Below are 56723 nucleotides of genomic sequence, written 5' to 3'. Positions count from 1 at the left end.
TTGTTCTGGTGCCCTGTATGGGCGTGCTGCGGGTCGTAGTGCAGGGCAGCACCCCGCAGGGCGATCTCGCGGGCGGCTTCCAGGTACGACAGGGCACCACTGGAGCCCGGGTCGTAGGTGAGAACCGTCTGGCCGTAACTCGGTGCCTCCGAGATGCGGACGGACCTCGGAATGCTGGTCCGCAGCACCTCCTCGGCGAAGTGTGTGCGCACCTCGTCGGCGACCTGGGAGGCGAGCCTCGTCCGGCCGTCGTACATGGTGAGCAGGATCGTCGAGACGTGGAGCTCGGGGTTCAGATGGCCCCGGACCAGCTCGACGTTCCGCAGGAGCTGGCCGAGGCCTTCCAGCGCGTAGTACTCGCACTGGATCGGAATCAGCACCTCGGCGCCCGCCACCATGGCGTTGACCGTGAGCAGGCCGAGGGAGGGCGGGCAGTCGATGAGGATGTAGTCGAGCGGCTGCTCGTAGGCCTGGATCGCCCGCTGCAGACGGCTCTCACGCGCCACCAGCGACACGAGCTCGATCTCCGCACCGGCGAGATCGATGGTGGCGGGGGCGCAGAAGAGGCCCTCGACATCCAGGACCGGCTGCACCACCTCGGACAGCGGCCGGCTGTCCACCAGAACGTCGTAGATCGAGGGGACCTCGGCGTGGTGGTCGATGCCGAGCGCCGTAGAGGCGTTGCCCTGCGGGTCCAGGTCGATGACCAGCACCCGGGCGCCGTGCAGGGCCAGCGAGGCGGCAAGGTTGACCGTCGTGGTCGTCTTGCCCACGCCGCCCTTCTGATTGGCGACCACCATCACGCGCGTCTGGGCCGGTCGGGGAAGTCCCTCACCGGCACGACCCAGGGCTTCTACTGCCAGTTGGGCAGCACGACCAATGGGGGTGTCGTCCATCGGGGGCAATGTTTCACGTGAAACATCCTCCCCCACCGATTCGGTTCGGGGACCGGGGACCGGATCGGTCATCGGTCCCGCGATGTTGGCGTCGGACCGCAAGGATTCACTCTCCTCGGCTTCAGGCTCGCGATGAGCAGAGCCTGCCATGCTTTCGGGGTCGTGAACCAGCGAGGTCGGTGGTTCTGTGGGTGAATCCACCTCTGTGGACAACTCCGTAACCCTCGCGAGTGGCTTCACGCGGGGCTTACGGTCCCGGGGCGTGGCAGCCGCGCGACCGCGGCTGATGATCCCGTGCAGCAGGGAGCGACGTTTCACGTGAAACACCATGCCCCTGCTGCCCGGCCGGAGCCGTTCGACACTCCGAAATGGTACGTATGCGACGCTCAGCGGCGTCGACGGGTCTTGCTCGTCCGGGCAGCCTTGGCCCGCTTCGCCGCGAACCGCACACCGCCCGGGCTCTCGCCGACCTCCACCCGGACGACCGTGGACAGCGGATCGACGATCCCCTCGCCCACGTGCAGCACCGAGGTCTCCACCACACCGAGCTTGGAGAGTGCGGCGCGAGCGCCGTTGAGCTCCTCCTCCGCGGTGTCGCCCTTGAGGGCCAGCATCTCGCCGTACGGGCGGAGCAAGGGGACGCCCCAGCCGGCCAGGCGGTCCAGCGGGGCCACCGCGCGAGCGGTCACCACGTGGACGGGTGTGATCTTGTCGAGCATCTCCTCCGCGCGGCCACGGACCACGGTCACGTGGTCGAGGCCCAGCAGCTCGACGACTTCCTGGAGGAAGTTCGTCCGGCGCAGCAGCGGCTCCAGGAGAGTGATCTTGAGGTCGGGCCGGACCAGAGCCAACGGGATGCCGGGAAGACCGGCGCCCGAGCCCACGTCGCAGACCGTGACGCCCTCGGGGACGACCTCCGAGAGAACGGCACAGTTCAGCATGTGCCGCTCCCACAGCCGCGGGACCTCGCGCGGGCCGATCAGGCCGCGCTTCACACCCGCGTCCGCGAGAAGCTCCGCGTACCGCACGGCCTCCGGGAAGTACTCACCGAAGACTGTCCGCGCCTGCTCCGGGGCCTCCGGGAGCTCCGCTGCCTCCGTCACGGGAACCGTCCTTCCGTACCGCACGCAATTACTGCGAGCGCACTGTGGTGGCTGACTATCAGGCTGACCAAGATCGGCCCCGCCTGCGAACAGACGGGGCCGACACTACGAGAGGGATCAGGCCGGAAGTACGACGACGAAGCGCTGCGGCTCCTCGCCCTCGGACTCACTGCGCAGACCGGCGGCGGCGATCGCGTCGTGCACGACCTTGCGCTCGAACGGGGTCATCGGGTCCAGCTTGACCGGCTGGCCGCTGGACTTCACCTCGTCCGCGGCCTTGGCGCCCAGCTCTGCGAGCTCGGTGCGCTTCTGGGCGCGGAAACCGGCGACGTCGAGCATGAGCCGGCTGCGGTCGCCGGTCTCACGGTGCACGGCCAGGCGGGTCAGCTCCTGGAGAGCCTCCAGGACCTCGCCGTCGCGGCCCACGAGCTTCTGCAGGTCACGGCTGCTGGAGTCGCTGACGATCGAGACCGCGGCGCGGTCCGCCTCGACGTCCATGTCGATGTCGCCGTCGAGGTCGGCGATGTCGAGCAGACCCTCGAGGTAGTCGGCCGCGATCTCACCCTCCTGCTCCAGGCGGGTCAGGGTGTCGCCACCCTCGGCGGCGGAGGTAATGGCTTCCGTCACGGATGGTCTCCTCTTACTTCTTGGACGACGGGTGCTTGGGCCGCTGCTGGCCCTTGCGCTGACCGGACTTGCCCTGGCGGGAGCCTCCGGAGTTGGCACGGGGACGCGCGGGCTTGTCGCCCTGCGCCTGGTCCTGCGCCTCGTCCTTCGCTTCGGCCTCAGCGTCGGCCTTCGCCGAACCCTGTGGCTTCTTCTCCAGCGAGGTGGTCGGCTGCTCAGCGGCCGGCTCGGAGCCTTCCTCGGCGTCCTTCGCCACGGCCTGCTGCGCCGCGGCGGCCTGGCGCTGGGCCTTGGTCTGACGCTTGGGCTGCTGCCGCTTGGCGGCGCCGCCGCCCTCGGCCTCGGCCTCGATCGTGTCGCTCTTGATCACGGTGCCGTCGGCCTGGGCCGCGAAGCCGGCCTTGGTCAGACCCGCGAAGAAGCGGCGCTCGTTCTCGTTGCGATCGCTGGTGCTCTTGGCGACGATCAACTTCACGATGGTCTTCCGGCGACGGCCGCGGACCTCACCGTGGGCGGTGATGCTCTTCAGCAGACGCTGGAGGTAGGAGTCCTGCGCCTTGCTGCCCGGGGTCGGGTTCTGGTTGATCACGTACATCTGCTGGCCCATGGTCCACACGTTGGTGGTCAGCCAGTAGACGAGGACACCGACGGGGAAGTTGATACCCATGACGGCGAAGATCACCGGGAAGATGTACATGAGCATCTTCTGCTGCTGCATGTACGGGGTCTTCACCGAGAGGTCGACGTTCTTCATCATCAGCTGGCGCTGCGTGAAGAACTGCGAGGCCGACATCAGGACGATCATGATCGCGGTGACGATGCGGACCGAGGTGATCGATGCGTCAAGAGCGGCGACCGCGGCGGCGCTGTCGGTGAACTTCGAGGCCAGCGGGGCACCGAAGATGTGTGCCTGACGGGCGCTGGCAAGCAGCGGGCCGTCGATGACACCGATCTCCTTGCCCGAGGCGATCGAGGAGAGCACGTGGTACAGGGCGAAGAAGAACGGCGACTGCGCCAGGATGGGAAGGCACGAGGAGAGCGGGTTGGTGCCCGTCTCCTTGTACAGCTTCATCATCTCTTCGGACTGACGCTGCTTGTCGCTCTTGTAGCGCTCCTGGATCGCCTTCATCTTCGGCTGGAGCGCCTGCATGTTCCGGGTCGACTTGATCTGCTTGACGAACAGCGGGATCAGGCAGATACGGATCAGCACCACGAGGCACACGATCGACAGACCCCAGGCCCAGCCCGTGTCAGGGCCGAAGATCGCCCCGAACAGCTTGTGGAACTGGACGATCACCCATGAGACAGGTGTGGTGATGAAGCTGAACAGACTGGCAATCGTGTCCACTAATCAGGCTCCTTGAGCATTGGGCGAAGTCTCGGCGGCCGGGCTCGTCTCGGCGGTGGACCCGCCCTTGTCGCCGCGCAGCGCGTTCCTCAGCATTTCGTGCCAGCGAGGGCGCTTCCGCGGGGGGACATGGTCCACACCGCCGGGCGACCACGGGTTGCACCGCAGGATGCGCCAGGCGGTCAGGGCCGTGCCCTTGATCGCGCCATGCCGGTCGATGGCCGTGAATCCGTAGTGGGAACACGACGGGTAGTACCGGCAGACAGGCCCCAGAAGAGGGCTGATCGTCCACTGGTACAGCTTGATGAGAGCCAGCAGCGGGTACTTCATCGCGCGCCCCCTCCCAGCAACCGCTCAAAAGCGGCGTCCAGGTCTCGGGCCAGCTGTGCGTGGTCGGCGTCACCGGCTCCGGGCAACGCCCGTACGACCACCAGGCTACCGGGGGGCAGCTCGATGAGACGGTCGCGGAGAAGATGGCGCAGGCGACGCTTCACCTGGTTGCGTACGACCGCGCCGCCTACGGCCTTGCTCACGACGAAACCCGCACGCGTCGGGGGAGCGCTCTCCCCAGGCGCGTGCGGGTCCGTTGCACCGCTGCGTAGGTGGACGACGAGGAGCGGGCGACCGGCCCGGCGACCTCGGCGTACCGCGGTTGCGAAGTCCTCGCGCCGCCTCAGCCGATTCTCGGTAGGCAGCACGTCATGACCTGTTTAAGTGGATCAGGCGGACAGGCTCGCGCGACCCTTGCCACGGCGGTTCGCCAGGATGGCGCGGCCGGCACGGGTGCGCATGCGCAGGCGGAAGCCGTGGGTCTTCGCACGACGACGGTTGTTCGGCTGGAAGGTGCGCTTGCTCACTCGGGGGCTCCAGAAATGATTCGGGTGGTGGCGGGACATCGCCTGGCTGTCACCGTGCGCCCACGAGTAGCTCGTAACGCCCGATAGCACCGCTTCGCGATCACAGATCGTGATCTTTGCCCATCGGAGGCAGGCGGCAGCAGCCATCGACAACTCGACCTGGTCACGGTACGCGCGGCTACGCCATCCGGTCAAACCGACCTGTCGCCATGGTCCATTATGCACAGGCTGTGGACAACAACTTGAACCACGTCAGCCGCCCCGACTACCGTGGTGAGACTCCACAGTCTTTTCCGTTCTGTCCTCACCTGTCCTCAACGGACCCGTCCTCACGGACTTCGACCCACCGTCCCCGAGAACCACACCATCGTGGGGACCTGCGAGAAAGCGTGCCCCGTGGCTGACGTACCTGCCGATCTTGCCGCAGTGTGGCCACGCGTCCTCGAGCAGCTCCTGGGCGAAGGGCAGCAAGGGATCGAGGCCAAGGACAAGCAGTGGATCGAGCGCTGCCAGCCACTGGCCCTGGTCGCGGACACCGCCCTCCTCGCCGTGCCGAACGAGTGGGGCAAGCGCGTCCTCGAAGGCCGACTGGCCCCGCTGATCAGCGAGACCTTGAGCCGTGAGTGCGGTCGCACGATCCGGATCGCGATCACCGTCGACGACTCCGTCGGCGAGCCGACCCCGCCCGCGCCTCCCGCGCAGCAGCCCCGCTACGACGAGCGCCCGCAGCACGAGCCGTACGAGAAGTACGAAGGCTACGGTCACCGTCCGATGCCCGACGACGGGCTGCCCACCGCGCGCCCGGCCTACCCGGACTACCAGCAGCCGCAGCGACCCGACCCCGGTTCCTGGCCGCGCACCCAGGAGGACCTGTCCTGGCAGCAGCCGCGGCTCGGCGGTTACCAGGAGCGGGCGCCGTACACCGGCCCGGAGCAGTCCCGGCAGTCCCGCTACGACGAGCCCCCCCGGGGATACGAGCAGCCGCAGCGGCCCGAGCGCGCCGAGCTGCCCGACCCGCAGGGCCCCGGTGCCCGCCCCGGCCCCCGGCCGGGCGGCGGTCCGGTCCACGGAGGTCCCGGTTCCTCGTCCTCCGGGCAGGGCTCCGGCGCGCCGGGCGAGCAGCACGCGCGGCTGAACCCCAAGTACCTCTTCGACACCTTCGTCATCGGATCCTCGAACCGATTCGCGCACGCCGCCGCCGTCGCGGTGGCGGAGGCGCCGGCGAAGGCGTACAACCCGCTCTTCATCTACGGGGAGTCGGGGCTCGGCAAGACCCACCTGCTGCACGCCATCGGCCACTACGCGCGGAGCCTCTACCCGGGCACGCGCGTGCGGTACGTGAGCTCCGAGGAGTTCACCAACGAGTTCATCAACTCGATCCGCGACGGCAAGGGCGACGCCTTCCGCAAGCGCTACCGCGATGTGGACATCCTGCTCGTCGACGACATCCAGTTCCTCGCGAGCAAGGAGTCGACGCAGGAGGAGTTCTTCCACACCTTCAATACGCTGCACAACGCGAACAAGCAGATCGTGCTCTCCTCGGACCGGCCGCCCAAGCAGCTCGTGACGCTGGAGGACCGGCTCCGCAACCGCTTCGAGTGGGGTCTCACCACCGACGTGCAGCCGCCCGAGCTGGAGACGCGGATCGCGATCCTCCGCAAGAAGGCCGTGCAGGAACAGCTCAACGCCCCGCCAGAGGTGCTGGAGTTCATCGCCTCCCGGATCTCGCGGAACATCCGCGAGCTGGAAGGCGCGCTGATCCGGGTGACGGCCTTCGCGAGCCTCAACCGGCAGCCGGTGGACCTGGGGCTCACCGAGATCGTCCTCAAGGATCTGATCCCCGGCGGCGAGGACAGCTCGCCGGAGATCACCGCCCCCGCGATCATGGCGGCCACGGCCGACTACTTCGGGCTGACGGTGGAGGACCTCTGCGGATCGTCGCGCAGCCGGGTCCTGGTGACCGCGCGGCAGATCGCCATGTACCTGTGCCGTGAGCTGACGGACCTGTCGCTGCCGAAGATCGGCGCGCAGTTCGGCGGCCGCGACCATACGACGGTGATGCACGCGGACCGGAAGATCCGTGCCCTGATGGCGGAGCGGCGCTCCATCTACAACCAGGTCACCGAGCTCACGAACCGCATCAAGAACGGCTGACGGACCGCCGCGACGGCAGCGGTCGAAGGGCGCCCCAGGACACCTCCTGGGGCGCCCTTCGGCGTTCCTGGAACCCCCTCCTGGGGCGCCCTCCAGCGTTCTCGAACCCGCTCCAGGGGCGCCCGTGTTCGCTGTACACAGCTGTGTACGAGCGCGGGGTGTTCGATTACTCCGTTCTGGTGGCGGGTTCTCCACAGATTGGGGGATGATCTCCCGTCCACAGGGTGGGGACTGTCGAGTTATCCGGACTGTGTCCACAGGCCGAGCTGTTGACAGGTCATCACCCCAGGTCAAGCCCTTGGGGATTTGTTGGCAACCATTGTCCACAGGGTGTGGATGAAATTTTTGTCCACAGGGGGCCCGGAAAGTTGTCCACCGGCCGCCCACAGGCGACTGTCGGTTGCCCACAGCTTCTCCACACCCCTGTCCACTGTTCGGCAACGAATCGCCCGTCCTCACCGCCTCGAGTGAAAGCCGTCACACCAAGGGAGACGATTGGGCTGTGGGGAACGTGGGTAAAGCTGGGGACAGTGCTGGGGAGAACTCCCCATGGCCTGTGTACCGGATGTGCAGAACTTTTCGGTGTCCACAGAGAACCCTGGTTTTCCACGGGTTCCACCCACAGGGTCGGTGGACAAAAAAACGGGTCTGACCTGCGAAAACGACGTTATCCACCGTTTCCACAGGCCCTACTACTACTCCTACTTAGAGTTAGCTAGGAATCCGCTTCGAAGTGGGGCCTGTGCACAACTCGCCGCCGGAGCTCCGACGCGCCCTCGTCGCGACTTGACCCCGAGCAGCAACGAGTGTCGGCGGCGTACGTCAGACTGGTTCCCTCAGTCGACGAAGAGCCAGCAACAAGCAGGAGGCGGTTCCGGTGAAGATCCGGGTGGAGCGCGACGTACTCGCCGAGGCGGTGGCCTGGGTGGCCCGCAGCCTTCCGGCCCGTCCGCCGGCGCCCGTACTCGCGGGCCTTCTCCTGAAGGCCGAGGACGGCGCCCTGAGCTTCTCCAGCTTCGACTACGAGGTCTCCGCCCGGGTCTCGGTCGAGGCCGAGGTCGAGGAGGACGGCACGGTCCTCGTCTCCGGTCGGCTGCTCGCCGACATCTGCCGCGCCCTCCCCAACCGTCCCGTGGAGATCTCCACAGACGGTGTACGGGCGACCGTGGTCTGCGGCTCCTCCCGCTTCACCCTCCACACCCTGCCTGTGGAGGAGTACCCGGCGCTGCCGGAGATGCCCACCGCGACCGGCACCGTCCCCGGTGAGGTCTTCGCCTCCGCCGCCGCGCAGGTGGCCATCGCCGCCGGCCGTGACGACACGCTGCCCGTCCTCACCGGTGTGCGCATCGAGATCGAGGGCGACACGGTCACCCTGGCCTCCACCGACCGCTACCGCTTCGCGGTCCGCGAGTTCCTGTGGAAGCCGGAGTCCCCGGACGCCTCCGCGGTCGCCCTGGTGCCCGCGAAGACCCTCCTGGACACCGCGAAGGCGCTCACGAGCGGCGACACGGTCACGCTGGCGCTCTCGGGCTCCGGCAAGGGCGAGGGCCTCATCGGTTTCGAGGGCGCGGGCCGCCGCACCACCACCCGGCTGCTCGAAGGCGACCTGCCGAAGTACCGCACGCTCTTCCCCACCGAGTTCAACTCGGTCGCGGTGATCGAGACCGCGCCCTTCGTCGAGGCCGTCAAGCGCGTGGCCCTGGTCGCCGAGCGCAACACCCCGGTGCGGCTGAGCTTCGAGCAGGGCGTGCTGATCCTGGAGGCCGGCTCCAGCGACGACGCACAGGCTGTGGAGCGTGTGGACGCCCAGCTGGAGGGCGACGACATCTCGATCGCCTTCAACCCGACCTTCCTCCTGGACGGCCTGAGCGCGATCGACTCCCCGGTCGCCCAGCTCTCCTTCACGACCTCCACCAAGCCGGCGCTGCTCAGCGGCAAGCCCGCCGTGGACGCCGAGGCGGACGAGGCCTACAAGTACCTGATCATGCCGGTACGACTCAGCGGCTGACCTGCTTGAACGGGGTCGCCGCCGCAGCGGCTGACCTGCTCGTACGGGGTCGTCGCCTGAGCGGCTGACCCCACAGGTGTGCACCCGGGGCCGGGCGTAGGCTCGGACCCGGGTAAACCGCACACGACGCTTAAGGAATCTCTGATGGAGCTCGGTCTCGTCGGTCTCGGCAAGATGGGCGGCAACATGCGCGAGCGCATCCGCCGCGCAGGCCACACCGTCATCGGATACGACCGCAACCCGGACCTCGCCGATGTCCACAGCCTCGAGGAGCTTGTGGGCAAGCTCAAGGGTCCGCGGGTCGTGTGGGTCATGGTTCCGGCCGGTGCCGCGACCCAGTCCACGGTCGACGAGCTGGCCGCACTCCTCTCCCCCGGCGACATCGTCGTGGACGGTGGGAACTCCCGCTGGACCGATGACGAGAAGCACGCCGAGGAGCTCGCCGCCAAGGGCATCGGGTTCGTCGACTGCGGCGTCTCCGGCGGCGTCTGGGGCCTGGAGAACGGCTACGCGCTGATGTACGGCGGCTCCGCCGAGGACGTGGCGAAGGTCCAGCCGATCTTCGACGCGCTCAAGCCCGAGGGCGAGTTCGGCTCGGTCCACGCGGGCAAGGTCGGCGCCGGCCACTTCGCGAAGATGGTCCACAACGGCATCGAGTACGCGATGATGCAGGCCTACGCCGAGGGCTGGGAGCTCCTGGAGAAGGTCGACTCCGTCACCGACGTGCGCGAGGTCTTCCGCTCCTGGCAGGAGGGCACGGTCATCCGTTCCTGGCTGCTGGACCTCGCGGTCAACGCGCTGGACGAGGACGAGCACCTGGACGAGCTGCGCGGCTACGCACAGGACTCCGGCGAGGGCCGGTGGACCGTCGAGGCCGCCATCGACAACGCCGTACCGCTGCCGGCGATCACCGCGTCGCTGTTCGCGCGGTTCGCGTCCCGTCAGGACGACTCGCCGCAGATGAAGATGATCGCCGCGCTGCGCAACCAGTTCGGTGGCCACGCGGTCGAGTCCAAGAAGTAATCCACAGGCTGTGCACCGGGCGGTGCACAGCCGTCGGGGGAAGGTCGGCGCCCACCATGCACGTCACGCATCTCTCGCTGGCCGACTTCCGCTCGTACGCCCGGGTCGAGGTTCCGCTCGACCCGGGCGTCACCGCGTTCGTGGGCGCGAACGGCCAGGGCAAGACCAATCTCGTCGAGGCCGTCGGCTATCTCGCCACCCTCGGCAGCCATCGCGTCGCCTCGGACGCCCCGCTGGTACGGATGGGGGCGGAGCGCGCCGTCATCCGGGCGGCCGTCACCCAGGGCGAGCGCTCCCAGCTGATCGAGCTCGAGCTCAACCCCGGCCGGGCCAACCGTGCCCGTATCAACAGGTCCTCGCAGGTCAGACCGCGTGACGTGCTGGGAATCGTCCGGACGGTGCTGTTCGCGCCGGAGGACCTCGCCCTGGTCAAGGGCGACCCCGGTGAGCGGCGGCGCTTCCTCGACGAGCTGATCACCGCGCGCACACCGCGCATGGCGGGCGTGCGCTCCGACTACGAGCGCGTCCTCAAGCAGCGCAACACGCTCCTGAAGTCGGCGGCGATGGCCCGGCGGCACGGCGGCCGGGGCATGGACCTGTCCACGCTCGACGTCTGGGACCAGCACCTCGCGCGCGCCGGGGCGGAGCTGCTCGCGCAGCGCCTCGACCTCATCAGCACCTTGCAGCCGCTCGCCGACAAGGCGTACGAGCAGCTGGCGCCGGGCGGCGGACCGATTCTGCTGGAGTACCGCCCCTCCGCGCCGGGCGCCGGGCACACCCGCGAGGAGCTGTACGAGCAGATCATCGCCGCGCTCGCCGAGGTCCGTAAGCAGGAGATCGAGCGGGGCGTCACGCTCGTCGGACCGCACCGGGACGAGCTGCTGCTCAAGCTCGGCGACCTGCCGGCCAAGGGGTACGCGAGCCACGGGGAGTCCTGGTCGTACGCGCTGGCGCTCCGGCTCGCCTCGTACGACCTGCTGCGCTCCGAGGGCAACGAGCCGGTCCTCGTCCTCGACGACGTCTTCGCCGAGCTGGACGCGCGCCGCCGCGAGCGGCTCGCGGAGCTGGTGGCGGGCGGCGAGCAGGTTCTGGTGACGGCGGCGGTGGACGACGACGTGCCGGGGGTCCTCGCGGGGACGCGGTACGAGGTGGCCGGCGGAACGGTGGAGCGGGTATGAGCGAGCAGCCGCCCTTGGGGGCAGGGGCACCGGAGCGGCCGGAGGCGCCCAAGGTTCCCGAGGCTTCGGGCATCGACCTGGCGCGGGTCGCGCTGCGCGCGGCCAAGGAGCAGGCGAAGGCGCGGGGCGCCGCCGCCCAGCAGAAGAAGCAGGCCCGGCGCGGGGGCGGGCTGCGCTCCGGCGCGCGCGCCGACGGGCGCGACCCGATGGCGCTCGGCGCGGCGATCAACCGGCTGATCACCGAGCGCGGGTGGGAGACCCCGGCGGCGGTCGGCGGGGTCATGGGGCGCTGGCCGCAGATCGTCGGCGAGGACCTGGCGAAGCACTGCGTACCGCTGAAGTTCGACGACGAGCCGGACGCGCGGGTCCTCACCGTCCAGTGCGACTCCACGGCGTGGGCGACGCAGCTGCGGTTGCTGGCGCCGCGGTTGGTGGCTCGGTTGAACGAGGACCTGGGGCACGGGACGGTGCGGGTCATCAAGGTGCTGGGGCCCGGTGGCCCCCGGAAGGGGTACGGGCCGCTCAGGGCGCCCGGCAGCGTCGGGCCCGGGGACACGTACGGGTAAGCGGTACGCGGCGGGTCCTCGGGGCGCGGGTCCAAGCAGAGGGCGCTGCGCTGGTGGGCGTTGCGCCCACCCCCCAGGGCCCCCAGCCCCGGCGGAACGCATGCCCACGACGTGGCCGGCGCAGACAGATCGCCTCCGTCGAACGCATGCCCACAGCGTGGCCGCACGGGCGCCCACGACGCGGTGGGAACGCAGCCCGCAACGCGGTAGGGACGCAGCCCGCAACGCGGTGGAACCGACGCCCACGGCCCGTCACATCTCGAAGCGCTAGGTGGCCGTCAGAGGGCTCTGGGGGCCCTGTCTGGATATGGGGAGTCGTCTCGGGCCCGCTCAGGGCGGCACATGCGGACTCAGGGACCGGCAAACCCCCATGAGTGTCGGCGCTACCGGTAGACTGGGAGACAATCCCGCCACCCTGCGGAACAAGTCGAACGACGCAGCCGCTCCCGTATGCCCGGAGAACGGCCTGTGCTGTGCCAGAAAGGGCGCTTCGTGGCCGATTCCGGCAACCCCAACGAGAACAACCAGTACACCGCCAGCAACATCCAGGTCCTCGAAGGCCTGGATGCGGTGCGCAAGCGCCCTGGCATGTACATCGGCTCGACCGGCGAGCGCGGTCTGCACCACATGGTGCAGGAGGTCGTCGACAACTCGGTCGACGAAGCCCTGGCCGGCCACGCCGACACCATCGACGTGACGATCCTCCCCGACGGCGGCGTCCGCGTCATCGACAACGGCCGTGGCATCCCGGTGGGCATCGTGGCCTCCGAGGGCAAGCCGGCCGTCGAGGTCGTGCTGACCGTACTGCACGCGGGCGGCAAGTTCGGCGGCGGCGGCTACGCCGTCTCCGGCGGTCTGCACGGTGTCGGTGTGTCGGTCGTGAACGCCCTGTCCACCAAGGTCTCCGTCGAGATCAAGACGGACGGCTACCGCTGGACGCAGGACTACAAGATGGGCGCTCCGGTCGAGGCGCTCGTGAAGAACGAGGCGACCGACGAGACCGGCACCTCGGTCACCTTCTGGGCCGACCCGGACATCTTCGAGACCACCGAGTACTCCTTCGAGACGCTCGCGCGCCGCTTCCAGGAGATGGCCTTCCTGAACAAGGGCCTCACCCTGACGCTCACGGACGAGCGCGAGTCGGCGAAGGCCACGGTCGGCGCGGACGACCCCGAGGCGGAGGCCGCCGAGCCCACCGCGCGCACGGTGAAGTACCACTACGAGGGCGGCATCGTCGACTTCGTGAAGTACCTCAACTCGCGCAAGGGCGAGCTGATCCACCCCACCGTGATCGACCTCGAGGCCGAGGACAAGGACAAGGCCCTCTCCCTCGAAGTCGCGATGCAGTGGAACAGCGGCTACAGCGAGGGCGTGTACTCCTTCGCCAACATCATCCACACCCACGAGGGCGGCACGCACGAGGAGGGCTTCCGTGCGGCGCTGACCTCGCTGATCAACAAGTACGCGCGCGACAAGAAGTTCCTCCGCGAGAAGGACGACAACCTCACGGGCGACGACATCCGCGAGGGTCTGACCGCGATCATCTCGGTCAAGCTGAGCGAGCCGCAGTTCGAGGGCCAGACCAAGACCAAACTGGGCAACACGGAGGCGAAGACCTTCGTCCAGAAGGCGGTCTACGAGCACCTCAACGACTGGCTCGACCGCAATCCCGTCGAGGCCGCGGACATCGTCCGCAAGTCGATCCAGGCCGCCACCGCGCGCGTGGCCGCCCGCAAGGCGCGCGACCTGACCCGCCGCAAGGGCCTGCTGGAGTCGGCGTCGCTGCCGGGCAAGCTGTCCGACTGCCAGTCGAACGACCCGACCAAGTGCGAGATCTTCATCGTCGAGGGTGACTCCGCCGGCGGCTCGGCCAAGTCCGGCCGCAACCCGATGTACCAGGCCATCCTGCCGATCCGCGGCAAGATCCTGAACGTCGAGAAGGCCCGGATCGACAAGATCCTGCAGAACACCGAGGTCCAGGCGCTGATCTCCGCCTTCGGCACCGGTGTGCACGAGGACTTCGACATCGAGAAGCTCCGCTATCACAAGATCATCCTGATGGCGGACGCCGACGTCGACGGTCAGCACATCAACACCCTGCTGCTGACCTTTCTCTTCCGCTTCATGCGGCCGCTGGTCGAGGCCGGTCACGTCTACCTCTCGCGCCCGCCGCTCTACAAGATCAAGTGGGGCCGGGACGACTTCGAGTACGCGTACTCGGACCGCGAGCGGGACGCGCTCGTCGCGCTGGGCAAGCAGAACGGCAAGCGGATCAAGGAAGACTCGATCCAGCGCTTCAAGGGCCTCGGCGAGATGAACGCCGAGGAGCTGCGCATCACGACCATGGACGTCGAGCACCGCGTGCTCGGCCAGGTCACCCTGGACGACGCGGCCCAGGCCGACGACCTGTTCTCGGTGCTGATGGGCGAGGACGTCGAGGCACGGCGCTCGTTCATCCAGCGCAACGCCAAGGACGTTCGCTTCCTCGACATCTGAGTCGGCCTCAGCTGACCGTACGAAAGGACTGACGACCAGCAATGGCCGACGAAAACACCCCCGGCACCACCGAAGAGCAGGAGCCTGTGCTGCGGATCGAGCCCGTCGGGCTCGAGACCGAGATGCAGCGCTCGTACCTCGACTACGCGATGTCCGTCATCGTGTCCCGCGCGCTGCCCGACGTACGGGACGGCCTCAAGCCCGTGCACCGGCGCGTGCTGTACGCGATGTACGACGGCGGCTACCGGCCCGAGAAGGGCTTCTACAAGTGCGCCCGCGTCGTCGGTGACGTCATGGGTACGTACCACCCGCACGGCGACTCCTCGATCTACGACGCGCTCGTCCGCCTCGCCCAGCACTGGTCGATGCGGATGCCGCTCGTCGACTCCAACGGCAACTTCGGTTCCCCGGGCAACGACCCGGCCGCCGCCATGCGGTACACCGAGTGCAAGCTCATGACGCTGTCGATGGAGATGCTCCGGGACATCGACGAGGAGACCGTCGATTTCCAGGACAACTACGACGGCCGCAACCAGGAGCCGACGGTCCTGCCGGCCCGCTTCCCGAACCTGCTGATCAACGGCAGCGCCGGTATCGCGGTGGGCATGGCGACCAACATCCCGCCGCACAACCTCCGCGAGGTCGCGGCCGGTGCGCAGTGGGCGCTCGAACACCCCGACGCCAGCCACGAGGAGCTCCTCGACGCGCTGATCGAGCGGATCAAGGGCCCGGACTTCCCCACCGGCGCGCTCGTCGTCGGCCGCAAGGGCATCGAGGAGGCGTACCGCACCGGCCGTGGCTCGATCACGATGCGCGCGGTCGTCGAGGTCGAGGAGATCCAGAACCGCCAGTGCCTGGTGGTCACGGAGCTTCCGTACCAGACCAACCCGGACAACCTCGCGCAGAAGATCGCCGACCTCGTGAAGGACGGCAAGGTCGGCGGCATCGCCGACGTCCGCGACGAGACCTCGTCCCGTACCGGTCAGCGCCTCGTCATCGTGCTCAAGCGCGACGCCGTCGCCAAGGTCGTGCTGAACAACCTCTACAAGCACACCGACCTGCAGACGAACTTCGGCGCGAACATGCTGGCGCTCGTCGACGGCGTGCCCCGCACCCTCTCGCTCGACGCGTTCATCCGCCACTGGGTGACGCACCAGATCGAGGTCATCGTCCGCCGGACGAAGTTCCGGCTGCGGAAGGCCGAGGAGCGCGCACACATCCTGCGCGGTCTGCTCAAGGCGCTCGACGCGATCGACGAGGTCATCGCCCTCATCCGGCGCAGCGACACGGTCGAGGTCGCCCGCGGCGGCCTCATGGACCTCCTCCAGATCGACGAGATCCAGGCCAACGCGATCCTGGAGATGCAGCTCCGCCGGCTCGCCGCCCTGGAGCGGCAGAAGATCGTCGCCGAGCACGACGAGCTCCAGGCCAAGATCAACGAGTACAACGCGATCCTGGCCTCCCCGGAGCGCCAGCGGTCGATCGTCAGCGAGGAACTCGCGGCGCTCGTCGAGCGGTTCGGCGACGACCGCCGGTCCAAGCTCGTGCCCTTCGACGGTGACATGTCCATCGAGGACCTGATCGCCGAGGAGGACATCGTCGTCACGATCTCCCGCGGCGGCTACGTGAAGCGGACGAAGACCGAGGACTACCGCTCGCAGAAGCGCGGCGGCAAGGGCGTGCGCGGGACGAAGCTGAAGCAGGACGACATCGTCGACCACTTCTTCGTCTCCACCACCCACCACTGGCTGCTCTTCTTCACCAACAAGGGCCGGGTCTACCGGGTCAAGGCGTACGAGCTGCCGGACGCCGGGCGGGACGCGCGCGGCCAGCACGTGGCCAACCTGCTCGCCTTCCAGCCGGACGAGCAGATCGCCCAGATCCTGGCGATCCGCGACTACGAGGCCGCGCCGTACCTGGTGCTCGCCACCAAGGCCGGCCTGGTCAAGAAGACCGTGCTGAAGGACTACGACTCGCCGCGCTCCGGCGGTGTCATCGCGATCAACCTCCGGGAGACCGAGGACGGCCGCGACGACGAGCTGATCGGGGCCGAGCTGGTCTCGTCCGAGGACGACCTGCTCCTCGTCAGCAAGAAGGCGCAGTCGATCCGCTTCACGGCCACGGACGACGCTCTTCGCCCGATGGGACGCGCCACTTCGGGCGTCAAGGGCATGAGTTTCCGCGCGGACGACGAGCTGCTCTCGATGAATGTCGTCCGGCCCGGTACGTTCGTCTTCACCGCGACCGACGGCGGGTACGCGAAGCGCACCCCCGTCGACGAGTACCGCGTCCAGGGTCGTGGCGGCCTCGGCATCAAGGCCGCCAAGATCGTGGAGGACCGCGGCTCGCTCGTGGGCGCGCTGGTGGTCGAGGGGACCGATGAGATCCTCGCCATCACGCTGTCCGGCGGTGTGATTCGTACGCGAGTCAACGAAGTCAGGGAGACCGGCCGTGACACCATGGGCGTCCAGCTGATCAACCTGGGCAAGCGCGATGCCGTCGTCGGCATCGCACGGAACGCCGAGGCCGGCAGCGACGACGAAGATGTCGACGACGACGCCGAGGGCGTCGTCGAGGCGACCGAGGCCGCAGTGGTCGAGGCCGAGGCAGTCGAGGGCACGGAGCCCTCGGCCGGGGAGCACGAGGAGTAAGAGCGTGAGTGGAGCCACGGGCGCCGGATCGGCGGCTGCCGGAGCTTCTGCTGGTGCTGGAGCGAACGGCGCCCGTGGCCCCGCCACGGACTCCCAGGGGGTTGCGGTGACGGATACCCGGGGGCAGCAGCCCTCGTACGAGACCTATAGCGGGCCTCTGCCCGGCGAGCGCGCGGGTGCGCAGCAGCCGGGCGGCCCGTACCACCCGCCGCAGGCGTACGGTGCTCCGGCGCCGGGCGGCACGGTGGGCGGGACATTGGGCGGCCAGACGGGCGCCGGTGCCGTGCGCCGGCCGCGTACGGGGGCGCGCACCACGCCCCGTACGCGCAAGGCGCGGCTGCGGGTGGCGAAGGCCGATCCGTGGTCGGTGATGAAGGTGAGCTTCCTGCTCTCCATCGCGCTGGGCATCTGCACGATCGTCGCCGCCGCGGTGCTGTGGATGGTCATGGACGCCATGGGCGTCTTCTCGACGGTCGGCGGCACGATCAGCGAGGCCACGGGCTCGAACGAGTCCAACGGCTTCGACCTGCAGTCGTTCCTTTCGCTGCCGCGGGTTCTGATGTTCACCTCGGTGATCGCCGTGATCGACGTGGTCCTGATGACCGCCCTGGCGACGCTGGGCGCGTTCATCTACAACCTGTCGGCCGGCTTCGTCGGCGGTGTGGAGCTCACGCTCGCCGAAGACGAGTAGGACGTGTGGGGCCGACCCGGGGAACGGATTTTGGGACTGGCCCCCACGTGCGCTAATCTTCAGGAGTCAGCGCGCGGGACACACACCGCAGAGCGCGGCGGGGCTATAGCTCAGTTGGTTAGAGCGCATCCCTGATAAGGATGAGGCCACAGGTTCAAATCCTGTTAGCCCCACAGTTCAGATCGACCCGGACGGTTCATCCGTCCGGGTCGATTTGTTTGTGGCAGGTTTGAAGTCCGCACAGGTCACCGATCGGTATCGGTCGATGTGTAGAGTGGGCGTCAGAAGTCTCCTACGTCAACGAAAGACGAGGTCGCGCGGTGAAGAAGCTTCTCCTGGTCGCACTGGCCGCCATCGGCGGGCTCCTCGTGTACCGCCAGATCCAGGCGGATCGCGCCGAGCAGGATCTGTGGACGGAGGCGACCGACTCCGTGCCCGCAGGTTCGGGTGTCTGAGACGAAAACCGTCTGTGGGTAGAGCCCCGGCCGCGCGTGAGCGGGCCGGGGCTTTGCTTTGCCTGAGCGAACAAATGGCTTGCTTGAGTAAAGGGGAGAAGCGCGTGGAGACGCAGGCCGGCATCGGACGCATCGGACGCCAGGTCCGCCTTGGACGCCAGGGTCGCCTCGGACGTCTCGGAGACCCTGGACGCCTCGGAGACCGTGGAGGCCGTGGAGGGCTTGGACGTCTTGCACGCTTCGGGCGGGGGACCGGGGCCCTGATCGCGACGGTCGTGGCAGTGGGCGCGGTGACGGCGCTGCCGGGCCAGGCACGGGCCGCCGACGACGGCGCGCTCCCGCCGTACGCCTTCGACGGCGCGGCCCAGCGGGTCAAGGGTGCCGCTTCGAGTTCGGACGCGGCGCAGCTGATGCCCGGGCAGACCTACCGGGACACGCTCAAGAAGGACGGCAAGATCTACTACCGCGTCGACCTCGACGACAAGCTCAACAGCTACGTCTCCGTGGTCGCCGTGCCGAAGCCCGGGGGCAAGGTCGAGTACGGCGACGGCTTCAAGGTGAGCATGCAGGACGGCTCCGGCACCGACTGCGGGTACCAGCAGGTGTCGTTCTCCTCGGCCGAGTACGCACGGCCGCTCGCCGGGTACGCCCGCCGCATCGTCGACCCGGACAGCTCCACCTGCCAGAAGGCGGGCGCCTTCTATGTGCTCGTCGAGCGCACCTCGAAGGCGACCTCGGCCCCGGACGACTGGGAGCTGGAGATCCGGCACCTGTCCGAGCCGGGCCTGAAGAAGGCCGGCCCGACCGAGCTCCCCGAGGCCTGGTCCTCCGCCACGCCCCCGCCGCCGACGGGCGGTCCGCAGAAGCGGCAGGGCGGCGCCGGCTTCCACGACGCCGTCTCGCTGACGCAGGGCGAGTGGCGGTCCGACATCCGGCCCGGCCAGACGCTCTTCTTCCGGGTGCCCGTCGACTGGGGGCAGCAGCTCTTCGCCACCGCGGAGCTCGGCAGCAGCGCCGCCGGGGACGAGTACGTCGGGAACGCGCTGGTGCTCTCCCTCGACAACCCGGCGCTCGGCCACGTCGACGAGAACAGCGGAAGCTACGACGGGAAGCCCGCGACGCTGGCGCTCGGCCCGCAGCGGCCGGTGGCGCACGAGAACCGCTCCTCGTACAACGACGCCACGAACGGCATGCGGTTCGCCGGCTGGTACTACCTGTCGGCCACGCTCAGCCCGGCGATCGCCGAGGAGTACGGGGACACGCCCGTGCCGCTGACGCTGCGCGTGACCGTCACGGGGAACGCGAAGTCCGGACCCGGGTACGACGGGGACCCGGGTCCGTTCGCGGTGACCGCCGACGACAAGGAGGCGGCGGCGAACGGTGCGAGCGGAGCGGCGGCGGCCGAGGAGAACGCGGCCATGCGGGTCGTCGCGGTGGCCGGGATCGGCACCGGGAGCGTGCTGCTGCTCGGGCTCGGCGCGTGGACGCTGGTGGCGCGGCGGCAGGCGGCGTAGGGCGGTTGTGGAGCCGCGTAGGCCCCTGGGGGCCGCTCGGCGGCTCAGGTCTGGGCGAGGGCCCAGAAGCCGACCGCCAGGCAGACCAGGGCGAGCAGCAGGACCGGGACCGTCACCTTCGGGGGCGGTCCCGGTCGGCGTACGGGGGCCGGATGCGCGGGTGCCGGGTGGTGCGCCGGTGCGATGCGGTGATCGGGAACCTGAACGGGGTGAGCGGTGTATGGATGAGTAGAGGGCTGTCCATACGGCGCCCCGGCCGTGGGGGCCTGGTCGAAGGAGGGGGTCGGGTGTGTGACCGGCGGGGGCAGGTGGAAGCTGCCCGTCTCGGAGGGGTTCGCCATCGGCGCGTGCGCCGGGGCTGCCGACACGGGCTGCTGGTACTGGTACTGGTACTGGGGCTGTGGGGGGTGCTGCTGGGGCGGTACGGGCGCGGTGGGCCCGGTGGGTGGCACGCCGGGCGGCGTCGGTACGGCGTCGGTGACGGTCGCGGCGCCGTGCGGGCCGGTGGCCGCCGGTCCGGTGGGAGCCGGTCCGGGGGGAGCCGCGGGGCCTGTCGGGCCCAGGGGGCCGAAGCCGGCCGGAAGCGGGCCGATCTGGTCGAAGATCTCGACCGGCGGCTCGTCGGGACGCGGCTCGGGCAGCATCTCGGCGGCGGCGTCCAGCGCCTTGCGCACGCCCGTGGCCGTCCGGAAGCGGGCCTGCGGATCGGGCTGGAGCAGCCCGGCGAGCACCTGCCACAGCGGTTCCGGAATGCCCTCGGGGGCGCTCGGAGTGCCGTACGTGAGGAAGTGGGTGACCAGGGCCTGGGAGTCCGGGCTGCGGCCCTGGAGCAGATAGAGCGCGACCAGGCCGACGGCGAACAGGTCGGCGGTGAAGTCCGGCTCGGCGCCGAGGAGTTGCTCGGGCGCGAAGTAACCGGGCGTGCCCACCACGTAGTTGGTCTCGGTGAGCCGGGGCTCACCCTTGCGCATGGAGATGCCGAAATCGGACAGCCGCAGGTGCGGCCGCCCGGTTCCGGTGACGTCCAGAAGGATGTTGGCGGGCTTGATGTCCCGGTGGACGACACCCTCGGCGTGCACCGTGGCCAGACCCGAGAGGAGCTGGTCGAGCAGGGTGCAGACGAAGCGGGGCGGCAGCGGGCCGTAGTCCCCGACGACGTGCGCCAGCGAACCGCCGGCGACCAGGTCCATGGTGAAGAGGACCTTGTCGTCGTCGGCGGCCCAGCTGGCCGGGGCGAGGACGTGCGGATGGTCGATCCGCGTCGCCTGCTCGCGGACGAAGCGGAGCAGCGTGTGGGCGTCGCTCTGCTGGAGCACCTTGGCCGCCACGTACCGGCGCCGCCGGTGGTCCCAGGCGCGCCACACCGCGCCCGCCCCGCCCCGTCCGATCGGGTCGATCAGCTCGTACCGACCAGCGAAGACCTCACCCATCGCGCTGCGCCCGCTCCCCGTCGTGTCGTGTCTCCCCGGAACCGGCCGAGCGCCGGTCCCGCGTCAGTTCTGGTGCGACTCGTAGTGCGCGACCGCGTCCGCGGTGCGCCCCGCGCCGTACACCCGGAGGAACTCTGCCAGTTCCGGGTGCGCCGGGGCGAGGGAGTCGGCCGCGTCGATGATGTCGCCCGCGGCCGCCACGGACCGCAGCAGGGACTGGATCTCGCGGACCACGCGGCGCACGGTCGGTGCGCCGGAGCCGGTGGCCGTTTGGGCCGTGCTGGTGAGGACGGAGCCGCCCTGCGACTTCTTGACCTCGTCCATCCGGTCGGTGGCCTCGGCGGCGCTGACGCTGCCGTCGGCGACCTGGACGGCGAGCTCCTGGAGAGCCTGGACGCGCTGGACGACGGCCGGGTTACCGATCTTCGCCCGCTGGCCGCTCATCAGCTGGGACAGCATGGGCGCGGACAGCCCGAGCACGGCCGCGAGCCTGGCCTGATTGAGCCCGAGATCATCGATCAGCCGACGGAAGAGCGCCCCCAGCGGCTCCCCGTACCAACTGCGCTGAAGCTCTCTGGCTCTTGCCGTGGCTTCCTGCTGCGCTGCGTCCATTACTTCTCCCCATCCCTTAGGTTCGCCACTGCGAACCTCGATCAGCATCTTACGGAGAGTGGTCGTGGACCGGGAGTCCCTATCCTTTTGCCGGACATGGGGGGAGACCCGGTACGCTGTTCTCGTTCCGGGGCCTTAGCTCAGTTGGTAGAGCGCTGTCTTTGCATGGCAGATGTCAGGGGTTCGACTCCCCTAGGCTCCACTGGATGCACCCCCTTGATCTGCGGAAACGCGATCAGGGGGGTGCTTTTTGTCCTTTTATGGCTGCTTTCTTTTTTCTTCCGTCTTCCGGGTCGGTCAGTACGCGTCGGGGGCGAGCTCCCGCAGGACCGCCCGGGCCGCCGCCCGGTGCTCGGCCGCCCCGGCCGGGTCCGCCGCGTCGAGCACGACCGCGATCCCCTCGTGGGCCAGCGCCTCCGCGTGCCGGTTGCCCAGCCTCGGGGCCAGCTCCAGGGCCTGCCGGTGCAGTCGCAGGGCCTCGTCGGGGAGGCCCGCGAGCCGGCAGGTCTCGGCGTAACCGTCCAGGAAGTGGATCTTCCAGTGCTCCTCGAAGACCTCGTCGAGCAGCGCGAACGCCTCCCGGTGACTGGCCAGAGCCTCCTCGTACCGCCCCATCTGCCGCAGCGCGACGCCCCGGCAGTTGAGGCACCACGCCTGGTTGTGGAGGTGCCCGTCGTCACGGGCCACCGCCAGCGCCCGCCCCAGGTGCTCCACGGCCTCCTCGGGCCGCTCGGGCGCGACGGCCACGCCCAGGGTGATCCGGGCGGTCAGCGCGGGCGGCCAGGTGGGGTCCGTGTGGGGGATGCCCAGCACCTCCCGGGCCCGCCGCTCCGCCTCCTCCCGGTGGCCCAGCTGGAGCATCGCCCAGGCCTCCGACGCGGCCGCGTGGGCCGCACCCGTCGGGCTGCCGGCCTGCTCGTACAGCTTCCCCGCCAGCCGGAAGAGGTCGAGCGGCTCCTCGACGTGTCCCGCGTCCCAGCTCAGGTAGCCCCGGCGCAGGGCCAGTTCGGCCTCCGCCCGGGTGTCCCCCGCGCGGACCGCCTCGACTCCGGCCGCCTCGTACGAGGCGGTGGCCTCCGCCATCCGCCCCGCGTTGTAGCGCGCGAAGCCCAGGTCGCTGTGCGCCTCGGCCAGTTGCAGCGGATCCCCCAGGCGCTCGGCGGCGGCCAGCGACCGCTCGAAGAGGTAGTTGAGGTGGGATGTGCCGCAGCGGCGGGCGAAGTACGCCCGCAGGAAACGCGGCAGCTCGCAGACGTGCGTGTCGGCGCCGACGGCGGCGGCCGTCTCGAAGGCGGCCAGGAGGTTCCCGTACTCCGTGACGAGCCAGATGAAGGCCGCGTTCTTGTCGGCGAACCGGGGCAGCTCGGCCGGCGGCACGCCGGCGGAGGCGGGGCGGCCGGGCGCCAGGTACGGCATCGCGGCGTCGGCCGCCGCCGTCGCGTGGACGTAGTAGTCGAGTACGCGGTGCAGGGCACGCTCCCGCTCGGGTGCCGCGTCCTGCTCCGCCACGGCCCGGCGCGCGTGCTGGTGCACCAGGTCGTGCAGCCGGTAGCGGCCCGGCGTCGGCTCCTGGACGAGGTGCGCGTCCACCAGGTCCTCAAGGGACGCCCGCGCCTCGCGCAGCGGCAGGTCGGCCAGCGCCGCCACCACGTACGCGTCGAACGATTCGCCCGGCAGCAGGCCGAGCAGCCGGAACAGCCGGGCCCGGGCGCGGTCGAGCTGCCGTACCGACATGGCGAACGCCGCACCGAACTCGGCGTCGAACTCGCTCGCGCCCTCGCTCACGCCCTCCGACATCCGCTCGACGAGGATGCCCACGGTCCAGCCCGGCCGGTGCCGCAGCCGCGCCGCGGCCAGCCGCAGGGCGAGCGGCAGCCGGCCGCACAGCCGCAGCACCTCGGCGGCGGACTCCGGATCGCGCGCGAGCCTGCTGTCGGGGCCGCCGGCGTCGCCGCTGGCGCGGGCCAGCAGCTCCGCGCTCTCCGCCGGGCTCAGCACGTCGAGCGAGACCGGAGGCACCTCGTCCAGGCCGAGGAGGCGGTTGCGGCTCGTGATCAGGGCGACGGAGGGCCCGGCGCCGGGCAGCAGCGGGCGGACCTGGTCGGCGTCGGCGGCGTTGTCGAGGACCACGACGACCCGGCGGCGCGCCAGCTCCGACCGCCAGCAGGCGGCCAGCTCCTCGACGCCCTCGCGCGGGACCCTCTCGGAGGGGACGTCGAGCGCGGCGAGCAGCATCCGCAGCGCGGAGTCGGGGTCGAGCGGCGGCCGGCCCTCGGTGAAGCCGTGCAGGTCCACATAGAGCTGGGCGTCCGGGAAATCGGCGGCGAGGCGGTGCGCGGCGTGCACCGCGAGACAGGTCTTGCCCACGCCCGCCATGCCGTCGACGGAGACCGCCCGGTGGCTTTCGACAGCGGCGAACACGGCGGAGAGCCGCTCCTCGCGCCCCGTGAAGTCGGGCACGTCGCGCGGCAGGTCGTTGCGGGGCAGCGGCCGGATCTGCCGGCTGCTCTTCGGGGGCGCGGGCAGGGGGTTCGAGGTCCGCTCCCACAGGGGTCGCAGGGGGCGGGGGTCCCGCTTCACCAGACGGCACAGGGCGACGACCGCGGGCCAGGGCGGCACGGTCCGGCCGTTGAGGTAGCGCGAGAGCGACGAGGAGCTGAGGCCGGTGTCCCGCGCGAGGGCCCGTACGCCGAGCCCGGACAGCTCGTGGAGCAGGCGCAGCCGGGCGGCCAGCTCCTCCTGAGGGTCGGCCTCCGCGGCTCTCGCGTACGCGGCTCTCGCGTCCGAGGCTCTCGCGTGTGAGTCGGTCGGTCGTGCGTCCATGGTTCCCCCGTCTTCGTGTCCCGCTGTGGTGCTGTGATCCCGTCCCGCGCGGGGCGAAGTCTCCCGAGCCAACTCACCGCAGGTCAAGGCTGTTTCACCTGTCCCACGGTGTCCCACGGCGATGGTGGCGGCAGGCGGAACGGGCTGTCATGGAGTCACGCCCCGAGGGAACGGGGCACCGACCCGGAAGAGGTGAAGAGGTGCGGAGCGAACTGCGGTCCCGTATGCGGAACCCCGTCGCCGTGCTGCCCGCCGCGACGCGGCCCGTCCAGGAGCTCCTCGACGCCGTGCGCTCCGGAGGCGTGGACGGGCAGACGCTGGAGCTGATCCACCTGCGGATCAGCCAGATCAACGGCTGCGCCGCCTGCGTCGACGGCGGCGCCAGGACGGCCCGTGCGGCCGGCGTGAGCGACGAGCGGCTGGCCGCGGTCGCCGCCTGGCGCGAGGCCCCGTACTTCACCGCGGCGGAGCGGGCGGCCCTCGGGCTCGCCGAGGCCGCGACGCGGCTGGCCGACCGGCCCGACGCGGTCACCGACGAAGTCTGGGACACGGCCGCCACCTACTACGACGAGAAGCGGCTCGCCGCGATCATCCTCATGGTCGGCGTCACCAACCTGTTCAACCGGCTCAACGCCACGACCCGGCAGATCGCCGGCGCGCACCGCCCGTAGCCGCATTCGTATCCGTATCCGTATCCCGTACGAGAGCAAGGAAGCCCGCCATGACGAACACGCAGAAGCCCGCCGAGAAGACCGCCGCGGCCGAGACGAAGACGAAGGCCGAGGGGTTCACGGCGGAGGAGCGGAGCGCGATGAAGGAGCGCGCCAAGGAGGTGAAGGCGTCCGCGCGCCGCGGATCGCGCGCCGACAAGGCGGCGGAGGAAGAAGCGGCCGTGGTCGCGAAGATCGCCGAGATGGAGGCCTCGGACCGGGCCATGGCCGAGCGCGTCCACGCCGTGGTGAAGGAGAGCGCCCCTGAGCTCGCGCCGAAGCTCTGGTACGGGATGCCCGCCTACGCCAAGGACGGCAAGGTCGTCTGCTTCTTCCAGAGCGCGCAGAAGTTCAACGCGCGGTACGCGACCTTCGGCTTCAACGACGTGGCGAACCTCGACGACGGCACGATGTGGCCCTCCGCCTACGCCCTGAAGGAGCTGACCGCCGCCGACGAGGCGCGGATCGCCGAGCTGGTGAGGAAGGCGGTGAGCTAGCCGCCGGGGCCGGGAGGCGGCCACTGATCCGTACGGGTGGTGTTCATCGGAAGAACTGCGCGGCGGCGGCGTCGTTCCGCGGGAATCTCGGGTCGCATCCACATCATGTGGAAAGTACGTAAAGCGCGCAACCCGAAATGAACCATCCGAGAACGTCACGAAAGTGAGGGATCATGGCCACCGCCAAGGTCAAGCAGTTCTGGACCGCCTTCATCTCCGTCCTCTTCGCCCTGCTCGCCTCCGTCGGCCTGGCGAGCACCGCCACCGCGGCCCAGCAGCCCGCCGTGCAGCAGCCCGAGGAGCCCGTCGGCTCTGCCTCTTCCGCCGCGGTCCCCGCCGCCGGGGAGCGCGCCCTCGTCTCCGTACCGGCACAGCGGACGCATCGGTGGCCGCTCGCCGGTGACCGTTCCCTGCCGCCCACCATCAAGCAGCGCATCGGCGCCGAGGCCCACGGCTCCTCCCCCTCCGTACGCCACCGCCACGCGGGTGGAGCGGCCGAGAGCGACCCGGCCGTGCTGACCGAGACGGCGCTCGCCGCGACGGCGACGGCGGCGGGCGCGTAGGACGCGGGGAGCAGACGTACGCGTACTCCCCGCGCCTGTGGAACCGCGAGATCCTCAGAACGAGATCCTCAGAGCAAGACCCTCAGACCTTCTTCCCACGGACCGACCGGACCCTCCGGACCGACTGGATCGACTGGATCCTCCGGACCGACCGGACCGCAGCGGTCAGCGACGTTCGTCGCGCTCCGCATCGGCCTCAGCCTCGGCTTCGGCTTCGGCCTCAGCCTCCGCCTCGATCTCGGCATCAGCCTCGATCTCGGCCTCGGTCTCCTTGAACTGCACCTCCGGATCGATGAATCCGTTACTGCCGTCGACGGACGACAGCGTGGACCCCTCACCCACCTCCGTAGGAGCGGGCGGCTCGACCAGCCAGTCGGGATTGGCCTGCTTGTCCCACCACTTCCAGGCGGCGAAGACGCCGCCGGCCACCAAGCCGAGGACCACGAGTCCCTTGGCGAGGCGTCCGGCCCTGGCCCGCCGCTCGTGCTTCTTGATGATCTTCTGAATTTCCTTCGGCGTCACCTGCCCGCGCAGCGCGGCCCAGGCGGCGGTGGAACGCGACCCGGCCTCCTCAAGGACGGGACCGGTCGCGGCGACCGCGTGCTCGACACGCGGAACGGTGTAGTCGGTCGCCTGGCGGGCGGCCGAGCGGGTCATGACCGCCGCGCGATGCGCGGCCGCGTCGACCCGCGGCGGTACGTGCGGTGCGACGTACGCGACGTACTGCGCACGCGTCTGTGCTCGGGCCTGTCGTGTGGCCTTCGAGACCTTCGGCGCGATCCGCACCCGCGCCTCGTGCGCGTAGTGCGTGGCCTGGTCCCTGGCCGTTCCGGCGTACGGCGCCACCACTTCCGCGGCGTGCAGGACGCTCTCCTTCGCCGAATCTGACGCGGCGCGCACGCTGTCCATGCGGGTCACGGGATTCCTCCTCCTCGGTGGCGACGATCTCGGTTTTTCACCTTTCCATCCTTTTCGGAATCATGCCCGTCGGATCGGGGTCCGGCATGCGGGGCGGGCATCCGGGGTATGCGGGGCAGTGGTCCGGGGCACGCGGAGCGGTGGTCCAAGGCATGTGGGCGGTGATCCAGAGCATGCGAGGATCGGTCACGCCAGAGACAGACATGACGCGATACGACACGACGTGGACGGAAGGCGACCGTGGCCGAGCAGCTGTACGCGATCCTCAAGACCAGCCTGGGTGACATCGAGGTCCGGCTGATGCCGTTCCACGCCCCGAAGACGGTGCGCAACTTCGTCGAACTCGCCTCCGGCGAGCGCGAGTGGACGCATCCCGTCACCGGCAAGGTCTCCTCGGATCCGCTCTACGACGGCACGGTCTTCCACCGGGTCATCAAGGGCTTCATGATCCAGGGCGGCGACCCGCTGGGGAACGGCACGGGCGGACCGGGGTACGAGTTCGCCGACGAGTTCCACCCGGAGCTCTTCTTCGACCGTCCGTACCTGCTGGCCATGGCCAACGCCGGCCCGGGCACCAACGGCTCGCAGTTCTTCGTCACGGTCGGCGCCGCGACCTGGCTGAACCGCAAGCACACCATCTTCGGCGAGGTCGCGAGCCAGGAGAGCCGGAAGGTCGTGGACGCGATCGTGTCGGTCGCGACCGACCCCCACACCGAGCGCCCGCTCCAGGACGTCGTGATCGACTCCGTGGTGATCGAGAAGCGCTGAGGCGGAAGTGACGGAAGGGACGCAAGGGAAGGAACCTCCCATGGACCCGCAGTCCGGTCTGCCCCGCTGCTACCGCCACCCGGAGGCCGAGACCGGCATCCGCTGCGCCCGCTGCGACAAGCCCATCTGCCCGCAGTGCATGATCTCCGCCTCGGTCGGTTTCCAGTGCCCGGACTGTGTGCGCAACGGTTCGGGAACCGGCCACGCCGCCGACGCCAACCAGCCCCGGACGCTCGCGGGCGGCCGGGTGGCGGCCGACGACCGTCTGGTCACCAAGATCCTGATCGGGATCAACCTCGCGGTCTACCTCATGGTGCTGGCGTTCGGGGACCGGTTCGTCGACGAGCTCGTGCTCATCGGCTACGCCTACACGCCGGCCCTCGGCGAGGTGGTCGGGGTCGCGGACGGCGAGTGGTACCGGCTGCTGACCTCGACCGTCCTCCACCAGGAGGTCTGGCACATCCTCTTCAACGTGCTGGGCCTGTGGGTGATCGGCGGGATCGTCGAACCCGAGCTCGGCCGGATCCGGTACGCGGCCCTGTGCCTGCTCTCCGGGCTCTCCGGCTCCGTGCTCGCCTATCTCGTTGCCGCGCAGAACCAGCCCTCGTTGGGCGCCTCCGGCGTCGTCTACGGCCTGATCGGCGCCTGGGTCGTGCTGGCCCGCCGCAAGCGGCACGACATGCGGCCGGTGGTCCTCTTCGTGACGCTGTCGCTGCTCATGACCTTCACCCGTCCGGGAATCTCCTGGGAGGCCCACGTCGGCGGTCTCGTCGCGGGCGTCCTCGTGACGTACGTGCTGGTGCACGCGCCGAGGGCGCGCAGGGACCTCGTGCAGTACGGGGCCTGTGGACTGGTGCTCCTGCTCGACGTGGGGCTGGTACTCGCCCGATCCGCTGCGCTCACCTGAGCGCTGGGGGCTGTGGACGAGCTTTATTCCGAGCTTTCCCCAGAGTTATCCACAGTGTGTGGCGGCTCGTCCCCGCACCGTGGGGAAAGGCTGCACCCCTCGCCTCTGACCTGGTGTTTCTCTCAGGGAGGCGAGGGGTGCGTGCTGTTCCACGGCAGGTGATCGCACTCACGAAGCGGTCATACCGGCGTCAACCTCGTCCAAGTTATCCACAGATCTTCGTAAGTTATCCAGTGCTGTGTACAACGCTGTGGATAAGTTCAGGGGAGAGCTTGACGAGCCGCCGGTCCAGCCGATACTTCGCGGGCTACTGCGCTACTTCCACTGCGTGGAGACGCCGAAGCCCGCCGCGATGAAGCCGAAGCCCACCACGATATTCCAGTTGCGGATCGCCTCGATCGGCATCGAACCGTCGGTGACGTAGAAGACCACGATCCACACCAGCCCGATGGCGAACAACGCCAGCATCACAGGGGCCACCCAGCTGTGGTTCGTCAGCTTGATGTTGGTGGCCTGCTTGGCGGGCGTAGGCGTGAAGTCGGCCTTCTTGCGGATACGTGACTTCGGCACGAGGGACTCTCCTGTCGATGCGCTGCGTGACCGCGCAGGGAACTGTGGCTGGCGCCGGGATGTGACGTAGGAGGAAGACTGCGTCCCCCGGGCGTCCGTTAGCGTAGTGGTTCCGCGGCACCGAAGGGGATCAGGGTACGTTGAGCAATTCCGCCGACACTCCCACAGGGCCGGGCCGCACCACGAGGTGGCGCCCCGTCCGGGTGCTCACCCTTGCCGTCTTCGCCCTCGCCGGACTGATCTTCGTCACGAGTTTCAACACCGCCAAGGGCACCAACATCCGCACGGACGCCTCGCTGCTCAGGCTCTCCGACCTGATCGAGGAACGCAGCCACAAGAACGCCGGGCTCGACGAGTCCACCGCCGCCCTCCGCTCCCAGGTCGACGGCCTCGCCGCCCGCGACGACGGTTCCACCCGTGCGGAGGACGCGAAGCTCGACGCCCTCGAAGCGACCGCGGGGACCAAGGAGGTCTCCGGCTCCGGCCTCACCGTCACCCTCGACGACGCCCCGCCCAACGCCCAGGCGGCCCCGGGCTACCCCGAGCCGCAGGCCAACGACCTCGTCATCCACCAGCAGGACCTCCAGGCCGTCGTCAACGCCCTGTGGCAGGGCGGCGCCGAGGGCATCCGCGTGATGGACCAGCGGCTCATCTCCACCAGCGCCGTGCGCTGCGTCGGCAACACCCTGATCCTCCAGGGCCGCGTCTACTCGCCCCCGTACAAGATCACGGCAGTCGGCGACCGCGGGAAGCTGAACAAGGCGCTCACCGAGTCGCCGGCCCTCCAGAACTACCAGCTGTACGTCAAGGCGTACGGGCTCGGCTGGAAAGTCGACGACCGCAAGGCGGTGACTCTGCCCGGCTACTCGGGCACAGTGGACCTCCACTACGCGAAGCCGGTGAGCTGACCGGAGGGACTGCGGGGAGGGGCGCGTGGGCGGCTTGCGTCTCGTCGTGCGGACCTTCAGCGAGCTGTGCCTGACCGTCGGCACCCTGATCGTCCTCTTCGTCGTGTACGTCCTGTACTGGACCGGCGTCCAGGCCGAGAGCGCGAGCGCCGGCCAGATCGACACCCTCCAGCGCGAGTGGGCGGCCGGCCCGGTCGCGCCACCGCCGCTCCCCGCGCCGGCGCCTTCGTCCCCGCACGCCCCCAAGACGCGCCCCTACGCCCCCGGCAACGGGATCGCCGTCATGTACGTCCCCCGGCTCGGCAAGGACTGGAAGTGGCCCGTCCTCGAAGGCACCGGCCCGGGCGTCCTGAAGAAGGGCCTCGGGCACTACGCGGCGACCGCCCGCCTCGGCGCGACCGGGAACTTCGCCGTCGCCGGCCATCGCCGCACGTACGGGGACCCCTTCAAGGACTTCCCGCGGCTGCGCCCCGGCGACGCGGTCGTCCTCACCGACGGGACGACCTGGTTCACGTACCGGATCGACAGCGGCCCCCACAGGACGCTGCCCACCGACGTCGGGGTCGTCGCCCCCGTACCGAAGCCCCTCAAGAAGAACGCGGCCGGCTACGCCGGGCCCGGCCGCTACCTCACCCTCACCACCTGCGAGCCCGAGTGGGGCAGCAGCCACCGGCTGATCGTCTGGGCGCACCTCGACGCCACGCAGCCGGTGACCGACGGTCGTCCACAGGCTTTGGACAGCTGACCCCCCACGGCCCCCTCGCCCCGTACTCTGGTCCCCGTAACGAACGGAAGGGGCGGTCGACGTCATGTACGGCTGGATCTGGAGGCAACTGCCGGGCAACGCGTGGGTGCGGGCACTGATCTCGATCGTGCTGGTACTCGCGGTGGTCTACGCCCTCTTCCAGTACGTGTTCCCCTGGGCGGAGCCCCTGCTTCCGTTCAACGATGTGACGGTGGACGGCCAGTGAGCGCGCGCATTCTCGTCGTCGACAACTACGACAGCTTCGTCTTCAACCTCGTTCAGTACCTCTACCAGCTCGGTGCCGAGTGCGAGGTCCTCCGCAACGACGAGGTCGAGCTGAGCCACGTACCGGGGGGCGGCTTCGACGGCGTCCTTCTGTCGCCCGGGCCCGGTGCGCCCGAGCAGGCCGGGATCTGCATCGACATGGTCCGGCACTGCGCCGACACCGGCGTGCCCGTCTTCGGCGTCTGCCTCGGCATGCAGTCGATGGCCGTGGCGTACGGCGGCGTCGTCGGCCGCGCGCCCGAGCTGCTGCACGGCAAGACCTCCCTCGTCACGCACGAGGGGGCGGGCGTCTTCGCAGGTCTCCCCTCGCCCTTCACGGCGACCCGCTACCACTCGCTGGCCGCCGAGCCCGCCACCCTCCCGGCCGAGCTGGAGGTCACCGCGCGGACCGAGGACGGCATCATCATGGGGCTGCGCCACCGTGAACTGCCCGTCGAAGGGGTCCAGTTCCACCCCGAGTCGGTCCTCACCGAGCACGGCCACCTGATGCTCGCCAACTGGCTGGAGCTGTGCGGCGACAAGGGGGCCGTCGCCCGGTCGGCGGGGCTCGCGCCGGTGGTGGGCAAGGCCGTCGCGTGACGACGGGCTCGCCGTGGTTCCGGGACGCGGGAGACCCGGGGCCCGAGCCGATACCCGTGGACCCGTACGGGCAGGGGGAGCAACTCCCCTACGAGCCGACGGGGTACGAGCCCGTGTACGAGGCTCCGGGTGCCCCCGTGTACGAGGCTCCGGCTGTTCCCGCGTACGAGGCCCAGGCCGCCCCCGTGTACGAGGCTCCGTACGACTCCCGGCCGCCTTACGAGCCGCAGCCCGCCTACGAGGCGCCGCACGAGCCGACGTATGACGCGGCCTCGCGTGAGCCCGCGTACGCGTCGTACGCGCCGGAGGAGCCCTCACAGGCCCCACCCGCCCCACGAGACGAGACGGTGGCCCTGCGGGCCGTGGAGACGCCTCCAGGGCCCGGCCGGGCCGAGCGGCGCCGCGCGGCCAAAGGCGGCAGAGGCAAGGGTCGCGGCAGCACCCCCACCGACACCGCGGGAACGGCGACCGGATCCCGCCCCCTCTCCCGTGTCGAGGCCCGCCGCGCCGCCCGCGCTGCCAAGGACAGCGTCGGCGTCGTCGCCAGCCGGATCATCGGCGAACTCTTCATCACCTTCGGCGTCGTCATGCTGCTCTTCGTCACCTACCAGCTGTGGTGGACGAACGTCCGCGCCGGCCAGCAGACCGACCGTGCCAAGGAACAGATAGAGGACACCTGGGCGAAGGGTGACAGCAAGCCGGAGGCCTTCGAGCCCGGCGAGGGCTTCGCCATCATGTACATCCCCAAGCTCGACGTCGTCGTGCCCATCGCCGAGGGCATCAACAAGACCAAGGTCCTGGACAAGGGCATGGTCGGCCACTACGCCGACGGCAAGCTCAAGACGGCCATGCCGTCCGACAAGCAGGGCAACTTCGCCGTGGCCGGACACCGCAACACGCACGGCGAACCGTTCCGGTACGTCAACCAGCTCAAACCCGGTGACCCGATCGTCGTCGAGACCCAGGACGCGTACTACACCTACGCGATGGCGAGCATCCTGCCCCAGACCGCGCCGTCGAACGTCTCGGTGATCGACCCGGTCCCGAAGGGCTCCGGCTTCACCAAGCCCGGCCGGTACATCACGCTGACCACGTGCACGCCCGAGTTCACGAGCACGTACCGCATGATCGTCTGGGGCACGCTGGTCGAGGAACGCCCGCGCAGCGAGGGAAAGCCCGAGGCACTCGTAGGCTGAGACCCCACACCTCCGGACGGGACGACGGGACGACCTAGTGGCACGCGCGCGCAACCGGATCGCCGGGATCATCAGCGTCTTCGGCGAACTCCTCATCACAGCGGGTCTGGTGCTCGGACTCTTCGTCGTCTACTCGCTGTGGTGGACCAACGTCCTCGCCGACCGCGCGGCCGACCAGGACGGCGCCCAGGTCCGCGACCGCTGGGCCGACGGCCCCGGCGCCCTCGACACCAAGGACGGCATCGGCTTCCTGCACGTGCCGGCCATGAAGAACGGCGAGGTCCTGGTCAAGCAGGGCACCACCCCCGGCATCCTGAACAACGGCGTCGCCGGCTACTACACCGACCCGATGAAGTCCGCCCTCCCGCAGGACAAGAAGGGCAACTTCACGCTGGCCGCGCACCGCGACGGGCACGGCGCGAAGTTCCACAACATCCACAAGCTGAAGACCGGCGACCCGATCGTCTTCGAGTCCAAGGACACCTGGTACGTCTACAAGGTCTACAAGACGCTGCCGGAGACCACGAAGTACAACGTGGACGTCCTCCAGCCCGTCCCGAAGGAATCCGGCGTGAGCAAGCCGGGCCGCTACATCACGCTGACGACCTGCACCCCGATGTACACCTCGGACTACCGGTACATCGTCTGGGGCGAACTGGAACGCACGGAGAAGGTCGACCGCGACCGCACCCCGCCGGCGGAGCTGCGCTGACGCTCGGCTGAGTCCCGGCCACGACCGAGCCCCGGCATCCTTGGGATGCCGGGGCTCGGTCATGTGTACGGGTACGGGTGCCGATGCGGCCGTCAGTCGAAGAAGCCGCCGCCGCCGTTGTTGTCGTTCCCGCCCTCGTTCCCGCCCTGGTTGCCGCCCTGGTCTCCGCCCTGGTTGCCACCCTGGTCGCCGCCCTGGTCGCCGCCGGTGCCGCCCAGGGAGGTGACCGTGACGGTCTCGCCGGTGTTGATCATCGAACCCGCGGGCGGGTTCGAGCCGAGGACCATGGCGTCCTCCTTGTCGGAGCCCTGCTGGACGACGACGAGACCCAAGGCCTCAAGCTGCGCCTTGACGTCCTTGAACTGCTTGCCGCCGATGTCCGCGGGGATCTGGACCTGTGTCACCTGCGGGCCCTTGGAGACCTTCAGGGTGATCTGGACGTCCTTCGGCTGGTCCGTGCCGCCCTGCGGGGTCATGTCGACGACCGTGCCCTTGGGCTGGTCGGATTCGACTTCCTCCTGGGTCACCTTGGTGAAGCCGACCGCGTTCAGCTGCTGGACGGCCTGCTCGTAGGTCCGGCCCTTCTGGTCGGGAAGCTCGGACAGCATCTGCTTCGCGACCGTGATCGTCACCTCGGAGTTCTTCTCCGCCTTGGTGCCGGCGTCCGGGTTCGTGCGCAGGACCGTGCCCGGGTCTTCCTGGGACTCCTCCTGGTCGACCTTGACCTCGAAGCCCTTGTCCTTCAGGGTCTGCTCGGCGCGCTCCCGGGACTGCTCGATGACGTCCGGGACCTCTACGAGGGGGGCGCCCTCGGAGACGTACACCTGGATCGTGCTGCCGGTGTCCATCTTCGCGACGTTGTCCGCGACCGGGACCTGGCGGCAGACGGAGCCCTTGGGCTCCTCGCAGCGCTCGGTGCCGGCCTGGACCGCCTTCACCTGGGCATTGGCCGCGAGACCCTCCGCCGCCTTCAGCGGCTGACCGACGAGCTGGGGGACCGTGACCTGCTGGGGCCCCTCCTTCTTGTCCATCAGCGAGACACCGATGAAGATCGCGCCGACGAGCACCAGGATGCCCGCGAGAATCAGCAGGATCGTCGAGGTGTTCGACTTCTTCTGGCCACCACCACGACGACGGTCCGGACGGTCGTCGTAGCCGTAGCCACCGTCGTCGCCGTTGATCGGGGGCATCATCGACGTCTGGCCGGCCGGGTCGGCCTGGCGCAGGGCGGTCGTCGGCTGGTCCTCCGCGTAACCGCCGTAGCCCCCGCCGTACGCGGGCGCGCCGCCCATCCCCATGCCCATCGCCGCGGCGGCCGCGACCGGCTGACCGTCGAGGCAGGCCTCGATGTCCGCGCGCATCTCGTCCGCCGACTGGTAGCGGTAGTCGGGGTCCTTGACCAGCGCCTTGAGGACGATGGCGTCCATCGACGGCGTGATCTCGGGGTCGAAGTTGCTCGGCGCCTGCGGCTCCTCACGGACGTGCTGGTACGCGACCGCGACCGGCGAGTCGCCGATGAAGGGCGGACGGACGGTGAGGAGCTCGTACAGCAGGCAGCCCGTGGAGTACAGGTCGGACCGGGCGTCGACCTGCTCGCCCTTGGCCTGCTCCGGGGAGAGGTACTGGGCGGTGCCGATCACAGCGGCGGTCTGGGTCATGGTCATGCCCGCGTCGCCCATGGCGCGCGCGATGCCGAAGTCCATGACCTTGACCTGGCCGGTGCGCGTCAGCATGACGTTCGCCGGCTTGATGTCGCGGTGCACGATGCCGGCGCGGTGCGAGTACTCGAGTGCCTGGAGGATGCCGACCGTCATCTCGAGCGTGCGCTCGGGCAGCAGCTTGCGGCCGGAGTGCAGCAGCTCGCGCAGGGTCGACCCGTCGACGTACTCCATCACGATGTACGGGATGGAGACCTGGTCGACGTAGTCCTCGCCGGTGTCGTAGACCGCGACGATCGCCGGGTGGTTCAGCGACGCGGCGGACTGGGCCTCACGGCGGAACCGGGCCTGGAAGGACGGATCGCGGGCCAGGTCGGCCCGCAGCGTCTTCACGGCGACGGTGCGGCCGAGCCGGGTGTCCTGGGCGATGTACACCTCGGCCATGCCACCACGGCCGAGCACCGAGCCCAGCTCGTACCGGCCGCCGAGGCGACGCGGCTCTTCCATAGCTAATCCAGCCCTCTCCGTCTGTCCCGACCGCACCCATGGGTGGTCCGGCGGTGTGTGCTGTTCGCGCATACGCTACCGGCCCCTGGACGGCGTTCCGCTCGGGGCCGATAGCTGATACCTGACCGGTACCTGGTTCGTACCGTCTCGCTGGTTCGTACCGTTCCGGGATCAGCCCCGGCTCTTGAGGACCGCCTTCATGACGTCCTTCGCGATCGGGGCGGCCAGGCCGCCACCGCTGATGTCCTCGCGGTTGGTGCCCTCGGAGTCCTCGACGATCACGGCCACGGCGACCGGGGAGCCCTGGTCGGTCTTGGCATACGAGATGAACCAGGCGTACGGACGCTTGGCGTTCTTCTCGCCGTGCTGGGCCGTACCCGTCTTGCCGCCGACCTTGACGCCGTCCATGTGCAGGTCGGCGTTGCCGCCGGTGCCCTTCGTGACGACGTTCTCCATCATCTGCTGGAGCAGCTGGGCGTTCTGCGGGGAGACCGGCCGGCTCATCTCCTCCGGGTCGTTCTGCTTGATGACGTCGAGGTTCGGGGCGACCAGCTTGTCGATCATGTACGGCTTCATCAGCTTGCCGTCGTTGGCGATCGCCGCCGTGACCATCGCCATCTGGAGCGGGGTGGTCGCGGTGTTGAACTGGCCGATGGAGGAGAGCGCGTTGCCGCCGCGGTCCATCTGCTTGTCGTAGACGGAGGCGGCGGAGCGGACCGGGGTGAACTGCTCGGCGTTGAAACCGAACTTCTCGGCCATCTCCACCATCTTGTCGCGGCCGACGTCGTCACCGAGCTTCGCGAAGACCGAGTTGCAGGAGACTTCCAGCGCCTTGGTGAGGCTGGCGTTGGCGCAGCCGCCCGAGTGGTTCTTCATCTTCACCGTGGAGAGCGGGATCTTCCAGCCCTCGGGCGTCTCGGTCGCCGCGTTGATGTCGGTGACCTTGCCGGCCTCCAGCGCCGCGGCGGCGGTGACGACCTTGAAGACGGAGCCGGGCGGGTAGATCTCGCGGATGGCGCGGTTCTGCTTCGGCTTGTTCTTGTCGTTCTCCAGCGCGACCCAGGCCTTCTCGTCCTTCTTCGAGTAGCCGGCGAAGGAGGTGGGGTCGTACGAGGGAGTGGAGGCCAGAGCGAGGATCTTGCCGGTGGACGGCTCGATCGCGACGACGGCGCCGGTGTTGTCACCGAGGCCCTCGAAGGCGGCCTTCTGGGCGGCGCCGTTGAGGGTGGTGACGACGTCGCCGCCCTTCCTCTGCTCGCCCGTGAACATGGAGAGCGTGCGGTCGAAGAAGAGCCGGTCGTCGTTGCCGGTGAGGATGCCGTCCTCGATCTTCTCGATCTGGTTGGCGTCGTAGGCCTGCGAGGCGTAGCCGGTGACCGGGGCCCACATCGGGCCGTCGGTGTAGGTGCGCTTGTACTTGTAGTACTCGTCCTTGGAGTCGACGGAGCCGGTGATCGGCTTGCCGTCGACGATGATGTTCCCGCGCTCGTTCGCGTACCGCTCGATCCGGACACGGGTGTTGTCCGGGTGGGAGTTCAGCTCGTCGGCGCGGACGAACTGCACCCAGTTGTCCCGCAGGAGCAGGGCGAGGATGAGCAGGCCGCAGAAGATCGCGACCCGGCGCAGCGGCTTGTTCACGGACGGACCACCTGGGTCATCTCGGCGTCGGGGGACGGGGCGGGCGCGGGCGCCGGACGGCGCGCCGTGTCGCTGATCCGGATCAGGATGCCGATCAGTGCCCAGTTGGCGATCACGGAGGAACCGCCGTACGCGAGGAACGGCATGGTCATACCGGTGAGCGGAATGAGCCCCATCACGCCGCCGGCGACGACGAAGATCTGGAGCGCGAAGGCGCCGGAGAGGCCCATCGCGAGCAGCTTGCCGAAGGGGTCACGGGCGGCGAGAGCGGTGCGGACACCGCGCTCGACGATCAGCCCGTAGAGGAGCAGGAAGACCATCACACCGGCGAGTCCGAGCTCCTCGCCGACGGTGGCGAAGATGAAGTCGGAGTTGGCGGCGAAGCCGATGAGGTCCGAGTTGCCCTGGCCGAGGCCGGTGCCGAGGATGCCGCCGGAGCCGAAGGACATCAGGACTTCGGTCATCTGGTCGCAGGCATAGGCCATGTTGCTGCCCGCGGGCGCCGTCTTCAGGCACTCGAACGGGTCGAGCCAGGCCGCCACACGGGACTGGACGTGGCTGGCGAAGGAGCTGACGGCGACCGCGCCGCCCGCTGCCATCAGCAGACCCATGACGATCCAGCTGGTCCGCTCGGTCGCCACGTACAGCATGATCACGAACATGCCGAAGAACAGCAGCGAGGTTCCGAGGTCGTTCTCGAAGACCAGGATGAGGAGGCTGACCGCCCAGATCGTGAGGATCGGGCCGAGGTCGCGGCCACGGGGCAGGTAGAGGCCCATGAAGCGGCGGCTGGCCAGCGCCAGCGCGTCCCGCTTCACCATCAGGTAGCCGGAGAAGAACACGGCCAGGACCAGCTTGGCGAACTCGCCGGGCTGGATCGAGAAACCGCCGACCCGGATCCAGATCTTGGCGCCGAAGCTGTCCGTGCCGAGGCCCGGGACCAGCGGAAGCAGCAGCAGGACGAGGGACACCACCATGGAGATGTACGTGTAGCGCTGGAGGACACGGTGGTCCTTCAACAGCAGCAGCACGCCCACGAACATGGCGATGCCGATCGCCGAGTACATCATCTGGCTCGGCGCGTCCGGGCTGAAGCTGTCGTACAGGCGCATCGACGTGGCGATCAGCCGCGGCGACTGGTCAAGCCGCCAGATCAGCACCAGGCCCATGCCGTTGAGCAGGGTCGCGAGGGGCAGCAGCAGCGGGTCCGCGTACGGGGCCCACTTCCGCACCACGAGGTGCGCGACGCCCGCGAGCAGGGCGAGACCGAGCCCGTACCCGGCCATGCCGGCCGGGACCTTGCCGTCGATGGCCAGGCCCACGTTGAGGTACGCGAACACCGGGATGACGACGGCGAACGCGAGCAGCGCCAGCTCGGTGTTGCGGCGGCTCGGCGCCTCGATCGCGCCGATGGTGGTCGTGTTGGTGACAACGCTCATGGTGGTGAAAGGCCCCCTACGGGTGCTTACTGCTTGCCGCAGTTCGAGGCCAGCTTCTGCTCCTCCGCGGTGAGGGTGGGACCCGGGGACGGAGCGGCTGTGGTGGGCTTGGAGTCAGGGGTGGCAGTGCCTTCCGGCGTCTCGGCCGGCGGCTTGCTCGCCTGGTCCGCGGCCTTCTCGGCGGCGGCGCGGCGCTGCTCGGTCTTCTTGCAGGCCGAGGCCTGCGCTGCCAGCTCGGAGATCTTCGTCTCGGCCTTGCCGAGGTTGCCGCCGGCGATCGTGTCCTCGACCTGCTTCCGCTGGTAGGCGGGGAGGTACTTGAGTTCGATCTCGGGGTGGTCCTTCTCGACCTTCGACAGCGAGACCCAGGCCAGGTCCTGGCTGATGCCCTGGTAGAGCGCCACGTGCTGGTCCTTGGAGCCGACGAAGTACTGCGTCTGCGTCCACCGCCAGCCGCCGTAGAGCCCGCCGCCGACGACGGCGAGGGCCAGGACGAGGAGGAAGGAGCGCTTGAGCCACTTGCGGCCCGTGCGCGGCTTGACGAAGTCGTCGTCCGTGTACGACTCGAAGGAACCCTGCGGCGGCATGCCGCCGTAGCCGTGGTCGTCGCCGCTGCCGGGCGGACCGAAGCCGCCGGCGGGCGGCTGCTGGTGCGGGGCAGGGCGGCCGAGGCCGGAGGCGCGGCCGGCGGGGGTCTGCATCGCCCCGCCGTCGTTCAGCTGGGCGGCCTGGTTCTCGGCGACCGCGCCCACGATGACCGGGGTGTCGCTGAGGTGACCGGCGAGGGTGTCGCCGCCGTCGACGTCGAGGACGTCGGCGACGATCACCGTGATGTTGTCGGGGCCACCGCCGCGCAGCGCGAGCTGGATCAGCTCCTGCACGGTCTCCTGCGGGCCCTGGTAGCTGGCGAGCGTGTCCTCGAGGGTCTGGTGGGAGACCACGCCGGACAGGCCGTCGGAGCAGATCAGATAGCGGTCGCCGGCCCGGACCTCGCGGATGGAGAGATCGGGTTCGACGTGGTCACCGCTGCCGAGCGCGCGCATGAGGAGCGAACGCTGCGGGTGGGTAGTGGCCTCTTCCTCGGTGATCCGGCCCTCGTCGACGAGGCGCTGCACCCAGGTGTGGTCCTGCGTGATCTGGGTGAGGACACCGTCACGGAGCAGGTACGCGCGCGAGTCGCCGACGTGCACCAGGCCGAGGCGCTGGCCGGTCCACAGCAGGGCCGTGAGCGTCGTGCCCATGCCCTCGAGCTGCGGGTCCTCCTCGACCATCATCCGCAGCTGGTCGTTGGCGCGCTGCACCGCCGTACCGAGCGAGGTGAGGATGTCGGAACCGGGGACGTCGTCGTCGAGCGTGACGAGGGTGGAGATCACCTCGGAGGAGGCGACCTCACCGGCGGCCTGGCCGCCCATGCCGTCGGCGATGGCGAGCAGCCGGGGGCCGGCATAGCCGGAGTCCTCGTTGCCCTCGCGGATCATGCCCTTGTGGGAGCCCGCGGCGAAACGCAGGGACAGAGTCATGCGCACCTGCCCTGTCGACGCTGCATCGGGGTACAGCCGGTCTCGACCCACACTGCCCACCCTCCGGTCGCTCCGCTCATTGTCGTACTACTTCCGCAGCTCGATGACGGTCTTGCCGATGCGAATCGGCGCGCCCAGCGGAATCGGCGTGGCGGTGGTGAGGCGGGTCCGGTCGAGATAGGTGCCGTTCGTGGACCCGAGATCCTCGACGATCCACTGGCCGTCCCGGTCCGGGTAGATCCTGGCGTGCCGGCTGGACGCGTAGTCGTCGTCCAGCACGATCGTCGAATCGTGCGCCCGGCCCAGCGTGATCGTCTGGCCCTGGAGGGCGACGGTGGTGCCGGTGAGGGTGCCCTCGGAGACGACCAGCTTGGTCGGGGCGCCACGGCGCTGCCGCCCGCCCGCGGCGGTGGGCTGCTGCCCGCGCTGCTGCGGAGGCGCGGCGGCCTGCTGGCGCGTGTTCTGCTGCGGCCGGGCGTCTTGGCGCCGTGAACCGCGCTGCGTCACCCGCGTTCCGAACAGGTCGCTACGGATGACCTGGACGGCCACGATGACGAACAGCCACAGAACGGCCAGGAAACCCAACCGCATGACCGTCAGGGTCAGCTCTGACATTGCCCCCGCTTCACCCTTCGGCTTGCCGGTAAACGATGGTGGTACTACCCACGACGATCCGCGAGCCGTCGCGGAGCGTAGCGCGGGTGGTGTGCTGCCCGTCCACCACGATGCCGTTGGTGGATCCCAGATCCTGGATCGTCGAGGGCGTTCCGGTCCGGATCTCGCAGTGCCGGCGGGAGACGCCGGGATCGTCGATCCTCACGTCCGCGTCGGTGCTGCGGCCGAGGACCAGGGTCGGGCGGGAGATCTGATGGCGGGTGCCGTTGATCTCGATCCAGCGGCGGACCTGGGGGCCCGCTCCGGCCCCGGGGCCCGTGCCGGGCATGGCCACGGGGCCGCCCGCCGGGCGTCCCGAGGGTGCCGGCGGCCGCTGGCCGGTGGCGCCGGGGGGAGGCGAGGCGGGCATGGGCGGGGCGCCGGCCGGGGGGTACCCGTAACCGCCGCGGCCCTGCGCCTGGCCCTGCTGCTGGTGGTGCTGCTGTCCGGCCGAGGGCGGCTGCGGCTGTGACGTACTCGACGCGAGGGTGCGGCTGCGCACCCGGTAGAGACCGGTGTCGAGGTCGTCGGCCTTCTCCAGATGGACCTTGATCGGGCCCATGAAGGTGTACCGCTGCTGCTTCGCGTAGTCCCGGACCAGGCTGGCGAGCTCGTCGCCGAGCTGACCCGAGTAGGGGCTGAGGCGCTCGTAGTCCGGCGTGCTCAGCTCCACGATGAAGTCGTTCGGGACGACGGTCCGCTCGCGGTTCCAGATCGTCGCGTTGTTGTCGCACTCGCGCTGGAGCGCGCCGGCGATCTCGACGGGCTGGACCTCGGACTTGAAGACCTTGGCGAAGGTGCCGTTGACCAGACCTTCGAGGCGCTGCTCGAATCGCTTCAGGACTCCCATGGGGCACCTCCTCCGTCGTTGTCGTCCTGGTACTGCTTACTGATCGTATCCACGCGTCGGGAAATCGGCTGGTTCCCCTTCTCTGCCCTGTGGACGAGTGTCACCTCTCACAGACCTTTCCCCCGGATCGTAGAGGTGGCCTGTGGACAGTGTCCCGCACCCGGCGGAGGGAGCGGCGGTGGGACCGGGGGTCCGGCCCGGGAGACCGAGTGCGGTCCGTCACCTTTCTCCCGTCTCCTCCCGCCTCCTCCTGTCTCCTTCCGTTCCACCCGTCTCCTTCCGTTCCACCCGTTCGTTCCGTCTGTTCCGTCTCCTTCGCTTTCCTGCCTCCCCTTCCTCTCCTTCCCCACATCGTTCCCTTCGGGGTCTCCCTCAGGCCTCCCTCTCTCCTTGTTCTGCGGGAGTGGGGGCGAAACAAGGGATGTGAATCCACGGTCTGCGACGTGCTAATCTTCAGATGTCGCCAGGCGCTCGCACCGAAAGGTGAGAGGGCAGGGAGGCCATCAATGCGCGGGTGGCGGAATAGGCAGACGCGCTGGATTCAGGTTCCAGTGCCCGAAAGGGCGTGGGGGTTCAACTCCCCCCTCGCGCACCAGACGAAAGCCCCGTAGGTCATCGACCTACGGGGCTTTCGCGTTTGTGTCGCGGAATGTGAGCCTTCCCACGTCGGGGCTGGAGCGGGCCGAGGTCGCGACTTTTGTCGTCGCGGGGCGAGACGAAAGACGGACGTCCGCCGGTGGCGTCGCTGCCTAGGGTGCGAGCGTGGACGTTAAGTCGAAATCGGGGGACCCGGGCGCGAGCGGGAACGAGACCGGGAAACAGGCAGGGGCTGGGACCGGGACGGGGCTCAGGACCGGGATGGGGATCCGGGCCGGGGTGGGGATCGGGACCGGGATGGGTCTCACGGCCGGGGCCGGGGCCGGGACGGGGGTTCGGGTCAGGGTCGCTGCCTGGTGGGGATGGTTCGCCGTACCGGGGCAGTGGTCGCGGCGCAGGACCGCCGGTGAGATCTCGCTCGCCGTGGTCGTCGCGCTGCTGGCTGCCGGGAGCGAGGAGCTCCTGGGCGGTGAGGGCTGGCGGCTCGCCGGGGTCGCCGCCGGTGCCGCCGTGCTGTCGCTGCTGCGCCGCAGGCTGCCCGCGGGCGTGCTCGTCATCGCCGCGGCGCTCGCTCCCTTCCTGCCCGGCTTCGGGCCGCTGCTGATCGTGGTCAGCTGGTCGGCCGGCCGGTACATCGCGGGCGCCGGGCGGGCGCTGGCCGCGTTCATGGCCGCCTTCGTCCTGGACGTCGGAGGGACGGTCCTGGAGACGTGGGACCGGCAGCGGCTGCTCACGGTGGCCTTCCTCGCAACCCTCTACTACCTCGGCACCACCCTGGCGCCCGGGCTCGCCCACCGTTACTGGACCCAGCGGCGGACCCTGTTGCACGCCCTCCAGGAGCGCAACGCCCAGCTGCTGCGGGAGCGGACGATGGTGGCCTGGCAGGCGCGGCTGCGGGAACGGCAGCGGATCGCCCAGGACATGCACGACAGCCTCGGGCACCAGCTGGCGCTGATCGCCGTGCACACGGGGGCCCTGGAGGTGGACCGGGAGCTGAGCGAGCGGCAGCGCGAGGTCGTCGGAGTCCTGCGGAACGCCTCGGTGACGGCGATGCACGAGCTGCGGGAGGTCGTCGGCATATTGCGCGACGGGATCGAGGCGACGGAAGGAACGGCCTCGGCGCCCGCGCGGGCCGGGGACGAGACGGGGCGGGCGGCGCGGGGGACCGCCGGCATCGAGGGGCTCGTGGTGGCCGCCAGGGCGGCCGGAACCACCGTCGGGCTGAGCCGGCTCGGGGAGGAGCGGCCGCTGGCACCGGCCGCGGACCACGCCGCGTACAGGATCGTGCAGGAGGCGCTGACCAACGCCTACAAGTACGCGCCGGGGGCGCCGATCGCCGTCGAGCTGCGGTACGAGCCGGACACCTTCGTCGTAGAGGTCCTCAACGAGGCGTCGGCGGGCGGCCCGGCCAAGGACGTGGTGAGCGGCGGACAGGGGCTGACGGGACTCGCCGAGCGGGCCCGGCTGGTGGGCGGCATGTGTCACGCGGGTCCGGCCGACGGAGGCGGGTTCCGGGTGGCGGGGATGCTGCCGTACGGAGCGGCACCCGTCGCCGAGGCAGCGCCTTTGGTCGATGCCGCCGACGACTTCCGGCAGCAGTCGACGAGACCGCTGGTGGGCGATGGTCGTCCGGTCGTGGTCGGACCGGCCGACTGGACGTTCACGGAGCGGGAGCTGGCGATGGCGGTGCGCGGGGGCAGGGGCAGGGGCATGGGCGCGGGCGGCGGGGTCGCGCTGGGCTGCGGGATCGCGTTCGGCGCGGTCATCCTGCTCGTGGTGGCGGCGGGCTTCGGTCTCTTCTTCATGATCGGTTCGATGGAGAAGGGGATGATCGAACCCGAGCAGTACGACGCGGTGAAGGTCGGTATGACCGAGCGCGAGGTCCGCGACCGACTCCCTTCGGGCGACTCCATCGCCACCGCGGGCCTGGGTGGCAAGGGGCCCGCGCGGCCGGAGGGCGCCGACTGTCTGCTGCTGCTCTCGTCGGAGACCGGTGAGTCCTTCGAGGAGGAGCCCGTTTTCCGGTTCTGCTTCAAGGACGGCAAGCTGATCGAGAAGAAGTCGTACGTGGTCGAGCAGCGGTGACGCTGTCCTCGGCCCCATCGGAGTCGTGGGGGAGTAGCTGTGGCAGGGCAGCCCATCAGGGTCGTGATCGCCGATGACGAGCCCCTGATCCGGGCCGGGATCCGGATGATCCTCATCTCGGACCCGGACATCGAGGTGGTCGCCGAGGCGGCCGACGGCCGGGCGGCGGTCGAGGCGGCGCGGGCGCACGCCGCCGACGTGGTGCTGCTCGACATCCAGATGCCGGTGCTCGACGGCCTCTCCGCGCTGCCGGAGCTGCGTCGGGCCGCACCGGCGGCCCGGGTGATCGTCCTGACGACCTTCGGGGAGCGGGAGAACGTGCTGCGGGCCCTGGAGCACGGGGGCGCCGGGTTCCTGCTCAAGGACACGGCGCCGGCCGAGCTGATCCGTGCGGTGCGGGCGGCCGCGGCGGGGGACGCCTATCTGTCGCCGGCGGCCACCCGACATGTGGTGGAGCGGCTCGCCACGGGCCGGGAGGCCGCGCGGTCCGAGCAGGCGCGGGTGCGGGTGGCGGCGCTGAGCGCGAAGGAGCGTGAGGTGCTGGCCGTGCTCGGGGAGGGGCTGTCCAACGCCGACGCGGGCCGGCGGCTGCACATGAGCGAGGCCACGGTGAAGACGTACGTGAGCCGGATCCTGGCCAAGCTGGACTGTGAGAACCGGGTGCAGGCGGCACTGCTGGCCCGGGACGCGGGGCTGTAAGCCCCTCCCGGCGCGTGGGGCCGGGGAGGGCCGGGGCGGGGGCAGGTGGGACGGAAGAGATGGGTGCGCCCGGAGGGGCGGGTCAGCGCAGGGCGCTGTCCGGGAGGCCGCTCGTGCCCGCGGCGTTGTAGCGGAGCAGGTACGCGGCGAACCGGGCGAGGTCGTCGGCCGACCAGTCTCTGAGGCGCTCCTGGTAGGCGGCGAGGCGGCTCGTCTGCGCCGCGGCGAGGACTTCGGCGCCCGCCTCGGTGGGGTGCAGGACCTGGACGCGGTGGTCGTCGGGGGCGGGCCGGCGCTCGACGAAGCCGAGCTTCTCCAGGGTGGCGACCTGGCGGCTGACCGTCGACTTGTCCAGCAGGTAGTGGGCCGCGAGGTCCGTTGCGCGGCAGCCGCGCTGGTCGTCGATGTGGGCGAGCAGTGTGTAGGAGACGAGCGGGAGCTCGGGGTGGACCCGGGCCGCCGCGGCGCGGGCGCGGCGCGCGAAGGCCGTCAGCTCGCGCTGGATGACGTCCACGGACGCCTCGCGCGGTACCTCTGCGCCACCGGTCATGGTGCGCTCCCCTGTCGTCGGGTGTCGTTGCCTGCGGGTTCGGTTGTATAGTACAACGGTTCCTTAGTTGTAAAAGCCAACCATGGAGGTTCCCGGTGTCCGCAGGACCGAGTACCAACGGCGCGTTGCGGCATGTCCTCGGGCATCTGCTCACTCCCCTGCTGATGTGTGTCGGCATGGGCCTGGCCTACCTCGGCGCCTTCCACGCCCCCGCCCCCCACGACCTGCGCGTCGACGTCGTCGGCTCCGGACCGAGCGCCCAGGTCCTCGCACAGACGCTCCAGGACGCGGGCGCCGGCGCCCTCGACGTCCGTACCGTCGCCGACCGGGCCACGGCCGTCGCCTCGCTGCGCGAGCAGGGCAGCTTCGGGGCCTACGTCCCCGGCGAGAAGCCCGAGCTCCTCGTCGCCTCGGGCTCCTCCGACACCAGTGCCATGGCCGTCGAGAAGGTGTTCACCAAGGTCGCCGCCGCACAGGACGCCCCGCTCAAGGTCACCGACGTCGCCCCCGTCGCCTCCGGCGACCCCACCGGCCAGGGAGTCTTCTTCCTGCTCGTCGCCCTCAGCATCGGCGCCTACGCGTCGGTCGCCGTCATCGGCGGAGCCGGCGCCGTCCTGCCCATGCGGATCAGGGCCCTCCTCGCCGCCGGGATGTCGCTGGTCGTCAGCCTGATCGGCACCCTGTTCGCCGGACCGGTCTTCCACCTCGTCGACCAGGGCCTCGGCGGAGTCTGGGCGATGTCCTGGCTGTACGCGGCGGGCATCCTGTTCGTCGGCGTCGGCCTCCACACGTTCCTGCGCCGCTGGACCACGCTCGGCGTGATGGTGCTCTTCGTCATGCTCAACTTCACGAGCTCCGGCGGCATCTACCGGCCCGAGCTCCAGCCCGGCTTCTTCGGCGCGCTGCACGCCTTCTGGAACGGCGCGGGCTTCGTCGAAGGCGTCCGCAGCCATGTGTACTTCGGCGGTCACGCACTCGGCGGACACGTCCTCGTCCTCGCCCTGTGGTTCCTCGCCGGAGCCGCCCTCGTGGTGACCGCGGGGGTCGTGGAGGCCAGGAGGAACGGCCCCGCCGGACCCCGCTCGGCGTCGGCGGGGGCGGGCGGAGCGAAGGCCGGGGAGAAGACCCTGGCAGGGGACGGGATCGAGGAGGAGATGGAGGAGGCGGTCGCCGTCTGAGGTTGTCCACAGGGCGTTGTCCACAGGGGGAGACGGCCGATCAGGTGCGGCGGTACCGTCAGGGCCGGATGATGTTGGACATCGCATCGGGGGAGGGCGTCCCATGGACGAGATCCGGGCCGTGGTGCCGGGACAGCGCGGTACGGACGGGGCGGCGGACAGTGAGCGGATCCCGCACGTACCGGGCTTCGCGCGCCGTGCCGCCGACGGTGGCGCAGGCGTCGCCTCCAGGGAGGCCGGCAAGGAACTGCGCGGCCGGGTGCCCCGCTCCGCGCACGACCGGCCGGCACTCGCGGCCGACCGGCCTGACGCCGTCCGCGCCGTCGAGGAGTCCAGTCGGGGCCGGGTGCCCGAGCTCACGCCGATACGGGTCGGGAGGATGGCGGCGAGCCCCTTCACCTTCCTGCGCGGATCCGCCGCACTGATGGCCCAGGACCTCATCACGACCCCCGTCACCGGGATATCCGCCCAGCTGTGCGGCGACGCGCACGCCGCCAACTTCGGCCTCTACGGCGACGCCCGCGGCAGGCTCGTCATGGATCTCAACGACTTCGACGAGACGATCGTCGGCCCCTGGGAATGGGACCTCAAGCGGCTCGTCACCTCTCTCGTCCTCGCCGGGCGCGAAGTCGGCGCGAGCGAGGAGATGTGCCGGGCGGCCGCGTTCGACACCGCCGGCGCCTACCGGCGCACCATGCGCCTCCTGGCCCGGCTGCCCGCCCTCGACGCCTGGAACGCGATAGCCGACGAGGAACTCGTCTCGCACACCGACGCCCGCGACCTCCTCGGCACCCTGGAGAGGGTCTCGGCGAAGGCCCGGAACAACACCAGCGCCCGGTTCGCCGCCCGCTCGACCGAGGCCGTGACCGATGCCGAGGGCGGCGGCCGCAGGTTCGTGGACGCTCCCCCGGTACTGCGCAGGGTTCCCGACGGCGAGGCGGCGGCCGTCGCCGCCTCCCTCGGCGGCTACCTGCAGACCGTGTCCGAGGACCGGCTGCCGCTCCTCGCGCGGTACGCCGTCCACGACGTGGCCTTCCGGGTCGTCGGCACCGGCAGCGTCGGCACCCGTTCCTACGTCGTGCTGCTGCTCGACCACCGGGGCGAGCCGCTGGTGCTCCAGGTGAAGGAGGCGAGACCTTCGGCCCTCCTGCCGTACCTGCCGGCCGTGGGCTTCACCGTGCCGGACCACGGCCACGAGGGGCGGCGGGTGGTCCGCGGGCAGAAGCGGATGCAGGTGGTGAGCGACAACCTGCTCGGCTGGACCACGGTCGAAGGGCGCCCCTTCCAGGTGCGTCAGTTCCGTAACCGCAAGGGCAGCGTCGACCCCGCCGCGCTCACCGTGGACCAGGTCGACGACTACGGCCGGATGACCGGGGCGCTGCTGGCCCGGGCGCACGCCCACAGCGCCGATCCGCGCCTGATAGCCGGCTACTGCGGCAAGAACGAGGAACTGGACGAGGCGGTCGCGTCCTTCGCCGTCACGTACGCGGACCGCACCACCGCGGACCACGCCGACCTGCTCGCCGCGGTCAGGGCGGGGCGGATCGCTGCGGAACTGGGCGTCTGACCGACGCCCGCACGGGGGGAGGGAGGGGAGGGGGAGGGAGGGGGGAGGCCCCCCGAAGGACCGTAGGCTGGGTGGGACGAGCCGGAACGAGGACGTGGGCGGGCGTGAACGTGAGCGTGGACCAGGGTGCGAACGACGAGCCCGAGGCCGAGCGGTCCGCGGACGAGCGGCCTGCGGGCGAGCCGTCTGTGAGTGGCGAGCGGTCCGAGGGCGGCCCGTCCGCGGGCCCGGAGCGGGCTGAGAGTGGGCCGTCCGTCGGTTCCGAGCGGTCCGAGGGCGGCCCGTCCGCGGGCCCGGAGCGGGCTGAGAGTGGGCCGTCCGTCGGTTCCGAGCGGGCTGAGGGCGGGCCGTCCTCGGGTGGCGAGCGGGCTGAGAGCGAGGCGTCTGTGAGTGGTGGGGCGTCCGTGGGTGGCGAGCGGGGTGCGGAGGCGCCGGCCTCGGCCGAGCGGCCCGAGGCTCGGCTGGAGCGGGCCGTGCGGGTTGCCGAGCAGGCGCTGATCGAGTTCGAGATCGCCGTCGAGACCTTCCGGGTCGAGGTGGAGAACTTCTCGCGGCTGCACCACCAGAAGCTCGGCCCCATGTACGCGCGGCTCGACGAGCTCGACGCGCGGATCGCCGAGGCGCGGGCGGCGCGTACCGGGGATCCGGAGGATCTGCGGCGGGCCCAGGAGGCGCGGGCGGCGGTCATGCCCATGCCCGGCGTGGAGGAGCTGTTCCACGACTGGATCGACTCCGACGGCCTCTCCCCCGAGGCGGCGGCGATGCTCAACGAGCGGCCGGTGCAGGCCCCGAAGCGGGTCCGGCCCAGCGAGGAAGCCCGCAGGCTCTACCGCGAGCTGGCCCGCAAGGCCCACCCCGACCTGGCCCGTGAGGACGCCGAGCGGCAGCGGCGCGAGGAGTTCATCACGCGGGTGAACGCCGCCTACGCCCGGGGCGACGAGGCGCAGCTGCGCGAGCTCTCCGACGAATGGGAGGCCGGTCCTGTGCCTGCCGAGGAGCGGCTCAGCGAGAGCGAGGAGCTGTACGCCCGCCTGGAGTGGCTGGCGCAGCGCAAGGACCTGCTGTCCGTGATGGCGCGTGAGCTGGAGGAGTCCGCGATCGGCGCGATGCTGCGGATGGCTCCGGACGACCCGGACCGGCTCCTGGAAGAGGTCGCGGAGCAGCTGCTCGCGCAGGTCTCCGAGCGTGAGACCGAGCTTGCCGGGCTGGTGGAGTAGGTTTTTTCCGTGCGCTCGAACTTCGTCGGGCGGTTCTGACGAGAGAAGGCCAGTCCCATGAATTTCTCCCCGCTGCCCTCGGTGGACGCGGCTGCCGTGCCGGCCGGTGCGCTGGTGCTGGACGTCCGGGAGGACAACGAATGGGAAGCCGGCCACGTCGAAGGTGCGCTGCACGTGCCGATGAGCGACTTCGTGGCGCGCTTCGGTGAGGTGACGGAGGCGGTGGCCGAGCACGGTCGCGCCTATGTGATGTGCCGGGTGGGCGGCCGGTCGGCGCAGGTCACGCAGTATCTGGTGCAGCAGGGCTTCGACGCGGTGAACATCGACGGCGGGATGCTCGCCTGGGACGGTGCCGGGCGTCCGATGGTGACGGGAAGCGGGAGCCCGGCTTTCGTCCTCTGAGCTGAGCTAGCTGAGTCGTCAGGCGAGGGGGTGGGTGGCCAGGAGGTCGCCCAGGGCCTCCTCGTGGGCGGCCGCGGGGCCGAGGGACAGTTCTAGCTGCTTGGCCCAGGCGTGGTAGCGGTGCAGGGGGTAGTCGGTGTCGGCGCCGAAGCCCCCGTGCAGGTGCTGGGCGGTCTGCACCACGCGCCGTACGCCCTCGGAGGCCCAGATCTTCGCCACGGCGATGTCCCCGGCGGCGGGGAGCGCCCCCTCGGCCCCGGTGGAGACGCGCCAGGCGGCCTGCCAGAGGGTGGCCTCCATGGCGCGCAGGTCGATGTAGCGGTCGGCGGTCTGGACGGCGACGGCCTGGAAGGTGGCCACGGGGTGGCCGAACTGTTCGCGTTTGCCGGTGTACTGGCTCGTCATGGTGAGGACGGCTTCGCCGAGTCCGAGGGCGAGTGCGCAGGTGCCGGTGGTGAGGAGCTCGCTCAGCCGCCGGCAGGCGCCTTCGGCGTCGATGACGTCGGTGCTGTCGAGGCGTACGGCGTCGAGGCGGAGTTCGGCGAGGAGTTCACCGCTGGTGGAGTACTGCTCGGCGAGGGTGACGCCTTCGTGCGTGCGGGGGATCAGGGCGAGGACGGTGCGGTCCTCGGGGGTGTGCGCGGGGACGGCGATGAGGTCGGCGCCGTGGGCCCAGGGGACGGTGCTCTGGAGTCCTTCGAGGACCCAGGTGGTGCCGTCGCGGCGGGCGGTCACGGCGCGGTCGGCCGGGTCGTGGCCGGTGCGTCCGTGGGAGGCGGCGGTGAGGACGAGTTCGCCGCGGCAGACTCGGGGGAGGAGCGCGGCGGCCGTCGACCGGTCCGCGTACCGGTCGATGGTCATCGCTACGGCGCCCGTTTCCAGCAGGGGTACGCGGGCGAGGACGCGGGCGGATTCGCGCAGCACGAGGCAGAAAGCGACGGGGTCGAGTCCTGCCCCGCCGTGCTCGGGGGGCAGGACGAGACCGAGCAGGTCGGCGGCGGCGAGGCGGGACCAGAGCGATCGGTCGAGGTCCTCGGATACGGCGCCCGGGGTGAGGGCCGGGCTCGGTACCGCGTCGGGTGTGACGCTCGCGAAGACCGCCTTGGCCGCCTCGACGGCTGCCTGTTGCTCTTCGGTGAAGGTGAAGTCCACGGTCCTGCCCTCCCGTTGCCGCTCCTGCTCTCTCTGCCCTGACGAGCCGTCAAGATAGAACAGGTTCTAGCGGAAGGGAATGGCGGCGCCGGGACTCGTCAGCGGTCGAAGTCCAACTCCACGTCCGGGGTGACGGGATGGGACTGGCAGGCCAGTACGTATCCGGCCTCGGTCTCCTCGGGTTCCAGCGCGAAGTTGCGGTCCATCCGCACCTCTCCGCCGACGAGGAAGGCGCGGCAGGTGCCGCACACGCCGCCCTTGCAGGCGTACGGGGCGTCCGCGCGGGCGCGCAGCACCGTGTCGAGGAGGGTCTCGCCCCGGTCGACGGGCCAGGTGCCGGAGCGGCCGTGCAGGGTCGCGGTCAGGGTCGCGTGCGCGGGGGTGTCGGCCGCGGTGACCGGCGCGGGCGCCGAGCCGTCGTCGACGTGGAAGATCTCCTGGTGGATCCTGCCCCGGTCCACTCCGAGGCCGCGCAGCGCCTGCTCGGCGCCCTGGACGAGTCCGAAGGGGCCGCAGAGGAACCAGCCGTCGATCTCGCCGACCGGCAGCAGCGCGGGCAGCAGGGTGTCCAGCCGCTCGCGGTCGAGGCGGCCGGAGGGCAGTCCCGCCTGCTGTTCCTCGCGGGAGAGCACGGTGACCAGCTGGAAGCGGTCCGGGTATCGGTCCTTGAGGTCGGCCACCTCGTCGAGGAACATCGTGGAGGCGGCGGTGCGGTCGCTCCGGATCAGGCAGAACCTGGCCTCGGGCTCCCGGGCGAGCAGGGTGGCCGCCATGGACAGGACCGGGGTGATGCCGCTGCCGCCGACGACGGCGGCGAAGTGGCCGGGGCGCGGGGTGAGCGCGAAGCGGCCCATGGGCTCCATGACCTCGACGAGGGCGTCGACGGCCAGCTCCTTGAGCGCGTACGTCGAGAACGCGCCGCCGTCGACGAGCCGGATGCCCACGCGCAGGACGGGGGCCTCGCCCGCGGGGGCGGCGGGGGCGCAGATCGAGTACGTACGACGGATCTCCTCGCCCTGTTCGCCCGTGCGGCGCAGGGCGAGGTGCTGGCCGGGGACGTGCCGGTACGTCTCGTGGAGCTCGGGCGGTACTGCGAAGGTGACGGCCACGGAGTCGTCCGTGAGCCGCTCGACGTCGCTCACCCGGAGCGGATGGAACCCGGCCCGTCCGGCGGCTGAGGGCAGCATCTACAGCTCCTTGAAGTGGTCGAACGGTTCGCGGCACGCGGTGCAGCGGCGGAGGGCCTTGCACGCGGTGGAGGAGAAGCGGCTGAGGAGTTCGGTGTCGGTGGAGCCGCAGTTCGGGCAGCGGATCGCCAGGGTGAGGGGCACGGGGCCGCCGGCCGGGCCCTGGGGGCGGGGCGGGGCGATGCCGAACTCGGCGAGCTTGCGCCGCCCTTCCTCGCTGATGTCGTCGGTGGACCAGGCGGGGGCGAGGACCGTGACGACCGAGACGTCGGGCACGCCGTGCTCGTGGAGGGCGCGCTCGATGTCCGAGGACATCGCCTCTATCGCGGGACAGCCCGTGTAGGTCGGGGTGAGGGAGACCTCGACGCTGCCCGGGCCGGTGACGTGGACGCCCCGCATGACGCCGAGTTCCTCCAGGGTGAGGACGGGCATCTCGGGGTCGAGAACGGCGCCTGCGATCCGGCTGAGCTCCTCTTCCAGGGGCGTCATGGTCACCATGTCGCCCCCGGGTGGCTGCGGTGCAGATGCTGCATCTCGGCGAGCATCGGTCCGAAGGCCTCGGTGTGGAGGCCCTGGCGGCCGGCGCCCGCGGCCCAGGCTCCGGTGCGGGGGCCGGCGGGCACGGTGAGCGTGGCCTTGGTGAGGACGGCCGTGACGGAGTCCAGCCAGGCGCTCTCCATGGCCGCGCGGTCCAGGTCGAGGCCGTCGACGGGCTGGAACAGCTCGCCGGTGTACCGCCAGAGGGCGTCGCAGGCCCGCTGCATCCGGTCGTGGCTCTCGGGGGTGCCGTCGCCGAGGCGCAGGGTCCAGTGCTCGGCGTGGTCCTGGTGGTAGGCGACCTCCTTGACGGCCTTGGCCGCCAGGCCGGCGAAGGGGCCGTCGCCGGCCGCCAGCCGGCCGTACAGGAGACGCTGGTAGGTGGAGAAGTACAGCTGCCGGGCGATGGTGTGGGCGAAGTCGCCGTTCGGCTGTTCGACCAGCTGCGCGTTCCGGAAGGAGCGCTCCTCGCGGAGGTAGGCCAGTTCGTCCTCGTCGCCGACGAGGGAGAGGAGGACGCGGGCCTGCCCGAGGAGGTCGAGCGCGATGTTCGCGAGGGCGACCTCCTCCTCCAGGACGGGGGCGGAGCCGGCCCACTCCCCCAGGCGGTGCGAGAGGACGAGGGCGTCGTCCCCGAGGGCGAGGGCGGCGGCGGTGATCGCGGCGGCCTCGCGGGTGTCCGGGGCTTCGCGGGTGTCCGGGGTGCTCACAGGTGCTTCACCCCCTCCGGGATCTCGTAGAACGTCGGGTGGCGGTAGGGCTTGTCCGCGGCCGGATCGAAGAAGGGGTCCTTCTCGTCGGGCGAGGAGGCGGTGATCGCCGCGGAGGGCATGACCCAGATGGAGACGCCTTCGCTCCTGCGGGTGTACAGGTCGCGGGCGTTGCGCAGGGCCATCTCCGCGTCGGGCGCGTGGAGACTGCCCGCGTGGGTGTGGGACAGTCCGCGGCGGGAGCGCACGAACACCTCCCACAGCGGCCAACCGTCGCTCGTCATCCCTGTGCCTCCCCGTGCTTTCCGGTGTGCTTCTCCGCGTAGGCTGCGGCTGCTTCTCTGACCCAGGCGCCGTCCTCGTGGGCCTGGCGCCGCTTGCTCAGCCGCTGGTCGTTGCAGGGGCCGTTCCCCTTGAGGACGTCCCAGAACTCGGTCCAGTCGATGGGGCCGAAGTCGTAGTGCCCGCGCTCCTCGTTCCACCGGAGGTCGGGGTCGGGGAGGGTGAGGCCGAGTGCCTCGGCCTGCGGGACGGCGATGTCGACGAAGCGCTGGCGCAGTTCGTCGTTGGTGTGGCGCTTGATCTTCCAGGCCATCGCCTGGGCGGTGTGGGTCGACTCGTCGTCCGGCGGGCCGAACATCATCAGCGAGGGCCACCACCAGCGGTCCACCGCGTCCTGCGCCATGGCGTGCTGGGCCTCGGTGCCGTTCGACAGAGCGAGCAGGGCCTCGTACCCCTGGCGCTGGTGGAACGACTCCTCCTTGCAGACCCGGACCATCGCGCGGGCGTACGGGCCGTAGGAGCAGCGGCACAGGGGAACCTGGTTGGTGATCGCGGCCCCGTCCACGAGCCAGCCGATCGCGCCGACGTCGGCCCAGGTCAGCGTCGGGTAGTTGAAGATCGAGGAGTACTTCTGGCGGCCGGAGTGGAGCTTGTCGAGCAGCTCGTCGCGGCTGGTGCCGAGGGTCTCCGCGGCGCTGTACAGGTACAGGCCGTGGCCGGCCTCGTCCTGGACCTTGGCCATGAGGATCGCCTTGCGGCGCAGCGAGGGCGCGCGGGTGATCCAGTTCGCCTCGGGCTGCATGCCGATGATCTCGGAGTGGGCGTGCTGCGCGATCTGTCGGACGAGCGAGGCGCGGTAGGCCTCGGGCATCCAGTCGCGCGGCTCGATCCGCTCGTCGGCGGCCACTGCGGCGTCGAAAACGGCTTCGTAGGCGGCCTGTGTCGCCGCTACGGCCGCGTCCGACACGCCGGGCGCGCCCGTGGTTCCTGTCGTCCCTGCCGTCACTGCGGTCATCGGACCCCCTACCGACCGATCGTTCGGTTCAATGACTTCAATGGTGAGTCGGTGGCCCGTATGGTGTCAACCCTGTGGATAACCGAGGTGGGCCGATCGGGATCGGGGCGGGATGGACGCGGACGTCGAAAGGGACCTCGACGCGGACGTCGAAACGGACGCTGACGCGGTGACGAACGGCCCGCCCGCGGCGGGTCCGGCCGGCAGCGGGATCATGGCCCTGTCACTGCCCTACCAGGTCGTCGCCGCCGTGGCGCTCGCCGTGGCCGGGGTCTTCGTCTGCGTCCACCTGGCGATGGTGTTCCTGCACGTCGCACCGTCCAACACGCTCACCAAGCGGCACGGCCAGGCCGTCGCCGACTGGGTCTACCCCGAGTTCGAACAGAACTGGAAGCTCTTCGCTCCCAACCCCCTCCAGCAGAACGTCTCCGTCGAGGTCCGCGCCGAAATCGTCACCCCCGGCGACGGCCGCCGCACCACCGGCTGGATCGACCTCACCGCCCAGGACGCGGCGGCGATCCGCCACAACCCGCTGCCCAGCCACACGCAGCAGAACGAGCTCCGCAGGGCCGTGGACCTCTACCTGAACACGCACTCCGACGACGACAGCCCCCTCGGGCTGCGCGGTCACCTCTCGGAGGAGTACATGCGCCGGATCGCGGTGCTCCGGCTCGACGGCCTCGCCTCCCTCGAAGGGGCCGACGTGCGGCGCGTCCAGCTGCGCGCGGTCACCCGGCCCGTACCCGCGCCCCGGTGGAGCACCGAGAAGCACGACGTCACCCCTTCCTACCGGGACTTCCCCTGGTGGCAGGTGACCGACGCCGACCTGCCGGACGGCGCTTCCCGGAGCCGTACGGACGCCGCCGGCCCGAGCCGTGGGGAGGCAAGCCGATGAGTGGTCCCACCGCCACGCGCGCGCGGACGAGTGAGCCCTTCGACCGGCGGATCGCCCGCGCCGTCCAGGCCGTCACGGGCCGCGCGCTCGGCCCGCACCAGACCGCGATCGTGCGGATCGGCTTCTCGCTGACCTGGCTCGTCTTCCTGCTGCGCGAGCTGCCGCACCGACACGAGATGTACGGGCCCGACGGCCCGTGGTCCTGGGAGCTGGCGAGCCGGCTGATCGCCGACAACCGGTCCTTCTCCGTGCTGATGTGGTCGGACGGGCGGGTCTGGTTCGAGCTCGTCTACGGGCTCGCGGTGCTCTCCGCCGCCCTGCTCCTCGTCGGCTGGCACACCCGGGCCGTGTCGGTGGTCTTCATGGTCGGGGTCCTCTCGCTGCAGAACCGCTCCGTCTTCCTCGGCGACGGCGGCGACAACGTCCTCCACCTCGCCGCGATCTACCTCGTCCTGACCCGCTGCGGCCAGGTGTGGTCCCTCGACGCCCGCAGGGCCGCCCGCAGGGCCGCCCTCGGGGCCCGTGAGGACGTCGCCGGCCCGCTGCTGTGGATCGTGCTCGGCGGCTTCCTGCTCGCCACCACCTGGTTCGGCG

At 70.3% G+C, this 56723-nt stretch carries 54 protein-coding genes and 3 tRNA genes (2 of these 57 cut by a window edge); 32 read left to right on the top strand and 25 right to left on the bottom strand.

Features of this window, described 5'->3' with window-relative positions; genetic code table 11:
- The 7 genes from ACFWWU_RS02480 to rpmH all read right to left on the bottom strand — a co-directional run.
- Positions 1–1046 carry the 5' portion of a ParA family protein gene (locus ACFWWU_RS02480; RefSeq protein ID WP_384138430.1) on the bottom strand. 31 nt of this gene lie to the left of the window's left edge, so only the first 1046 of its 1077 coding nucleotides appear in the window; the start codon lies at positions 1044–1046; its stop codon lies beyond the left edge, outside the window.
- 236 nt (positions 1047–1282) lie between these two features.
- Positions 1283–1999, bottom strand: a complete 717-nt coding sequence (gene rsmG, locus ACFWWU_RS02475) for a 16S rRNA (guanine(527)-N(7))-methyltransferase RsmG (protein ID WP_317597194.1) — start codon at positions 1997–1999, stop codon at positions 1283–1285.
- Positions 2000–2116: 117 nt separating this feature from the next.
- A complete protein-coding gene (locus ACFWWU_RS02470; RefSeq protein ID WP_384137968.1) occupies positions 2117–2626 on the bottom strand; it encodes a protein jag in 510 nt (169 codons plus the stop codon).
- A 13-nt stretch (positions 2627–2639) separates the two neighbouring features.
- Positions 2640–3974 carry a membrane protein insertase YidC gene (gene yidC / locus ACFWWU_RS02465; protein ID WP_384137966.1) on the bottom strand — a complete coding sequence of 445 codons (1335 nt, stop codon included), beginning with the start codon at positions 3972–3974 and terminating at the stop codon, positions 2640–2642.
- 3 nt (positions 3975–3977) lie between these two features.
- Positions 3978–4304, bottom strand: coding sequence for a membrane protein insertion efficiency factor YidD (yidD, locus tag ACFWWU_RS02460; RefSeq protein WP_015034858.1), 327 nt, complete (start codon positions 4302–4304; stop codon positions 3978–3980).
- Positions 4301–4672, bottom strand: coding sequence for a ribonuclease P protein component (gene rnpA / locus ACFWWU_RS02455; RefSeq protein ID WP_384137964.1), 372 nt, complete (start codon positions 4670–4672; stop codon positions 4301–4303). Before rnpA ends, yidD begins: the two co-directional genes overlap by 4 nt.
- A 21-nt stretch (positions 4673–4693) precedes the next feature.
- Positions 4694–4831, bottom strand: a complete 138-nt coding sequence (gene rpmH, locus ACFWWU_RS02450) for a 50S ribosomal protein L34 (protein WP_006381191.1) — start codon at positions 4829–4831, stop codon at positions 4694–4696.
- 396 nt (positions 4832–5227) lie between these two features.
- Between rpmH and dnaA the strand changes: the two genes are divergently transcribed.
- The 11 genes from dnaA (at position 5228) to ACFWWU_RS02395 (ending at position 19567) form a co-directional block, all read left to right on the top strand.
- Entirely contained in the window at positions 5228–6985 is a 1758-nt protein-coding gene (gene dnaA, locus ACFWWU_RS02445; RefSeq protein ID WP_384137963.1) for a chromosomal replication initiator protein DnaA, read from the top strand.
- A gap of 877 nt (positions 6986–7862) precedes the next feature.
- A complete protein-coding gene (gene dnaN, locus ACFWWU_RS02440) occupies positions 7863–8993 on the top strand; it encodes a DNA polymerase III subunit beta (protein ID WP_030205035.1) in 1131 nt (376 codons plus the stop codon).
- Positions 8994–9137: 144 nt separating this feature from the next.
- Positions 9138–10016: a phosphogluconate dehydrogenase (NAD(+)-dependent, decarboxylating) gene (gene gnd, locus ACFWWU_RS02435; protein WP_384137961.1), complete on the top strand. Its 879-nt coding sequence runs from the start codon at positions 9138–9140 to the stop codon at positions 10014–10016.
- A 56-nt stretch (positions 10017–10072) separates the two neighbouring features.
- Positions 10073–11194: a DNA replication/repair protein RecF gene (recF, locus tag ACFWWU_RS02430; protein ID WP_384137960.1), complete on the top strand. Its 1122-nt coding sequence runs from the start codon at positions 10073–10075 to the stop codon at positions 11192–11194.
- Complete coding sequence (locus tag ACFWWU_RS02425) at positions 11191–11760, top strand: DUF721 domain-containing protein (RefSeq protein WP_384137958.1); 570 nt, start codon at positions 11191–11193, stop codon at positions 11758–11760. Before recF ends, ACFWWU_RS02425 begins: the two co-directional genes overlap by 4 nt.
- 468 nt (positions 11761–12228) lie before the next feature.
- The gene (gyrB, locus tag ACFWWU_RS02420; protein ID WP_384137957.1) at positions 12229–14256 is read left to right on the top strand and encodes a DNA topoisomerase (ATP-hydrolyzing) subunit B; all 2028 of its coding nucleotides are present in this window, start codon (positions 12229–12231) and stop codon (positions 14254–14256) included.
- Between the two features lie 41 nt (positions 14257–14297).
- Entirely contained in the window at positions 14298–16907 is a 2610-nt protein-coding gene (gene gyrA / locus ACFWWU_RS02415; protein ID WP_384137955.1) for a DNA gyrase subunit A, read from the top strand.
- Between the two features lie 106 nt (positions 16908–17013).
- The gene (locus ACFWWU_RS02410) at positions 17014–17598 is read left to right on the top strand and encodes a DUF3566 domain-containing protein (RefSeq protein ID WP_384137954.1); all 585 of its coding nucleotides are present in this window, start codon (positions 17014–17016) and stop codon (positions 17596–17598) included.
- Between the two features lie 99 nt (positions 17599–17697).
- A tRNA-Ile gene (locus ACFWWU_RS02405) sits at positions 17698–17771 on the top strand.
- Between the two features lie 147 nt (positions 17772–17918).
- Positions 17919–18053, top strand: a complete 135-nt coding sequence (locus ACFWWU_RS02400) for a DLW-39 family protein (RefSeq protein WP_003958712.1) — start codon at positions 17919–17921, stop codon at positions 18051–18053.
- Between the two features lie 281 nt (positions 18054–18334).
- The gene (locus ACFWWU_RS02395; RefSeq protein ID WP_384137953.1) at positions 18335–19567 is read left to right on the top strand and encodes a hypothetical protein; all 1233 of its coding nucleotides are present in this window, start codon (positions 18335–18337) and stop codon (positions 19565–19567) included.
- A gap of 44 nt (positions 19568–19611) precedes the next feature.
- On the opposite strand, the gene ACFWWU_RS02390 is transcribed toward ACFWWU_RS02395, so the two are convergent.
- Positions 19612–20997 (bottom strand): serine/threonine-protein kinase, encoded by a 1386-nt coding sequence (locus ACFWWU_RS02390; protein ID WP_384137951.1) that lies wholly within the window; start codon positions 20995–20997, stop codon positions 19612–19614.
- A 63-nt stretch (positions 20998–21060) separates the two neighbouring features.
- On the bottom strand, positions 21061–21609 hold the full coding sequence (locus ACFWWU_RS02385; RefSeq protein ID WP_150268275.1) for a DNA-binding protein: 549 nt from the start codon (positions 21607–21609) through the stop codon (positions 21061–21063).
- Between the two features lie 129 nt (positions 21610–21738).
- Between ACFWWU_RS02385 and ACFWWU_RS02380 the strand changes: the two genes are divergently transcribed.
- Positions 21739–21811 (top strand) — tRNA-Ala (locus tag ACFWWU_RS02380).
- A 95-nt stretch (positions 21812–21906) separates the two neighbouring features.
- Here ACFWWU_RS02380 and ACFWWU_RS02375 read toward each other — a convergent pair.
- Complete coding sequence (locus ACFWWU_RS02375; RefSeq protein WP_384137949.1) at positions 21907–24432, bottom strand: helix-turn-helix domain-containing protein; 2526 nt, start codon at positions 24430–24432, stop codon at positions 21907–21909.
- 212 nt (positions 24433–24644) lie between these two features.
- Here ACFWWU_RS02375 and ACFWWU_RS02370 point away from each other — a divergent pair, with 212 nt between their 5' ends.
- The 3 genes from ACFWWU_RS02370 (at position 24645) to ACFWWU_RS02360 (ending at position 26202) form a co-directional block, all read left to right on the top strand.
- Positions 24645–25103 (top strand): carboxymuconolactone decarboxylase family protein, encoded by a 459-nt coding sequence (locus ACFWWU_RS02370; RefSeq protein ID WP_384138428.1) that lies wholly within the window; start codon positions 24645–24647, stop codon positions 25101–25103.
- A 50-nt stretch (positions 25104–25153) separates the two neighbouring features.
- Positions 25154–25639, top strand: coding sequence for an iron chaperone (locus ACFWWU_RS02365; RefSeq protein ID WP_384137947.1), 486 nt, complete (start codon positions 25154–25156; stop codon positions 25637–25639).
- A gap of 173 nt (positions 25640–25812) precedes the next feature.
- The gene (locus ACFWWU_RS02360; protein WP_384137945.1) at positions 25813–26202 is read left to right on the top strand and encodes a DUF6344 domain-containing protein; all 390 of its coding nucleotides are present in this window, start codon (positions 25813–25815) and stop codon (positions 26200–26202) included.
- Between the two features lie 165 nt (positions 26203–26367).
- Here ACFWWU_RS02360 and ACFWWU_RS02355 read toward each other — a convergent pair whose 3' ends face one another.
- Positions 26368–27120 (bottom strand): DUF5324 family protein, encoded by a 753-nt coding sequence (locus ACFWWU_RS02355; protein ID WP_384137943.1) that lies wholly within the window; start codon positions 27118–27120, stop codon positions 26368–26370.
- A gap of 240 nt (positions 27121–27360) precedes the next feature.
- Here ACFWWU_RS02355 and ACFWWU_RS02350 point away from each other — a divergent pair, with 240 nt between their 5' ends.
- Positions 27361–27888 carry a peptidylprolyl isomerase gene (locus ACFWWU_RS02350; RefSeq protein ID WP_384137942.1) on the top strand — a complete coding sequence of 176 codons (528 nt, stop codon included), beginning with the start codon at positions 27361–27363 and terminating at the stop codon, positions 27886–27888.
- Between the two features lie 40 nt (positions 27889–27928).
- Entirely contained in the window at positions 27929–28795 is an 867-nt protein-coding gene (locus ACFWWU_RS02345) for a rhomboid family intramembrane serine protease (RefSeq protein ID WP_384137941.1), read from the top strand.
- Positions 28796–29110: 315 nt separating this feature from the next.
- Here ACFWWU_RS02345 and crgA read toward each other — a convergent pair whose 3' ends face one another.
- A complete protein-coding gene (gene crgA, locus ACFWWU_RS02340; protein ID WP_317597154.1) occupies positions 29111–29365 on the bottom strand; it encodes a cell division protein CrgA in 255 nt (84 codons plus the stop codon).
- A 140-nt stretch (positions 29366–29505) separates the two neighbouring features.
- Here crgA and ACFWWU_RS02335 point away from each other — a divergent pair, with 140 nt between their 5' ends.
- The 6 genes from ACFWWU_RS02335 (at position 29506) to ACFWWU_RS02310 (ending at position 33790) form a co-directional block, all read left to right on the top strand.
- Positions 29506–30273 carry a DUF881 domain-containing protein gene (locus ACFWWU_RS02335; protein ID WP_384137938.1) on the top strand — a complete coding sequence of 256 codons (768 nt, stop codon included), beginning with the start codon at positions 29506–29508 and terminating at the stop codon, positions 30271–30273.
- A 34-nt stretch (positions 30274–30307) separates the two neighbouring features.
- Complete coding sequence (locus ACFWWU_RS02330; protein WP_384138425.1) at positions 30308–31018, top strand: class E sortase; 711 nt, start codon at positions 30308–30310, stop codon at positions 31016–31018.
- 64 nt (positions 31019–31082) lie between these two features.
- Positions 31083–31244 carry a hypothetical protein gene (locus ACFWWU_RS02325; RefSeq protein ID WP_384137937.1) on the top strand — a complete coding sequence of 54 codons (162 nt, stop codon included), beginning with the start codon at positions 31083–31085 and terminating at the stop codon, positions 31242–31244.
- The gene (locus tag ACFWWU_RS02320) at positions 31241–31882 is read left to right on the top strand and encodes an aminodeoxychorismate/anthranilate synthase component II (RefSeq protein WP_384137935.1); all 642 of its coding nucleotides are present in this window, start codon (positions 31241–31243) and stop codon (positions 31880–31882) included. The genes ACFWWU_RS02325 and ACFWWU_RS02320 overlap by 4 nt, the downstream gene beginning before the upstream one ends.
- On the top strand, positions 31879–33078 hold the full coding sequence (locus ACFWWU_RS02315; protein WP_384137933.1) for a class E sortase: 1200 nt from the start codon (positions 31879–31881) through the stop codon (positions 33076–33078). The genes ACFWWU_RS02320 and ACFWWU_RS02315 overlap by 4 nt, the downstream gene beginning before the upstream one ends.
- A 37-nt stretch (positions 33079–33115) precedes the next feature.
- A complete protein-coding gene (locus tag ACFWWU_RS02310; RefSeq protein ID WP_384137931.1) occupies positions 33116–33790 on the top strand; it encodes a class E sortase in 675 nt (224 codons plus the stop codon).
- Between the two features lie 92 nt (positions 33791–33882).
- Here the strand turns inward: ACFWWU_RS02310 and pknB are convergent, their stop codons facing one another.
- The 6 genes from pknB to ACFWWU_RS02280 all read right to left on the bottom strand — a co-directional run bounded on the left by pknB (position 33883) and on the right by ACFWWU_RS02280 (position 42056).
- Positions 33883–35955, bottom strand: a complete 2073-nt coding sequence (gene pknB, locus ACFWWU_RS02305) for a Stk1 family PASTA domain-containing Ser/Thr kinase (RefSeq protein ID WP_384137929.1) — start codon at positions 35953–35955, stop codon at positions 33883–33885.
- A 171-nt stretch (positions 35956–36126) separates the two neighbouring features.
- Positions 36127–37593, bottom strand: coding sequence for a peptidoglycan D,D-transpeptidase FtsI family protein (locus ACFWWU_RS02300; protein ID WP_384137927.1), 1467 nt, complete (start codon positions 37591–37593; stop codon positions 36127–36129).
- Entirely contained in the window at positions 37590–39032 is a 1443-nt protein-coding gene (locus tag ACFWWU_RS02295; protein ID WP_384137925.1) for an FtsW/RodA/SpoVE family cell cycle protein, read from the bottom strand. The genes ACFWWU_RS02300 and ACFWWU_RS02295 overlap by 4 nt, the downstream gene beginning before the upstream one ends.
- A 26-nt stretch (positions 39033–39058) precedes the next feature.
- Positions 39059–40552 carry a Stp1/IreP family PP2C-type Ser/Thr phosphatase gene (locus tag ACFWWU_RS02290; protein ID WP_384137923.1) on the bottom strand — a complete coding sequence of 498 codons (1494 nt, stop codon included), beginning with the start codon at positions 40550–40552 and terminating at the stop codon, positions 39059–39061.
- Between the two features lie 87 nt (positions 40553–40639).
- Complete coding sequence (locus tag ACFWWU_RS02285; RefSeq protein WP_384137921.1) at positions 40640–41167, bottom strand: FHA domain-containing protein; 528 nt, start codon at positions 41165–41167, stop codon at positions 40640–40642.
- A gap of 10 nt (positions 41168–41177) precedes the next feature.
- Positions 41178–42056: an FhaA domain-containing protein gene (locus ACFWWU_RS02280; RefSeq protein WP_384137919.1), complete on the bottom strand. Its 879-nt coding sequence runs from the start codon at positions 42054–42056 to the stop codon at positions 41178–41180.
- A gap of 508 nt (positions 42057–42564) precedes the next feature.
- Here ACFWWU_RS02280 and ACFWWU_RS02275 point away from each other — a divergent pair.
- From ACFWWU_RS02275 to ACFWWU_RS02265, 3 genes are all read left to right on the top strand, one after another.
- Positions 42565–42651, top strand: a tRNA-Leu gene (locus ACFWWU_RS02275).
- A 299-nt stretch (positions 42652–42950) separates the two neighbouring features.
- Complete coding sequence (locus tag ACFWWU_RS02270) at positions 42951–44738, top strand: sensor histidine kinase (RefSeq protein WP_384137917.1); 1788 nt, start codon at positions 42951–42953, stop codon at positions 44736–44738.
- A gap of 39 nt (positions 44739–44777) precedes the next feature.
- Positions 44778–45437, top strand: a complete 660-nt coding sequence (locus ACFWWU_RS02265; RefSeq protein ID WP_384137916.1) for a response regulator — start codon at positions 44778–44780, stop codon at positions 45435–45437.
- An 82-nt stretch (positions 45438–45519) separates the two neighbouring features.
- On the opposite strand, the gene ACFWWU_RS02260 is transcribed toward ACFWWU_RS02265, so the two are convergent.
- Positions 45520–45987, bottom strand: a complete 468-nt coding sequence (locus tag ACFWWU_RS02260) for a MarR family winged helix-turn-helix transcriptional regulator (protein ID WP_384137914.1) — start codon at positions 45985–45987, stop codon at positions 45520–45522.
- A gap of 95 nt (positions 45988–46082) precedes the next feature.
- Between ACFWWU_RS02260 and ACFWWU_RS02255 the strand changes: the two genes are divergently transcribed.
- The 4 genes from ACFWWU_RS02255 (at position 46083) to ACFWWU_RS02240 (ending at position 50351) form a co-directional block, all read left to right on the top strand.
- Positions 46083–47165, top strand: coding sequence for a hypothetical protein (locus tag ACFWWU_RS02255; RefSeq protein WP_384137912.1), 1083 nt, complete (start codon positions 46083–46085; stop codon positions 47163–47165).
- Positions 47166–47268: 103 nt separating this feature from the next.
- On the top strand, positions 47269–48732 hold the full coding sequence (locus tag ACFWWU_RS02250) for a DUF2252 domain-containing protein (protein ID WP_384137910.1): 1464 nt from the start codon (positions 47269–47271) through the stop codon (positions 48730–48732).
- A 386-nt stretch (positions 48733–49118) separates the two neighbouring features.
- Complete coding sequence (locus tag ACFWWU_RS02245) at positions 49119–49949, top strand: J domain-containing protein (protein WP_384137909.1); 831 nt, start codon at positions 49119–49121, stop codon at positions 49947–49949.
- A 57-nt stretch (positions 49950–50006) separates the two neighbouring features.
- On the top strand, positions 50007–50351 hold the full coding sequence (locus ACFWWU_RS02240; RefSeq protein WP_384137907.1) for a rhodanese-like domain-containing protein: 345 nt from the start codon (positions 50007–50009) through the stop codon (positions 50349–50351).
- 18 nt (positions 50352–50369) lie between these two features.
- On the opposite strand, the gene ACFWWU_RS02235 is transcribed toward ACFWWU_RS02240, so the two are convergent.
- The 6 genes from ACFWWU_RS02235 to paaA form a co-directional block, all read right to left on the bottom strand.
- Positions 50370–51503, bottom strand: a complete 1134-nt coding sequence (locus tag ACFWWU_RS02235) for an acyl-CoA dehydrogenase family protein (protein ID WP_384137905.1) — start codon at positions 51501–51503, stop codon at positions 50370–50372.
- 98 nt (positions 51504–51601) lie between these two features.
- Entirely contained in the window at positions 51602–52690 is a 1089-nt protein-coding gene (locus tag ACFWWU_RS02230) for a 2Fe-2S iron-sulfur cluster-binding protein (protein ID WP_384137903.1), read from the bottom strand.
- The gene (paaD, locus tag ACFWWU_RS02225; RefSeq protein ID WP_384137901.1) at positions 52691–53188 is read right to left on the bottom strand and encodes a 1,2-phenylacetyl-CoA epoxidase subunit PaaD; all 498 of its coding nucleotides are present in this window, start codon (positions 53186–53188) and stop codon (positions 52691–52693) included.
- On the bottom strand, positions 53182–53937 hold the full coding sequence (paaC, locus tag ACFWWU_RS02220) for a 1,2-phenylacetyl-CoA epoxidase subunit PaaC (RefSeq protein WP_384137899.1): 756 nt from the start codon (positions 53935–53937) through the stop codon (positions 53182–53184). The genes paaD and paaC overlap by 7 nt, the downstream gene beginning before the upstream one ends.
- Entirely contained in the window at positions 53934–54221 is a 288-nt protein-coding gene (gene paaB, locus ACFWWU_RS02215) for a 1,2-phenylacetyl-CoA epoxidase subunit PaaB (protein WP_384137897.1), read from the bottom strand. Before paaB ends, paaC begins: the two co-directional genes overlap by 4 nt.
- Complete coding sequence (gene paaA / locus ACFWWU_RS02210) at positions 54218–55234, bottom strand: 1,2-phenylacetyl-CoA epoxidase subunit PaaA (protein ID WP_384137896.1); 1017 nt, start codon at positions 55232–55234, stop codon at positions 54218–54220. Before paaA ends, paaB begins: the two co-directional genes overlap by 4 nt.
- A gap of 112 nt (positions 55235–55346) precedes the next feature.
- Between paaA and ACFWWU_RS02205 the strand changes: the two genes are divergently transcribed.
- Together ACFWWU_RS02205 and ACFWWU_RS02200 are read left to right on the top strand one after the other, a co-directional pair.
- Positions 55347–56129, top strand: coding sequence for a DUF5819 family protein (locus ACFWWU_RS02205; RefSeq protein ID WP_384137894.1), 783 nt, complete (start codon positions 55347–55349; stop codon positions 56127–56129).
- Positions 56126–56723 carry the start of an HTTM domain-containing protein gene (locus tag ACFWWU_RS02200; RefSeq protein WP_384137893.1) on the top strand. It continues 629 nt past the right edge of the window, so 598 of the gene's 1227 nt are visible here — the first part of the coding sequence; the start codon lies at positions 56126–56128; its stop codon lies beyond the right edge, outside the window. The genes ACFWWU_RS02205 and ACFWWU_RS02200 overlap by 4 nt, the downstream gene beginning before the upstream one ends.

Origin of the sequence: Streptomyces sp. NPDC058650, from assembly GCF_042717315.1 — a bacterium.
Lineage (GTDB): Bacteria > Actinomycetota > Actinomycetes > Streptomycetales > Streptomycetaceae > Streptomyces.
The sequence above is the reverse complement of the archived record's forward strand: the minus strand, read 5'-3'. Positions and strand labels throughout refer to the sequence as shown.

Bases quoted from the DNA above. Each gene is read 5' to 3' on its own strand.
- yidD (WP_015034858.1), bottom strand. From the start codon at position 4,304: ATGAAGTACCCGCTGCTGGCTCTCATCAAGCTGTACCAGTGGACGATC.
- gnd (WP_384137961.1), top strand. From the start codon at position 9,138: ATGGAGCTCGGTCTCGTCGGTCTCGGCAAGATGGGCGGCAACATGCGC.
- recF (WP_384137960.1), top strand. From the start codon at position 10,073: ATGCACGTCACGCATCTCTCGCTGGCCGACTTCCGCTCGTACGCCCGG.
- ACFWWU_RS02425 (WP_384137958.1), top strand. From the start codon at position 11,191: ATGAGCGAGCAGCCGCCCTTGGGGGCAGGGGCACCGGAGCGGCCGGAG.
- gyrA (WP_384137955.1), top strand. From the start codon at position 14,298: ATGGCCGACGAAAACACCCCCGGCACCACCGAAGAGCAGGAGCCTGTG.
- ACFWWU_RS02390 (WP_384137951.1), bottom strand. From the start codon at position 20,997: ATGGGTGAGGTCTTCGCTGGTCGGTACGAGCTGATCGACCCGATCGGA.
- ACFWWU_RS02385 (WP_150268275.1), bottom strand. From the start codon at position 21,609: ATGGACGCAGCGCAGCAGGAAGCCACGGCAAGAGCCAGAGAGCTTCAG.
- ACFWWU_RS02375 (WP_384137949.1), bottom strand. From the start codon at position 24,432: ATGGACGCACGACCGACCGACTCACACGCGAGAGCCTCGGACGCGAGA.
- ACFWWU_RS02365 (WP_384137947.1), top strand. From the start codon at position 25,154: ATGACGAACACGCAGAAGCCCGCCGAGAAGACCGCCGCGGCCGAGACG.
- ACFWWU_RS02360 (WP_384137945.1), top strand. From the start codon at position 25,813: ATGGCCACCGCCAAGGTCAAGCAGTTCTGGACCGCCTTCATCTCCGTC.
- ACFWWU_RS02345 (WP_384137941.1), top strand. From the start codon at position 27,929: ATGGACCCGCAGTCCGGTCTGCCCCGCTGCTACCGCCACCCGGAGGCC.
- ACFWWU_RS02325 (WP_384137937.1), top strand. From the start codon at position 31,083: ATGTACGGCTGGATCTGGAGGCAACTGCCGGGCAACGCGTGGGTGCGG.
- pknB (WP_384137929.1), bottom strand. From the start codon at position 35,955: ATGGAAGAGCCGCGTCGCCTCGGCGGCCGGTACGAGCTGGGCTCGGTG.
- ACFWWU_RS02295 (WP_384137925.1), bottom strand. From the start codon at position 39,032: ATGAGCGTTGTCACCAACACGACCACCATCGGCGCGATCGAGGCGCCG.
- ACFWWU_RS02290 (WP_384137923.1), bottom strand. From the start codon at position 40,552: ATGACTCTGTCCCTGCGTTTCGCCGCGGGCTCCCACAAGGGCATGATC.
- ACFWWU_RS02285 (WP_384137921.1), bottom strand. From the start codon at position 41,167: ATGTCAGAGCTGACCCTGACGGTCATGCGGTTGGGTTTCCTGGCCGTT.
- ACFWWU_RS02280 (WP_384137919.1), bottom strand. From the start codon at position 42,056: ATGGGAGTCCTGAAGCGATTCGAGCAGCGCCTCGAAGGTCTGGTCAAC.
- ACFWWU_RS02270 (WP_384137917.1), top strand. From the start codon at position 42,951: ATGGGTCTCACGGCCGGGGCCGGGGCCGGGACGGGGGTTCGGGTCAGG.
- ACFWWU_RS02260 (WP_384137914.1), bottom strand. From the start codon at position 45,987: ATGACCGGTGGCGCAGAGGTACCGCGCGAGGCGTCCGTGGACGTCATC.
- ACFWWU_RS02250 (WP_384137910.1), top strand. From the start codon at position 47,269: ATGGACGAGATCCGGGCCGTGGTGCCGGGACAGCGCGGTACGGACGGG.
- ACFWWU_RS02240 (WP_384137907.1), top strand. From the start codon at position 50,007: ATGAATTTCTCCCCGCTGCCCTCGGTGGACGCGGCTGCCGTGCCGGCC.
- ACFWWU_RS02230 (WP_384137903.1), bottom strand. From the start codon at position 52,690: ATGCTGCCCTCAGCCGCCGGACGGGCCGGGTTCCATCCGCTCCGGGTG.
- paaD (WP_384137901.1), bottom strand. From the start codon at position 53,188: ATGGTGACCATGACGCCCCTGGAAGAGGAGCTCAGCCGGATCGCAGGC.
- paaB (WP_384137897.1), bottom strand. From the start codon at position 54,221: ATGACGAGCGACGGTTGGCCGCTGTGGGAGGTGTTCGTGCGCTCCCGC.
- paaA (WP_384137896.1), bottom strand. From the start codon at position 55,234: ATGACCGCAGTGACGGCAGGGACGACAGGAACCACGGGCGCGCCCGGC.
- ACFWWU_RS02205 (WP_384137894.1), top strand. From the start codon at position 55,347: ATGGACGCGGACGTCGAAAGGGACCTCGACGCGGACGTCGAAACGGAC.